Origin of the sequence: Pseudomonas sp. MAG002Y, assembly GCF_019400845.1 — a bacterium.
In the GTDB taxonomy this organism is placed as follows: Bacteria; Pseudomonadota; Gammaproteobacteria; order Pseudomonadales; family Pseudomonadaceae; genus Chryseomonas; species Chryseomonas luteola.
The window spans coordinates 171355-228630 of the sequence record NZ_WOEJ01000002.1; the positions used below are offsets into that span (position 1 = coordinate 171355).

Consider the following 57276-nt stretch of genomic DNA (forward strand, 5'->3'; position numbering starts at 1 on the left):
GAAATCTGGGGCCCGTCCCATGTCGAGGACACCCATTACCTACGTGTCGTGGTAGGGCACTTGCGGCAGAAACTGGGCGACGACCCTGCTGCTCCGCAGTACATCATCACCGAGCCTGGGGTGGGTTACCGGCTACGTGACAGGCACGATGCCTGAGCCCATCCCTGGGCGCTGGCGGATCACGCTTCGAGCATCTGCTCGCGACTGTACTGAAGTGCAGCCTGAGCGCGCTTGATCAGGTCCTCTTCTTCCGTCTGGGCCAAGACGGTATTGGCCAGCAGTTCGATGTTCTGCAGGTGAGTCATCTTTTCATCCCGACTTATATTGTCGAGCATGCCAAGTTCTTCGATCCGGTCTTCACACCGGGTGAGCAAGCGATTGTGAAAGTCGTACTGGGATTCGTAGTGCTTGGTACGACGGGCACGGCGAGGGGTACTGATTACCTGATCGGTACTGGGTGCTAGAGACATGATGTACTTCTCAATCATCAAATAAATCGTGGTATGGCAATATGCCATTTCCCGATCTGGTCGACCATACCCCGTACCGGTAATGGTTCATTTTGGAGATGAGCGGATACGTCTTGGGCACGTAAAGGCTCCCTTTCAATGAATGAAACGGCAGGGTAGCGATTTGAAATCATCCAATTGTCAAAAAAGTGTGAAAGACTGACCGATGGGGTTGACCTGTGTCACGAAAGAGGCACTGCCTGTATCCGGTTTCCCTCACCTCAATTCGAACCATCCAGAACGATCGACGGTCGACTTTCTTGTACGGACCCTGGTATTGACGGGTCCGGAAATCGACGTGGAGGTAGAAAGATGGTTTCCAGAATAGGCATGGTCGGACTCACCCTATGTGCCGTGCTGCTCAGTGGCTGCTTTGGCAGCTCCGATGATAAATCCAGCGAATCCAGCTCCGAGAAGGCATCCATCCAGATGCACTCGCCCCAGGACGACGCCACCGGCCAGGACAACCAGGACGCCAACAGCGGCAAGTAAGGCAATAGGGCGCGATTGAAGGTTGGCGGCCTGCCCGGCAGGTCGCCCGGAGCAGGAAGGTAAGGCATGGCGAACGCTGAGGATCTGAAACTGCTGGAAGAGCTGCTTCTGGCTCGAGGCCCGGGCGGGCAGGAGGATGAAGTCAGGCGCATCTGCCTGCGTGAACTCAAGCGCAGCTGTGATGAGGTATGGGTCGACGCGGCCGATAACGTGATCGGGGTCGTGCGGGCTACCGAGGGAATTTCCCGGGAAGAGGCTGCACAGCGCAGCGTCGTGATCATGGCGCACCAGGATGAAATCGCCATGGTCGTCAAACGCGTTAACTCTGACGGTACGTTGAGCGTCGTCGCACTGGGCGGGGCCTTTCCGGTGAACTTTGGCATGTGCCCGGTGGATATCATAGGTGAGCACGCCCTGCTGCCAGGTGTACTGTCATTCGGAACCATGCACGCCACGCCCGAGTCGCCTCAAGGAGCCGATGTGCTCAGCGGCAATGTGCAGTGGAAGGATGTGCATGTGCTTACCCGGCGCTCGAAGGATGAACTGGGCGAAGCAGGCATACGGGCTGGCACACGGGTTGTGCTGAGTCAGCATTGGCGCCAGCCCTTTAATGTTAATGACGCTATCGCAGCCCATTTTCTGGATGACCGTGCGCCTATCGTGGCGACGCTCAAGGCTGCTGCGTTGACGGCTGCGCGCCGTTCCCTCCTCAAGCGCAATGCCGTGTTTGTCTTTACGACCAAGGAGGAGGAAACCAATGGCGGTGCTCAATATGCAGCCCGAACGCTACCCGGTGAAATTGTCATTGCCGTCGAGGTGGGGCCTATCGCCGAGGAATACGATACGCAGCTTAGCGCCGACCCGATTGTGCTGACCGGTGATGAAAAAGGGTTTTACTCGAAATCCGTAACGGACGATCTGTTGCAGGCTGCCGAGCGTTGCGGACTCAATCCGCAACCGGCGCTCATGCCGGATTTTGCTTCCGATGCCAGTGCCATACTCAGTTCCGGCTCGAAAGGTAAGGCAGGGTGTATCGCCATCCCAACTGAAAATACCCATGGCTATGAGGTGGTCCTGCATGATGGTATGGATGCCTGCGCCCGAACGCTGACGGAATACCTGATCGGCAAGCCTGTGAACGGATAGTGATCCCTTAGAGAAAGGCCATTCGGAGAATGGCCTCGTGTCCACTCAGACCGATACGCTGATCCGGGACGCCTTGGACGCATCCAATGAATAGTTGCTAACGCTCTGGTACTTGCGGATCACCGTTTGTGCCAGCAGGTTAACGGCATCATTGGCGGCTGTTGATGAGGTGCTGGCTGCACTGACCGTACCAGACGTGCTGCTGTCGTCATTGTCCGTGTGCGCCATCATCGAGGCCTGCAATGCACGGCTCAATTCATCCTGACTGACTTCCCCGTTCTCGTCTTCGTCCAGTGCGGACATCAGCGACGTACTGTTAGTGTCGTCCAGAGCGGCCAGTTCGAGGGTACTGAGTGTACCGCTGGCATCAGCATCCAGGCTGACGATCAGCTCGTCGGTCAGGTCGTCGCTGTCTGCATCAGCTACCGGCAGGGGAGGCAATGGTGGTGCGAATGCACTGGTAAATTCACGTTGGCTGATGCTATCGCTGCTGTCCTGATCCATCAGGCTGAGCAGCTGGTCGACATCAATTGCCGTGCTGTCGTCACTCTCTCCGCTGCTGGAGGCGGCTGCGGTCAGCTCGCTCTGGCTGATCGAACCATCACCGTCGGCATCCAGGGCCTTGAACAGATTCTTGAGTGGGTTTTCATCATCACTCGTGGTGCTGGCGGGTACGGTGGTGCTGTTCTTGTTAGCAGTGTAACTGCTGAAATAGCTGGAATGACTGCTACCTATTCCACTGATCATGACGGGCTACCTGGCTGAGAAAGGGCTAAGGGAAGTTCTCAGGTTCAAGCTTCGCGCATGAGTATGTCGTGGGTATCGTGACTGTGTATCTGGCGAGATACACAGCGGTTAAAGGCATCATGCCGAGCGTATCGGCAGCATGATAAGGGCGGTCAGACCGCCGCCTGGGGTTTCTTCCAGGCACAACGTGCCGCCTTGGTTTTGAATGGACTCCCGCGCAATGGCAAGGCCCAGCCCCACGCCGCCGGAGTTGCGGTTACGAGAGCCTTCCAGGCGGAAAAACGGCTCGAATACTGCCTCGCGGTATTGGGCAGAAATGCCGGGACCGTGATCGCGCACCTGTATTTCTATGGAGTCAGGATGTTCCTTCAATACGATTTCGGCGCTACCCCCGTAGCGCAGTGCATTATCGAGCAGGTTGGTCAGGCATGAGCGCAGGGCCATGGCCTGGGCCCGGACAGGCTTGCACTGGCCACTCAGCGATACATCGGCTCCGTCATCCAGAGCGTTTTCCGTCAGTGATTCAGCCAACGCCTGAATATCGAACAGCACCCAGGGCTCTTCACTGCGTTGCTCGCGCAGGTACTCCAGTGTTGCGTTGAGCAGGTTAATCATGTCGTCCACATCCTGCGTTACACGGCTGCGCAGTTGAGGATCGTCGATGTCTTCCAGCCTGAGCTTTACGCGGGCCAGTGGTGTACGCAGATCATGGGAAACCGCCGCCAGCATCCGTCCGCGTTGCTGGATCTGCGCTACGATGCGTTCGCGCATCTGGTTCATCACCCGTGCCGCTTCACGGGTTTCGTGAGGGCCCGTTTCCGGTATGGGAGGGCTGTCCAGGTTATCGCTCAGGTCCTGCGCTGCCGCGGTGAGACGGCTGATAGGGCGGGTCAGCAGACGGGCGCTGATCCAGGCAGCAACCAGCAGAGTGCCTAACTGGAAGGGGAACGGTCCGCCCAACATCCAGCCAAGCTGACCTAGTGCCGAGCCCGGCGGTCCGGCAGGAGGCGGGAGCGATGGATTGGTAAAAGGCGGCGGAGGGCGAGGACCACTGAATGCTGTGATCGCGGATGGTGGTAGACGAGACTCAGCGCCTGGCGGCAGCAGGGGTGGGCCGGGCTGCCTTCCCATATAATGGAACCAGGCGAAGGCCAGCAGGTGGCCCAGTACGATGGCAATGACCAGTACGCCGAACAGACGCGCAAATAAGGTGTCCAGACGGCGCACGGGTCAGTTTCCGATTTTCTGGGCGTCGAACAGGTAGCCTTCGCCGCGCACTGTCTTGATAAGCGTTGGTGAGCGGGGGTCGTCTCCCAGCTTTTGCCTTAACCGTGAGACTTGCAGGTCGATACTCCGATCGAACGCCTCGATGGCGCGTCCACGAGTGGCATCCAGTAGCTTGTCGCGGCTGAGCACCTGACGCGGGTGATCGATAAATACCCAGAGCATTCGCACCTCGGCGTTGGATAACGGAACGACCATGCCGTCCGGTGAGTGCAGCTGGTGCCGCACTCCATCGAGCTTCCAACCATCGAAGCGGATATGCGTGCGTGCAACATTCCGGCGTACGCCTCGCGTATCCTGAGTTCTACGCAGTACGGATTGAAGACGGGCGACCAGCTCCCGTGGTTCGAAGGGTTTGGCCATGTAGTCATCGGCACCCAGCTCAAGGCCGATGATCCGGTCCATGGGTTCCGATTGGGCCGTCAGCATCAGGATGGGAATACTGCTGTCCTGACGCAGCCACCGGCACAGAGACAATCCATCTTCACCAGGCAACATCAGATCCAGAATGATGATGTCGTAGCTATTGCCGCCCAGCTTCTGCCGCATCTCAGCGCCACTGGCTACGCCGTCGACATACAGATTGAAGCGCGCCAGATAATCACCGATCAGCTCGCGCATGGGGGCGTCGTCATCGACCAGTAAGACCCTGGCCGTCCAGCGGCTGGGCTCATCGGCAACGGGCGATGCAGGAAAAGGCTGGCGGTCCATAGATACCTGGCGAAAACAAAAAGGCAGGGCCGGAATGCTAGCGAGTCGCCCTAGCGGCATCTATAGGTAGCGGCTGACCTTACCTCTTCTTTACAAACCGATACATTCGACCGATAAGAAGAACTAATGGATGGGTTTAACGTTATCAATGAGGTCGCTTGAATAAAGGCGAAAGCCAACTTCGAATAACCCCTGTTTCCAAGTACTCAAACCATGCCCGAAGGCAGGCTGGGCAAGGGCTCCAGCTATTCATGCGCTTTTGGCAGGGCGGTTTGCCAGACCGTTCTCATCGGCACTTTGCCATGCTGCCTGACACCTGATTGTCATGCTATGTCCGCCTAATGGCGCTTCGCTTGGCCGAACTCCCCGTAGCTTTCCAGACCTAAATAACTCCAACAACCGTGAATTTAGGCTTGGAAATCGCTATGGCTGACGAACAGAAAACACTCACAACCCGTCAGGGGCACCCTGTCAGTAACAACCAGAGCCTGCGCAGCGTAGGCGAGCGCGGCCCGGCTACGCTGGAAAACTATCAGTTCATCGAAAAGATTACCCATTTCGACCGCGAGCGCATCCCGGAGCGCGTCGTGCATGCCCGTGGTACGGCGGCGCATGGTTATTTCGAACCCTATGGCAAGATCGGCGACGAGCCTGCCAGCAAATACACCCGAGCCAAGGTGCTCACCAAGACCGGCGTTCAGACGCCTATCTTCCTGCGCTTCTCCACCGTGATCGGTGGCAAGGAATCGCCCGAGACAGCTCAGGACCCCCGTGGCTTCGCCATCAAGTTCTATACTGAAGACGGTAACTGGGACCTGGTCGGTAACAACCTCAAGGTCTTCTTTATCCGTGATGCGATCAAGTTTCCGGACATGATCCACGCGTTCAAGCCGGACCCTATCAGCAACCGTCAAGAGCCCTGGCGCTTCTATGACTTTGTGCAGCATCATCCTGAAGCGTTGCACATGGTGACTTGGGTCAAGAGCCCCTGGGGTCGCCCGGCTACCTACCGCAACATGCAGGGCTCCAGCGTAAACACCTACAAACTGGTGAATGACAAGGGTGAAGCGGTACTGTGTAAGTTCTCCTTCGAACCCAAGCAGGGTGTGAAGAACCTGACCAGCGAGCAGGCTGCTGAAATCCAGAAAAATGACGTAGGGCATGCCACCCGCGACCTGTACGACGCCATTGAGCGCGGTGAATTTCCCGAGTGGGAAATGTGCGTTCAGGTCATGTCCGAGGATGAGCACCTGAACCTGGACTTTGACCCACTGGATGACACCAAGCGCTGGCCGGAAGACAAGTTTCCGCTGCTGCCGGTAGGCCGAATCGTCCTGAATCGCAATCCGTCCAATGTCTTTGCCGAGACCGAGCAGTCTGCCTTTGGTACTGGCGTGCTGGTAGACGGTATCGACTTCTCCGACGACAAGATGCTGCAGGGCCGGACGCTGTCGTATTCAGATACCCAGCGTTATCGCGTAGGCGCCAACTACCTGCAACTCCCGATCAATGCGGCGAAAACAACGGTAGCCACCAACCAGCGCGACGGCTTCATGGCCTACAACGTGGATAATGGTGGAGAAAACCCCCATGTGAACTACGAGCCCAGCACTCAGGGCGGTCTGCGTGAAGCACCCAAGCCCAAGAAGGACTACCACCAGTGGGTCGAAGGGCATCTGGGACGTTATCAGACCACCAAGACCGCGGCGGATTACAAGCAGGCCGGTGACCGCTATCGCACCTTCGAGGACTGGGAGCGTGAGGACCTGATCAACAACATCACAGGCGATCTCAAGCAGTGCCCGGAAAACATCCAGCTGCGGATGATCTGGCATTTCTGGCATTGCGATCCGGATTACGGTCAGCGTCTGGCCGACGGTGTGGGTGTTGATATCGAAAAGGCCAAGGCACTGCCTCCGTTGGAAGGCCGTCCGGCACCGGGCCAGGATCTGGACGTGACCCTCTATGACACCGGCGAGCCGGAAGGGGATAGCAAAAGCAATCCCACGCAGGCCAGCGTCATAACTGACAGCGTCAAGTAATTTCCCCAAAAGGCCGTTGAGGCCTGGTTTGGCGGCTACGTCGACTCATGAGCGACGTAGCCGCTTTTTTATTCAAGCGGCAGTCCCAGCTCCTTTTCGATTTCCACCTTTGAGATGCCAAAGTGGGTCATCAGAAAAATGATCTGGCTTTCCAGCCCATGTGGCGCATCTTCGGCCTCTAACGTATCCAGCGATTCCATCTCACCTTCCTCATCCTCCGGCGCCTCGTCCGTACGAATGCTGATGACATCGGGCTGGTTGGCCCCTGACGCATCGCGAACCAGTTCATCCAGAGCCGACTCCCGAATACCAGCCTGACGGGCACGTTCCGCCAGCTCAGCCGCAACGTGCTCGATATGGGTACGTTCCGACAGCCATTGCCGAAAGCTGACGCAGGCCAGCATGGCCTCGGTGCGTTCATCGCAATAAGCCACATAGGCTTCGAAAAGCGGATGTTCGCGGTCTCCGTCCAGAACGGCTCCCAGGACATGCTCTTCACTGTTCAATGACTCGATGCTCATGCAGACCTCATCTTCGATTTGAATATGTACCTGTAAACAAGGAGGCTTGAAACAACGCGCAAGTTCAAAGCCTGTATGCAAAGTACGCAGCATAAGACGGCGAGGGTTTCATTCGTCACCGCAAGGTCGGAAAATGGTAATGACTCTTACTTGCTACGGTGAAGAGTTTTGATCCCGCGGAGCCAATATGGAATAGTGCCCGCTTTTTTTCGCCTTACCGTTAATGGCCCCATGGGCTATCAGGTCACTCATGTTCAAGCGCTCATTTCTGTCTCTCTGTCTGTTTTCCCTGGCGGTTGTTTTCGCCCAGGCGGCCCAAGCCAATCCGATCACGCTCAATGATGGCGAGCACACCCTTACCTTGCCAGAAGCACCCAAGCGTGTCGTAGCGCTGGAGTTTTCCTTTCTCGATGCGCTGGCTTCGATTCACGTTTCGCCGGTGGGCGTTGCCGATGACGGTGATGCCAGCCGCGTCCTGCCTCGCGCTCGGGAAGCCATTGGCGAGTGGACGTCTGTCGGTTTGCGCTCGCAACCCAATATCGAGGTCATTGCCCGGCTGAAGCCGGACCTCATCATTGCAGACGAGAGCCGTCATGCCGGTCTCTATGACGAACTCTCCAGCATTGCTCCTACGCTGCTGCTGCCGTCTCGCGGAGAGAATTACGAAAGCAGCCTTACCTCAGCCGAATTGATCGGCAAGGCGCTGGACCGTTCCGTGGACATGCAGGATCGTATCTCGGCCAATCGCCAGCACCTCAAGGACATTGCGGCGAATATTCCTGTCAACACCCAGGTCCTGTTTGGTGTGGCCCGGGAAGACAGCTTTTCCGTACACGGTCCTGACTCATATGCTGGCAGCGTGCTTAAGACCATTGGCCTGACGGTACCAAGCGTGCGTGCTGGCGCAGCACCGACCGAGTTCGTGAGCCTCGAACAGCTCCTGGCGCTAAACCCCGGCTGGCTGCTGGTCGGGCATTATCGCCACCCGAGTCTGGTGGATGCCTGGAGCAAACAGCCGCTGTGGCAGGCCCTCGGTGCGGTACAGGCCGGGCATGTGGCCGATGTGGACGGTAACGTCTGGGCACGCAACCGCGGCATTATGGCATCCGAGCAGATTGCCGAGGATGCGCTGAAGATCCTGACCGGCAAGGGCCAAGAGTGAGCCGTACCCTGGCGCTGTGCTTTGCTTTCGGGGCGATGAGTGCGGTAGGCCTTGGGCTGTTCTGGCTGTCGTTATCGGTCTACTCGCCCTTCGTCATTACCTGGCAGGATGCCTTTCACGGGCTGTTTTCCGGCGGTCAGGGCGGTACGCAGATTGCCTTTGTTGTTGCGCAGCTGCGTGTGCCCCGAGCAATGGCGGCTGCCCTGGTAGGGGCTGCATTGGCCATGGCGGGCGCACTCATGCAGGGTATTACCCGCAATGAGCTGGCATCGCCTTCTCTGTTTGGTGTCACGGCGGGAGCGGCGCTGGGGCTGGCGCTCTTTTCAACCGGATTGGTGGCGCTGCCATTGCCGGGCGGCGCCATGATCATGACCTTGCTGGGCGGTGCGTTTGCCTGGGGGATCGTGTTCAGCCTGGGCAAGGCGTGGTCGGTGGGGGATACCCAGGGCCGTCTGGTACTGGCCGGTGTGATTGTCGCGGCGCTGTGTGCGGCATTGACACGGCTGACCATCATTCTGGTCGAAGATCAGGCGCAGAATGTCCTGAACTGGCTGGCAGGCTCCTTTGCCAACGTCACTTACAGCCAGGTTGGACTGCTGTGGCCTGCCGTGCTGGTCGGCAGCGTCCTGGCGCTGGCCTGCGCGCCCCGGCTCAATCTCATCAACCTGGGTGATGACGCGGCCCGCTCGCTGGGTGTTCGGCTTGCCGGGCTGCGGCTGCTGGTCTTTGCGGTCAGCCTGTTGCTGGTAGGCGCGAGCGTCTGTGCTATCGGGCCGATCGGCTTTGTCGGTCTGGTCGCGCCCAACATGGCCCGCTACTGGCTGGGGCACGATTACCGTGTGCTGGTGCCCGCCAGTGCCGCTCTTGGCGCGGTCATCGTTCTGGCCTCCGATATCCTGGCTCGCGCAGTGGCGTTTCCGGCTGAAACGCCAGCTGGTGTAGTGACGGCTCTGGTGGGGGCGCCGTTTTTCCTATGGCTGGCGAGGCGCTCCCGATGAGCCGTCCTGCCGCTAGCCTGATCGCGCTTATTGCCGTATTGCTCGTCGTCTGCCTGGCGAGTCTGTGCATCGGCACGCAATGGTTGAGCCCTGTCGAGGCGATCCAGCACGTTATCGCCCATGACGCGCAGGACTTTCTTGTCTGGCGGCATCGTCTGCCGCGAACATTGATCGCTGTGCTGGCCGGAGGAAGCTTTGCCCTGGCAGGCGCGTTGGTGCAGGGCGTGATTCGCAACCCGCTCGCTTCACCCGAGATCCTGGGGGTAACCCAGGGGGCGGGGCTGGCATTAACCATCGCGCTGATCTATTTCCCTGCGCTTTCGCTTGTCTGGCTACCCGGGGTAGCCTGCCTTGGGGGTGCGCTTGGCGCAGGTGCCCTGGCACTCTACAGTGCCGGGCGATCTTTTTCCGGGGTACGTTTTGCGTTATCGGGTGTGGCGATCTCACTCACCCTTGGCAGCGTGATCGAGTTTCTGATCCTGTCTCACCCTCTTAACATCAATACCGCCCTGCTAGCCCTGACCGGTAGCCTGTGGAGCCGCACCTGGTACCATGTTGGACTGGCCGTACCGCTGCTGGCAGGGCTGCCCTTGGCGCTTATGCTGGCTAAGCCTCTCAATCTGATTGGGTTGGGCGATGAAGCCGCTTCGGGACTGGGGGTTCGCCTGGGCCCAGCACGACTCGCCGTGCTGGTACTGGCCGTGATCCTGACGAGTCTGGGCGTAGCGATCATCGGGCCGGTCAGCTTTATCGGTCTGGTCGCACCGCATCTTGCGCGCCGCCTGATCGGTGGCCGTCATCAGTGGCTACTGCCAGCAAGCGCCATTGTAGGGGCCATTCTGCTGGTACTGGCCGATACCTTGGGGCGAGGACTGATCCCACCGGTTGAGATTCCAGCCGGTATTCTCACGGCCATCATTGGCGCGCCGTATTTTCTATGGCTGCTCACGCGGCTCAAGGGGTGACTCCATGCTCGAAGCAGTCGCATTGACACTGGGATATGGCAGCAAGGCCATTGTCGACACGCTTCACTTCAAGGCACCTGCCGGCCAGGTGACAGCCTTGATCGGCCCCAACGGCTGCGGCAAGTCGACCTTGCTCAAGGCCTTTGCCCGAGTGCTGGCACCCACGCAGGGCGAAATAAGGTTGGGCGGTAGGGCGTATGCCTCTCTGTCTGCGAAGGAGATCGCTCGGCAGGTTGCCTTTCTGCCGCAAGTGTTGCCTGTGCCAGAGGGGGTGACGGTCGAACAGCTGGTGGGCTACGGCCGTAGCCCGCATAACGGCCTTTGGGGACGTCTGCGCCAGATGGACAAACCCCATGTGGAAGCTGCGCTTGAACGCATGGGGCTTGGCGAGCTGCGTGGTCGGCTGCTGGCGGACCTTTCCGGTGGCCAGCGTCAGCGCGCCTGGCTGGCCATGGTATTGGCGCAGGATGCATCCGTGGTTCTGCTGGACGAACCCACAACCTATCTGGACATCTGCCATCAGGTCGAGCTGCTCGAACTGATGCAGTCGCTTGCAGGGGAGGGCAAGACCGTAATTACCGTACTGCACGACCTGAATCAGGCCTGCCGTTATGCTGATCACTTGGCTGTGATGAAACAGGGTGCCCTGCAAGCGCTCGGCTCACCTCACGAGGTTATCAACCCTGCTTTGGTGAAAGAGGTGTTTGGCGTCCGGGTACAGGTCATGAAAGAGCCCTGCGCCGGCACCCCGATGTGCGTCATCGAAGGTGTAGCCTAAAACAGGGTATCGGCAGATGGGGTCGCCTAGATGGGGTCGCCTAGACGGGGTCGCCTAGACGAGATCGTCTGGACAGCGCCCATAAGGTGGTGATTCCGGTCTGTACTCTAAGCGGTCAGGTTATGAGCCGTCTGCGCATCGGCCAGAATATCCCTGAGCCGTTCGGCAAGCTGCATCAGCCTGACCGGCTTCATAAGTACTACGATCCGGTTGGCCTTATCCAGATCATTGTTGCAGGGATAGCCTGACACGATCATGGCGGGCAGGTGTGGCCGCCGCGCCCGCAACTGATCGATCAGCTCTCGTCCATTCATACCGGGCATGGACAGGTCTGTGACCACCGCATCAGCGGCGTCTCGGGCATCGGCTTCAAGCGCTGCCAGGGCATTGTTCGCGACGGTTACGCGATAACCGCTGGCCTCCAGAAAACCTTCAAACAACATGGCAATTTGCGTGTCGTCATCTACTACCAGAATGTGTTGCATGTATTCCTCAGACTGAACACAAGGCGTCAAGGCGTGGAAGAAGGCTTGTCACGCTTGAACACCGCATGGATATGGTCCACCAGCTCGTTACGGCGATAGGGTTTACTCAGAACGTTCATCGAAGCGTCTCTAACGCTCTGGTTGGCCAGCTCATCCATGTATCCCGTGGCAAGCAGGACAGGGAGGTTAGGCAGCCGCTGCCTGACACGCTCTACAAGTACCAGGCCATTCATGCCTCCCGGCATGATCACATCCGTAAATAATAGATCGACCTTTCCATGGCGGTCGAGCAGCTGAAGTGCTTCCTCGCCGCTCTGGGCCGAGAGCACCGTATAACCCAGCGAACTCAAGTAATCCTCAGTTACCCGACGTACATCTTCACTGTCCTCTACAAGCAGAATGGTGCCCGACTCTGAAGGCTGTGTTGAGGCGCGAAATGACTGCTGGTGCGAAGAAAAAGCCTGCTCCTGCGTAATCGGGAAAATCATGCGTACGGCCGTCCCCTTGCCCTGTTCGCTTTCGATTTCCAGGCGTCCATTGGATTGCTGAACGAAACCGTGAACCATGGCCAGCCCCAATCCGGTGCCTGGCGCCTTGGTCGTAAAGAAAGGCTCTGTTGCACGGCGAATCACTTCGGGGGACATGCCTTCGCCTTCATCGATGACACAAATCACCACATACCCACCCGGAGGCAGGTGGTGCACATCAATGCGCTCACGGTTGGTTATCGTGGCTGTTCCAATCGTCACCTTGCCGCCCTTGGGCATGGCATCGCGTGCGTTGATGAGCACATTGAGCAGGGCCATCTCCATATGCGTTGGGTCGATCGTGCAATAAGGCAGGCCTGGTTTGAGGTCCAGGCGCAGATCGATTCGCTCGCCCAACGCCCGCACCAGCATTTCGCTGAAATCGACGATCAGGGCGTTCAGGTTAAGGCGTTTGGGTTCGAGCCGTTGTTTGCGAGCAAAGGCCAGCAGCTGTTGCGTCAGCTTGCCGCCCCGTTCGGCCGCTTGTTGTGCGTTCTCAATGGCCTGAGAGAGGATCGGATGGGTATGTGCGTACTGACCCGCCAGTTCGAGGTTGCCCGTAATGACTTGTAGAAGATTATTGAAGTCATGGGCCAGCCCCGCGGTGAGTTGCCCGATAGCCTCCATCTTCTGTGCCTGCCGAAACGAGTTTTCGGTGAGCCGCCGCTGGGTGATATCCATCTGCGAGGCAAACCAGTAGAGCAACTTGCCGTTCTGATCCGACACCGGCCCCATGAACAGCGCATTCCAGAAAGGCGTTCCGTCAGCTTTGTAGTTGAGAATGTCTACAGCCACTGCGCGATGTTCACTCAAGGCAGTGCGGATTTCGGCAACCGTAGTCTGGTCGGTCTGCTCGCCTTGAAGGAGGCGACAATTGCGACCCAGGATGTCTTTTTCAGTATATTGCGTCAGGTCCATAAACGCCTTGTTGGCGAATACGATGGGCGTATCAGGCTGATTGGGATCGCAGACGACCATCGGCATGCGGGTCATCTGCACCGCGGCAAAAAAGATATTGTTACGTTCATCAAGGCCTGTGTGAGTAACGTAACCTGCCTGCCAATGGTTTTCGCCGGGATTGCCCAAGGGGTTATAGGCATTGCCTTCCAGCTCGCCGGACGCCGGTACGCCTGCGCTTTGGCCGTCGCCTTCAACCTTAATCGCCTGTTCACGTTCGAAATCGCTTTTGCCCAGGACCATGCTCGCTTCCCATATGAAATACAAACCCGTCGGAGAAAGGCAGAACGGCATTCCTGGCTATTGTCATGATAGGGTCTGTCGCTGTCCTGACGTCGATGCCTTAGCTACTCTTAAATGGACTTTAAGCGGCTCGATTGGGTTTCATGCCTTACCCTTCCGTTGATCACATCAGGGCTTCTGGAATCATGCCGTATTTATCGCTGTGCTTTTGGGCGCGCCGGGCTTCAGCGCTGCGGCGGCGAGACCTGTCGGTTATTCTGGGAGTCCTCATCGCCTCGGTTGAATATGCTCAGGCGTTCGAGCGTAAACCGATGCAGGTGGGCATTCATACGGTCACGGTCGAGGTTGCCGATACCGCTAGTAAGCGTGAGCAGGGGCTCATGCACCGGCATCAGTTGCCAGAAATGCACGGCATGCTGTTTGTGTTCGATGAACCCAAGAAAGTGTGCTTCTGGATGCACGACACGATACTGCCGCTCTCGATTGCCTTTCTCAATGCGCGAGGCCGTATCGTCGATATTCAGGATATGGAGCCGTTAAGCGAGGACTTGCACTGTGCGCCGTTCGAGGTCACGCATGCGCTGGAAATGAACAAGGGATGGTTCAGGCGGCAGGGCGTCAAGACAGGCGATCAGGTACAGGGTTTATAGCGTCTGGCTAGCGTCAGACGCCTAAAGGTTCCTGCAACGCGTTGGCGGTCCCTCATGCTGGGCGTGGAGCACGCCGCTCCGACCGCAGGAGCGGCGTCACTGTATCAGCCGAACTGTAGGCCGTAACCCCAGAGCAGTACCGTCATCGCCATCAGCAGTTCCAGCACGAGCACGCCAATGGCCAGTGTCGAGCCTGACATGATGAAGCCTTCACGGCGATCGATATTCAGAAAGTTCGGGATACCTACATAGAGCAGGTAGGCGGTATAGCAGAGCCCGGCAATCCCGGCCAATGCACACAGCCAGACCAGCGGGTAAAGCGCAACAAGGCCGCTTAAAAACATAGGCGTAGCAATGTAACCTGCAAAGACTACGCAGCGTTCCTTGCTGGGCCGGTCAGGATAGCGCCGTGCCAGCCAGTGAATCACACTGCCCATCACGTAAACGGCACCCAGCATCAAGGCGTAGGACATTACCCCTATCGTGAAGGCTGTCCAGGGTGACAGGCGAAGAAGATGGTTACCGCCAAAGCTCCAACCCAGTTGGGTCGTGCCAATAAAGGCGCAGACTGCTGGAATCGCAGCCAACCAGAGGATGTGATGCGCATACGCATGGGAAACTGACTCCCTCTCGTTATCGATCTGCTTCCATTCACGATCAGGATGGGCCAGAAGGCCCCAAACGTGATTGATCATGACACACCTCACTTTCGCCGAAGGACGCTATCGGCGAAACGTTGTAGGTCCTCCGCAGCAGGCCGCTGCGAGAGGTGCGGCCTGTTTTCAGTATAGAAAGTCAAAATGCTTGGTCAGGTCGTTGCTATGAGCATTTGGTCATAAGTAATAAACCTTAAAGATCAAACCGAAATGAAGAGATCGGCCACCTGCTTACTGACCGATGAATGGTCTACCTGAGCTGGGCTAGGCGCCATAGAGCCGATAGATGGTAAGGCCTGATGTCAGGTCGCTATCAGGAAGTTTGATTTGCCTCTCACTTTGAAAGTGTGCGCTGGAACTCAACCTCCTCGCTCTGGATCATAGGCCGATCCCGCCATGCAATCGGCGACCCTTCGCCCGCCCAATCAAGCGTGGGCACAGACCTTACCGAGTGACGGATCACAGCATGCGCTATTTGTGTTCAACTTTATTGACTTCATGGCTGCTGGCCTCGCCCGCGTGGGCCATGGCAGAGCAAGGCAAGGAAACCTCCCTGATCAGCAAGGCTGATCAAACGAGCCTCACAGAAAAGCCTCGTGCCAAGCGTAAGGGCGGTGTTCGTCTCCTGACATTGAACACCAAATCAGGCAAAGCGCTGGAAGTCCGCAATGATATGGACGTACCCGTAACGGTGACGGTGCGCTTGAGCCGGACTGTCAATGTAGGCGGGGTTGGTAATGACGTGATTCGCCAGACGGTCCCAGCCAATAGTCAGCTTCGCGTGGCCACGCTACAGAAACGTCAGCAGGGCTTCCCGATGCACTATGACCAGGCGTTCAGCTTTTCTCCTCATTTCGCACCAGGCAGTGGCGGCGGGCTGGGCAACCCTAACAGTTTGGCCAGTATTACGGCTGGCTACGCCTATTCCTTGCCCTGGCAGGGCGGTCCGTTCTTCATCAGCCAGGGCGCGAACGGTGACTTCAGCCACCATACGCCCAAAGGCCGTTATGCCGTGGATGTCGCCATGCCTGAAGGCACGCCCGTCGTAGCGGCGCGTAGCGGTACTGTCATCGAGATCCAGAATCGCCAGTTCGGGCATGGACCGAGTCCGTCAGGCAACTTTGTTCGTATCCAGCATGATGATGGTACGCAGAGTGCCTATCTGCATCTCAAGCGTGGCTCGGTTGTCGTAAGGGAAGGGCAGAAGGTTACGACAGGCACACCCTTGGCGCAGTCGGGCAATACCGGACGCAGTACCGGGCCGCACCTGCATTTCGTGGTTCAGCAGGGCGAGGGGGATGCGCTGGTGTCCATTCCTTTCCGCTTCGCCAGACCTGTAGGCGAGTTGCCCAACTTCGCGCTGGGCGGGCAGTAAACATCGCATGGCGGGGCCCGCTTGCCCCGCCTGCCTATCAGCGTGAAACGATCAGACGAACGCCCAGCGCGACGAAAATGCCGCCTGCGACTCGATCGAGCCATAGCCCAATACGGGGCTTTCGCTGCAGCCATTGCCCGGCTGCGCCCGAGAAGTACCCCAACAGACCAAACAGCACCGCCGCCTGAAGTGTGAACAGTACGCCCAGCTGCAGGATTTGCAGACTGGCATGACCCTGTTCGGCAATCACGAACTGCGGCAAAAAGGACAGGAAGAACAGCACGACTTTTGGATTGATCGCATTGGCGAACAGACCTTTGAAGAACAGCTTGCTCAGCGACTCATCAATCTGAACATCATTGTTGATACGCGTCTGCCCGGTACTACGCAGCGCCTGGATACCAAGCCATATCAGGTAGAGCCCGCCGGCAATCTTGAGGGCAGTGAAGGCTGTGGCCGAGGCGGCAATCAGCGCACTGACGCCCAGCGCGGCTAAGGCGGTGTGCGCCAGACAGCCGAGTGCGCAGCCAAAGCCAAATACCATGCCGCGCAGGCGCCCTTTGGAGACGCCAATACCTAGAACCATCAAATTGTCTGGACCCGGTGAGGCGGTGATCAAAAGAGCCAAGGCCAGAAAGCTTAAGAATTGCTCAGGTGAGAGCATGTGAATCATCTCTTCTCGTAATGGGGAGCAAGAGATAGTGCAGGGAGGGCGGTACAACGTAAAGGGGGTAGAAGCACCACGCCTCGCTCAAGGTCCTTGAGAGACACCCATAAGCGAGGCGTGGCATGCTATTGCTCTAAATCAACCGAACCGTCCGGTGATGTAGTCTTCGGTCTGCTTTTGCTTAGGCTTGGTAAAGATCAGGTCTGTCGACCCCACTTCGATCAATTCACCCAGGTACATGAACGCAGTGATATCCGAGCAGCGGGCGGCCTGTTGCATGTTGTGGGTCACGATCACAACGGTGAACTGCTCTTTCAGGTCCGTGATCAGCTGTTCAATCTTCATGGTTGAGATCGGGTCGAGCGCTGACGTGGGTTCGTCCAGTAGCAGTACACGGGGACGCAGGGCAATGGTCCGAGCAATACACAGGCGCTGCTGCTGACCACCGGAAAGACCCAAGGCGCTCTGCTGGAGCTTGTCCTTCACCTCATCCCACAATGCCGCGCCGCGAAGGGCCTGTTCCACGCGATCGTTCATTTCAACGCGGGACAGTTTCTCGTGATGGCGAATGCCATAGGCCACGTTGTCGAAGATCGACATCGGGAAGGGCACCGGCTTTTGGAATACCATGCCCACGGTGCTGCGCAGGCGGCTCAGCGAATACTTGGGATCGAGGATGTTCTCGCCATCAAGCAGGATCTCGCCGGTAGCCTTCTGATTGGGATATTCGGCGTAGATGCGGTTGAAGATACGCAGAAGCGTGGACTTGCCGCAGCCGGATGGGCCAATGATTGCGGTGATCTTGTTGGCCGGGATATCCAGGTTGATGGATTTCAGCGCGATATGGTTCTTGTACTGGAACCCAACGTTGCGCGCGCAGATTTCTGGCATATGCGTCTGAAGATTGCTCATTGGGCACCTTTATTACGGGAGAAAACGAAACGGGATAGAAGGCTCAGGACCAGGACAAAGATAGTCAGCAACAGCGCACCTGCCCATGCCAGGGCCTGCCAGCTTTCGAACGGGCTCATGGCGAACTGGAAGATGGTGACCGGCACACTGGCCATCGGCTTGAGCAGGTCGGAGTTCCAGAACTGGTTGCCAAAGGCGGTAAACAACAGCGGCGCTGTTTCACCGGTGATACGCGCCATGGATAGTAGAACGCCTGTTACCACACCAGCTTTGGCTGCGCGTAGCAGGATTTCAATGGTGACTTTCCACTGCGGAATACCCAACGCCAGGGCCGCCTCACGCAGGGAGGCAGGCTGCAGCTGAAGCATTTCGTCCGTGGTCCGGGTCACCACTGGAATCACCAGCATGGCCAGCGCAAGTCCACCGGCAAAGCCCGAAAAGCTGATCGAGCCGTTGGTGAACTGGTTCATCGGGATCACGACGGCGGTGTAGACGAACAGACCGATCACGATGGACGGGGCGGACAACAGGATATCGTTCACGAAACGAATCACCGTGCCCAGCCTGGAGGTACGAGCGAACTCGGCCAGCCATAGTCCGGCCAGAATGCCGATGGGCGCACCAATAGCCAGGGCAAGCAGGCTGATCAGCACGCTGCCATACAAGGCGTTGGCTAAGCCCCCTTCGGCGCCGGGCGGTGGCGTCATCTCGGTAAAGAGCGTCAGGCTCAGCGCACTACCACCCTTGATCAGGGTAGTGGCCAGAATCCAGACCAGCCAGCCAAGGCCGATGATCGCCGCCGCGCTGCTGAGCGTCATGGCGATGGCGTTCTTGATCTTGCGGGCGCGATAGAGGTTTTCGTTGACGGCCATCAATTACCTGCCCGACGCGACATACGCGCCAACATGAGACGGGCCAGCATCAGCACGATGAACGTGACGACGAACAGCAAAAAGCCCAAAGCGATTAGCGAGGAGCGGTGCAGGTCCGTGTAGGCCTCGTTGAACTCGTTAGCGATGACCGAAGCAATGGAGCTGCTGGGCATCATCAGCGACAGGGAAAGCTGGTGGGCGTTACCCAATACAAAGGTTACGGCCATGGTTTCTCCAAGCGCCCGTCCCAGGCCTAGGAAGATACCGCCGACGACTGCTGAGCGAGTGTAGGGAAGAACGATATCCCAGCAGACTTCCCATGTCGTCGAGCCCAATGCATAGGCTGATTCTTTCAGCTGTTGTGGAACGGTTCGGAAGACCTCGTACATCACCGATGTGATGAAGGGCAGAATCATGATCGCCAGAATAATGCCGGCGCTCAGCATACCGATACCCAGCGCCGGACCCTGGAAAAGACCGCCGATAACCGGGATAGCGCCTAGATAGTCATTGATCCAGGGCGCCAGATACTCCGCCATGAACGGGCCGAATACGAACAGGCCCCACATCCCGTAGATGATCGAGGGGATGCCGGCAAGCAGTTCGACTGCGGACGCAACCGGCGTACGCAGCCACGGTGGTGCGATCTCGCTCAGAAACAGCGCGATACCAAAACTGACCGGTACGGCCAGAATCAGCGCAATCAGAGAGGTAACCAGTGTGCCGTAGATAGGCACTAGGGCGCCGAAGCGTCCGTTGACCACGTCCCACTCGCTGCTGGTCAAGAAGGACCAGCCAAAGGTGGTAAAGGCCAGGCGACCACCCCAGAGTGTGGATACCGCTGCGCCAAGCATGACGAACAGGACAAGCAGTGCAGCGGTCAGCAGGGTAATACGGAACCAGCGGTCATGGCGCGTATCGCGTCTGGCACGCTGCTCTCGTTGTTCCCGGGTGGCGGTCGTATAGGGTATAGCGGGCATTTTTCAGGATCCTTCAGCAGTGCACCCCGCCTCGACGATCGAGGCAGGGTGCACGGGGAGGGGCAGTGGGGAATCAGCTCTTGAAGTCAGATGCCCAATACGCCTCGATCTTCTTGACCAGGGAGTCCGGCAGCGGAACGTAGTCCAGTGCAGCGGCATCCTTCTGGCCGTTTTCCAGGGACCACTTGAAGAAATCGAAGGCGACCTTGCTACGCTCGGCGTTCTTCGGCTCCTTGTACATGATCACCCACGTCGTGGCAGTGATTGGCCACGCGTCAGCACCTGGCGCGTTGGTCATCAGCAGGTTGAAGTCCTTGGAGGCGCCCCAGTCTGCAGTATCAGCAGCGGCCTGGAAGCTCTTCGCGTTGGGCTCAACAAAGGTGCCCGCCGCGTTTTTCAACTGAGCATGGGACATCTTGTTTTGCAGGGCATAAGCGTATTCGACGTAGCCGATGGAGTTCTTGATCTGCTTGATGTAGGCAGAAACCCCTTCGTTACCCTTGCCACCTACACCGGTCGGCCAGTTGATGGTGGTGCCGAAGTTGACCTTTTCCTTCCACTCAGGGCTAACCTTAGCCAGGTAGTTGGTGAAGTTGTAGGAGGTGCCCGAACCATCGGAGCGGTGTACGACGGTAATGTTAGCCGAAGGCAGCTTTAGATCCGGGTTCAGCGCGGCGATGGCCGGGTCGTTCCAGGTCTTGACGGTGCCCATGAAAATCTTGGCCAGGGTTTCGCCGTCCAGCTTCAGCTGACCGGGTGCAATGCCTTCCACGTTGACGACCGGCACGATACCGCCGATCACGCTGGGGAACTGGCCCAGACCTGACTTTTGCAGATCGTCAGTGCTCAGCGGGGCATCGGAGGCACCGAAATCAACCGTGCCCGCCTTGATCTGGGCAATACCGCCGCCCGAACCAATGGACTGGTAGTTGATACGGTTTTGGGTTTTCTGGCTGTAAGCCTGAGACCACTTCGACAGTACCGGATAGACGAAGCTGGAACCGGCGCCTGTAACGTCTGTTGCATGAGCAACCGTGCTCAGGCAGAGAGCAGACAGAAGAGCGGCAAGACGGAAAGTGCGAGTGGCGTACACGATGCCTCCTAGGCATGTCTGGCTGTTAAGTGAGGCAGAAGCTAGTTTGTGTACGTGAAATTAAAGCGACAAATATGTTACAGAATTATGAACAAGCGGCACTGAGCCATCAGGAGATTGTATCCAGGCGTGTTTTTTGGCTTTTAAATTGTCGTTATCCCCCTGAAAACAAAGGGTTCCGGAGGATATGGAAGGTTTATCCGAAATTTTTTGTCTATTTGTGCAAACCGACCGTGTGGGTGCTGTCACGGTCGGTTTTAAGACAGGTTATTACGTGAGTCAGCCTGGAAGGCTTAACGCGGTGATTCGGCATTACCTTCTTTCTGAGGGTCTTTTTCAGCTTCCTCAAGGCGCGCGGCATGATCAGCTTCTGCCGCGGCGGCACGCTCGGCATCGGCTGCCTGCTGATTACCGGCGGCTTCATGCTCCTTGGCCTTTTGCGCGTGTTCAGCAGCCTCCTTGCGGTGGTCCTCAGGCTGGTCATCACACCCGCCGAGTCCTGCCAGGGCCAAGGCTGTAAACAGGATGGCTAACCATTGGCGCATGGTGTACTCCCCCTTCTCATAATGATGTCGCTTGGAAGACAGCCGCTTTGCGTTAGTTCCAGCGAGGGCCACGCAAGCGGCTGTCTGCAGTGGTTGAGCCTGAAAACTGAGAACTACGGCAATGCTTGAGCAGAAAAAAACTGTGGCGGTAGAGGCGATGGGTATCGCTGTGCGCCACCCATCATGCGGGCGCTACGAAATGAGCCGTAGCGCCATGACCGGGCTTAGGTGTTGGCTGTCAGGACCTCTTCCATCCAGTGCACGACTGCTTCGCCATCGATGCCCATGCACACGTCGACAAGAGGTGACTGGTTCCACCGGTCTCCTACGAACTGGCGGCCTTCGGGTGCAAATACGGTCTGGCCTTCGGCAAGCCCCTCGGTTATCACGTTCAGGTGGCCGCGTACGGTCTGGAACCACTCCGGATGACGCAGGAATGCTACGGCGCAGCTGTCATGGGGTGTACAGCCGTCTATGCCCAGGGCCGATTTGTAGAACTTGGCATAGAAGGCGTAACTATGGGCCAAGAGTGGACCCAGGGTGCGGTGCGCTTCGGTGATGCGCTGCATGCGCACCGGATCGAGGCAGGTGCGGTGGGTAACGTCCAGGCCTACCAGCGTGAGCGGCCAGCCAGCCGTCATGACGCGGGCGGCTGCATGCGGGTCGGAAAACATGTTGGCTTCCGCCAGTGGCGTAACGTTGCCGCCCTCACGGATCGAGCCGCCCATGACGATCACCTGCTTTACGCGGTGGATAACGTCCGGATCAAGCTCCAGGGCCTTAGCCAGATTACCCAGCGGGCCGACAGCCACCAGGGTGATTTCGCCGGGGCGCTTGCGCGTTTCCTCGACAATGAACTCGGCCGCACTTTGGGACACCGCCTGACGCGTCGGGGCGGGCAGGTTCAGATTGCCCAGGCCGTCATCGCCATGCACATGGGCGGGAACAGGATGAGGCGTTTTTTCCAGCGGAGTACCCATGCCCTGGGCCACGGGAATGTCCTGACCCGCCAGCTCGACAAGCGATAAGGCATTACGCGTGGCCGTCTCGATCCAGACATTGCCGAAGGTGGTGGTCAGGCCAACCACTTCGATGCCCGGATCAGCCATGATGATGGCAATGGCCTGGGCGTCATCAATGCCCGGATCGGTGTCGAAAATGATAGGGGTTGTCATGCGATCATGTCCTTCTTGCTAAAGGGGGTGGTGGCGTTTGCATCAAGGCGCGCCAGGACCCGATAGGGGCACGGTAACTTTGCCGGTGGAAACGAGTCCACTGTTTCCTGCCTTTTTCTGGCCGTTACGGCCTTCTGCAAGAGGACGATAAGCATGATCAAGTCTCAGGGCTATGCCGCTCATTCCCCTCAGGATCAACTGGTACCGTACAACTTCGACCGGCGTGACGTGGGGCCACACGATGTACAGATCGATATTTTGTACTGCGGCGTCTGCCATTCGGACCTGCACACCGCGCGCAACGAATGGAAGAACACGCTATATCCGTCAGTACCAGGACATGAAATCGTTGGCCGTATCGTAGCGGTTGGTGATCATGTGACCCGTTTCAAGGTAGGCGATCTGGCTGGCGTAGGGTGCATGGTCGACAGCTGTCAGCAATGCTCTTCCTGCAATGAAGGGCTTGAGCAGTATTGCGAGAACGGTTTCGTCGGTACCTATAACGGGCCGGTCTTTGGCGGCGAGAATACCTATGGCGGTTACTCCGACAATATCGTCGTCAGCGAAAAGTTTGTTCTGAAGATCACCCATACCGAAAATCTGGCTGCCGTTGCGCCACTCCTGTGCGCCGGTATTACCACTTACTCGCCTCTCAGTCACTGGAAGGTTGGTCCGGGCAAAAAGGTCGGTGTCGTTGGTCTGGGCGGCCTGGGTCACATGGCGGTCAAGATTGCCCATGCAATGGGGGCCCATGTCGTACTGTTCACAACCTCGCCCGACAAGAAAGACGACGCGTTGAGACTCGGTGCTGACGAAGTGGTAGTGTCGAAAAACCAGGACGAGATGAATGCACACCTGAACAGCTTTGATTTCATCCTCAACTGCGTGGCCGCCTCGCACAACCTGGACGCGTTCATTTCCTTGCTCAAGCGTGACGGCACCATGACGTTGGTGGGCGCGCCCGGTGAGCCGCATCCGTCTCCCGAAGTGTTCAACCTGATCTTCAAGCGTCGCCAGATTGCCGGATCGCTGATTGGCGGAATTGCCGAGACCCAGGAAATGCTGGATTTCTGTGCCAAGCACAACATCGTCTCCGACATCGAAATGATCAAGATGCAGGACATCAACGAAGCCTATGAGCGCATGCTCAAGGGGGACGTGAAGTACCGTTTCGTGATCGATATGGCCTCGCTGGAAGAGGCCGCTTCTGTCGCCGCCTGAGCACCGACAGACAAAAGCCCGCCTTGTGCGGGCTTTTTTATGGGTGGGGTAGAAGGGCCAGTCGCTTGAGTTCAGTCATAACATGCCTTACGTGTGCCTCCACGGTCATATCGCCTTCCAGCCTAAGCACCGGGCAGGTACGCTGGCACAGCCAGGCGGTATGGTTAGCAAGGTCCTGCTCCCAACCGCGGGACCACTATCGTATTGAGCAGCCCAGTCCAGTGGACGTAAAGCTGTTGATGGCCCGGCAGGCCTAAGAGGAGGTTTGCACCATGACTGCCACACTAAGCGCACCGATTCCCAGTGATTACGAGGCACTGGTTGCCTGGGTGCCTACGGCTGACGCCTGCGCGCGCTGGGCAGGGCCCCAGCTCAGGTATCCGTTTACTGCCGTTGAGTTGCCGGAACTGCTGGAGGTGCCCGGCAAGAGCTTTTCATTGGTAGAAGGCGCCAATCGGCCGCTTGCCTTTGGGCAATACCGAACCGTCTCGCCCGATACCGTCCATTTGTGCCGCATCATCGTCTCGCCTGACTGGCGGGGCCACGGTTATGGCAAGCAGTTGTGCGAGCAACTGATTCGGCAGGCTGTGGCGGACACAGGCGCTTCCATGGTTACGTTGCGCGTCTACCGGGACAATGCCGTGGCACAGTCGCTGTACCACAAGCTCGGCTTCAAACCAGTGGAGCTGCGCTCGGATGTGGATGTCATTGGCATGCGACTGATCCTGGCCGAGCAAACCGGTTAGCAGCCGGGCGGCTCATTCTTTAAAAGCCAGATCAACCGGTCTGCCGTCCGCTGGAAATCAGGGTCTGAAGGGTGCGAAAGCAGCGCATCAAGGCGTAAGCTCATGGGCCGTCCTGTCCGTAGGGGAGGAAGACGCAGCAGAGGCCGCGCGCCGTTTGAAGCGCATGACCAGTGCATACAGGAGCGGGACGAAAAACAGGGTCAGCAGCGTGGCCGAGAGCATGCCGCCGAAAACGCTGGTGCCAATGGCGTGCTGGCTGGCCGAGCCCGGGCCCTGGGAAAACATGAGGGGCAGCACGCCGAACATGAAGGCTAGGGACGTCATGACGATAGGGCGCAGGCGCATCCGGGCGGCGTCCAGAATGGCCTGACGCAAGGGAGTGCCCTCATGCTGGAGTTCGCGGGCCACCTCAATGATGAGGATGGCGTTCTTGGCAGTGAGGCCCATGATGGTGATGAGGCCGACCTTGAAGTACAGGTCGTCCGGCAGTCCGCGCAGCGTAGTGGCCATGACCGCACCGATGATGCCCAGCGGAATCGCCAGGATGACCGCAAAAGGCACTGACCAGCTCTCGTAGAGCGCCGCCAGGCACAGGAAGATTACCAGAATGGACAGGCCGAACAGCAGAGGTGTCTGATCTCCGGACAGCCGCTCCTGATAGGACTGGCCTGCCCATTCGTAGCCGACACCGGTGGGTAGCTCGCCCACCAGGCGTGCCATGGTGTCCATCGCCTGGGTGGTGCTGTAGCCCGCCGCCGGTGTGGCGTTGATGGAGAGCGACGGGAAGCCGTTAAAGTGCTCGATAGCCATCGTGCCTACCGTCCATCTAAGCGTCACGAAGGTGCTTAGCGGCACCATCTCGCCGTCAGCATTGCGAACCCGGGCCTGGAGCAGGCTGTCAGGCTGTTGCCGGTCCTTGCCCTCCGCCTGGATGACGATTCGGCGGACTTGATTATCATGGATGAAATCTCCCACATAGAGCGAGCCGTAGAGGGTAGCCATGGTCGAATTGATCTCATCCACCGAGACGCCCATGCTCTGGGCTTTCAGGCGATCAATGGAAACCTTGAGCTGCGGCGTGTCGTCCTGCCCCGAGTAGGTGGCGGTAGCGAATACAGGATTCTGCCGTGCCAGTGTAAGGAGCTTGTCCTTGGCAGCCAGCAAGGCTTCGTGCCCAAGCCCTGCGCGGTCCTGAAGACGCATGTCGATACCGGCGGTGCGCCCCATGGAGGGCAGCGGCGGGGTGTTCAAGGCCTGGATAGTGACGTTGGGGATCGACGCGACGCCATTGGCAAAGTGCTCGTTCAGTCGTGCGATGATGGCATCGACGTGCTGATCGGGCGCCTTGCGTTCGGACCAATCCTTGAGCGTAGGCCAGATCATGGCAGCGTTCTCGCCGCCGCCAAAATAACTGAAGCCCTGCAGGGTGAAGAGCTGGCCGACTGAAGGATCGCTGCGCAGATAGGCCTGCACTTCCTTTACGACCTGATGCGTCATTTCCTGGGTCGAGCCGGTGGGAAGCAGCACGACGGTGGCAAAACTGCCCTTGTCTTCGTTCGGCACAAAGGAGCCGGGCAGGCGGCTGAACAGGAGCGCCAGCACGGCCAGCAGAACGAGATACAGCAGCACGAAGCGCACCGGGCGATTCAGGACACCGCCCAGGCTGCGTTGATAGTCTGCCGATAGGGAAGCTGCCCAGCGGCCCACTCTGCCCAGGCTGAGCGTATCGGTCGCTGCCGGTTTGAGCAGCGTTGCGCACAGGGTGGGCGTCAGCGTGAGCGCCAGAAATGCCGAAAAGGCCATCGGCACGGCTAGCGCCACGGAGAACTGCCGGTAGATCGAGCCCGTAGCGCCTTCGAAAAAGGCCATGGGAATGAACACAGCCGTGAGCACCAGCGTAATCGCCACAATGGCGCCGCTGATCTGCTGCATGGCCTTGAGCGTTGCCTCACGGGGCGCCAGTCCTTCCTCGCGCATGATGCGTTCGACGTTTTCCACCACTACGATGGCATCATCCACCAGAATCCCGATAGCCAGGACCATGCCGAACAGGGTCAGCACGTTGATGGAGAAACCCAGTGCCAACATGGCGCCACAGGTGCCAGCCAGGGCTATTGGTACCACGATGGACGGGATCAGCGTGGCGCGCAGGTTTTGCAGAAACACCAGCATGACCAGAAAGACTAGCACCATCGCCTCGATCAGCGTATAGGCCACTTTCACGATGGACATCTGCACGTAGGTCGTCGTATCGAACGCCGTCTGGTAGTGCATGCCCGGTGGGAACTGCTGGGACAACTCCGCCAGTGTGGCCTTGACCGCCTGCGCCGTGCTAAGCGCGTTGGCGCCGGGGGCAAGCTTGATGGAAATGGCGCCGCAAGGCCTGCCGTTCACGTAAGACGGATAGGTGTAGTAGTTGCCGCCCAGCTCGACACGGGCCACATCCTGAATGCGCAGGGCCGACCCGTCCGGGTTGACTCGCAAGGGAACCGCGCCAAAGGACTGCGGCGTATCGAGGGTTTCCTCAACCGTCAGCGGGGCCGTCAGTGTGGTATTGGCGGGCACCGGAGGCGTGCCAATGGCGCCGAGGGTAATGCGCTCGTTGTAGCGGTTGATGGCGCTGACCATATCTGAAGTGGTCACGCCCATGGCGGTGAGCTTGTGGACGTCTGGCCAGATTCGCATGGCATATTCGGGGCTATAGACCTCCACCTTGCCCACGCCGGGCACACGCAGGAGGGCAGGGCGCACCACGGTAGTGGCGTAGTCGCCCATCTGGATATGTGTGATGTTCGGGTTGTCTGCCAGAAGCGTGACGAACAGCAGGTCGTTGTCACCACTCTTGTCCACTTCGATTCCCTGGCGCCGTACGCTTTCCGGCAGGCGCTCCTCGACGCGCTTGATGCGGTTCTGCACTTCAATGGAGGCGATCTGCGGATTGGTACCCGGCTCGAAGGACAGGCCGATTTCCACCTCGCCCGTGGCGGTACTGTCGGAGGCGAAGTACAGCAATCCCTCAATACCACTCAGCTCGCGCTCGATAACGGAGGTAACGGTACGTTCGATGACTTCGGCCGAGGCACCCGGGTAGTAGGCCTGTATGCCTACCCGCGGAGGCGAGACGTTTGGATATTGCTCCACCGCCAGACGCAGCGCCGTAAGGCCTCCGCCTAGAAAAATCATGATGGCGACGACCCAGGCGAATACCGGGCGCGCAATGAAAAACGAGGACATGGTCTGCGCTTACTCTTTTGAGGCGACGGGCTGGGTCGTCAGGGCGGCTTGCTTGGGTTCTACGGCTTGGCCGTCCTTCAGGGCGCTGCCACTGAGAATGACCCGCTCGCCGGCGTTCAGGCCGTCCGTGACGCGCCACTGGTTGCCTTCGAGCGTATCGGCGGAAATCGGGCGGCTGTGGGCGTGGTTGGTCTCGTCGACAACCATGGCATACGCGCGTTCGCGTCAGGGCCTGTTGGGGAATAAGAACAGCCTGCTTCTCGCTAGGTTGCTGCAATTCAACCTGTACATACATGCCTGGTAGCAGCAGATGGTCCGGGTTGTCGAAGATGGCGCGCATGGCTACGGTGTCGGTCTTTTCATCCACGGCCCAATCGGAGAAGAGCAGGGTGCCGTTCAAGGGGTAGGTCGAGCCATTGCTCAGTCGCAGGCGCAGGATGGGCTTCTCGCGTTTGTCGGTCTGCTGAAGGCTCTGCCGGAGCGCCAGGGAATCAGCCATGGGCTGGGCAAAATTCACATAGATCGGGTCGATCTGTTCGACTGTAGTGAGCTTGGTGCCTTCATCCTGACCGACCAATGCACCCTCGGTGACCTCGGCCCGGCGTGCGCGGCCGGCAATCGGCGAGGTCACGTTGGCATAGGCGAGCTTGAGGCGGGCGCTTTGTACCTTGGCTTCGGCTGCCTTCTCGGTTGCCCGCGCCTGCTTCTCGGTAAAGAAGTCCTTGCGGTACTGCTGGGCACTGATGGACTCATCGGCCATCAGTTGCCTGGAGCGTTTGGCAATGTCCTCGGCCGCATCGGCAGCCGCCCGTGCCTGGGCCAGCTCGGCTTCTGCCGCAGCCAACTCGGCCTTGAGCGGAGCCGGGTCGATACGAAACAGCAACGTACCGGCTTTGACCTCCTGGCCCTCCTGGTAGGTGCGAGCCTCCACGATACCTTCCACGCGGGCACGGACTTCTGCCGTACGATAGGCCTCCATCCGGCCGGTGAGACGCGTGGTCAGCGGCTCCGTCGAGGGCGTAACCGTTGCGATGTCCACCTTCGGGACGGCTGGCGTTTGCGTTTCGGCTGCCTTTTCGGTGGGTTCACAACCTTGGAGCAACACGGCCAGTGCCAGCAGCGCGCCCTTTACCACATCCTTCATGCGCTCACCCGGGCCATGCAATAGACATCCACGTAGGCACCGTCACGATAGGCATAGGCGATCTGAGTGCCCTCGTGAACAAAGCCGAATTTTTCATACAGGGCGATAGCCGGCGCGTTATCCGTGTATACCGTCAGCTCAACACGCTTGAGGTTCATCCAGTTGTCGGCGGCATCGATCAGTGCCGCCATCAGCTGGGTTCCCACGCCTTTACCAGTGTGGTCATCCCCAACCGCAATGACCAGCTCCGCCACATGAATCCGCCGGCCTTTCATACGGTTGAGCGTTGCAAAGCCCAACACGTTGCCTTGCTGTTCGGCCAGTACCCGAACGTCTTCAGCGGGGTACTGCTTGATCCAGTCGCTCATGCTCTGAGTGGGTCGGTAGGGTAGGCGCAGCGTACCCCGGCGCGTGCCCGGCTGGTTCAGAATCGATGCCAAAGCCTCGGCATCGCTCTCGCGGATAGCGCGTAGGGTAATGGTCATGAGTCCTCCTTGATTCAGGCCCGTTGTCGGTCAACGATCTCGCCTGAGCGTTCCAATGGTGCGACCGACGCCGCCAGTAATTCCTGAGTATACGGGTGTTGTGGCGCCTGAAAGATCCGGCAGGCCTCGCCGTGTTCCACGACCTTGCCATCCTTGATGACAATCAGATCATGGGCCAATGCCCGAACCACGGCCAGATCATGGCTGATGAACAGATACGTTAGCCCATGAATCGCTTGCAGGTTACGCAACAGGTCGACAACCTGCTTTTGAACGGTACGATCCAGAGCAGACGTGGGCTCGTCGAGCAATATCAGCTCGGGTTGCAGCACAAGCGCCCTCGCGATGGCGATACGCTGGCGTTGGCCGCCCGAAAACTCATGAGGATAGCGGTGCCGTGTTTCAGGATCGAGACCTACTTCCTGTAAGACCCGAATGATCGCCGATTCCCGCTCTTTGGGTGTGCCGATCTCATGGATATCCAAACCCTCACGGATGATCTGCGCGACGGACATCCGTGGGCTCAGGCTGCCGAACGGGTCCTGAAACACAACCTGCATGTGGCGACGAAGCGGACGCATCTGCCTGGCGTTAAACGTTTCAATCGCCTGCCCCTGAAAGCGGATACCGCCCTGGGCCTGCACCAGTCGCAGGATCGCCTGGCCTAGGGTGGACTTGCCTGAGCCGGACTCGCCCACGATGCCCAGGGTACGGCCTTTCTTCAGCTCGAAGCTCACACCGTCCACCGCCTTGACATAGTGGCGCTGGCGGCTGAACAACGGTTTGGGCAACGGAAACCAGACGCGTACATCCTGCGCCTGTATCAGCGAGGCATCGCTGGTTGTTGCTACCGGCCCGCCGTCGGGTTCGGCATCGATCAGCATGCGGGTATAGGTATGCTGAGGTGCGGAAAAAAGGGCCTGACAGCTGTTCTGCTCAACTACCACGCCGTTACGCATCACACAGACACGCTGGGCAATGCGCCGGACCAAATTCAGGTCATGGCTGATAAGCAGCAACGACATGCCAAGGCGCGCCTGGAGGTCCTTCAGGAGTTCGAGGATCTTCTGCTGCACGGTCACGTCCAGGGCTGTGGTGGGCTCGTCGGCGATCAGTAATTCCGGCTCGTTGGCCAGCGCCATGGCGATCATCACCCGCTGGCGCTGGCCACCCGAGAGCTGATGCGGGTAGGCCTTGAGCCGCTTGAGCGGTTCGCGTATGCCGACCAGTTCCAATAATTCGATCACTCGTGCACGCGTGTGCTTGCCGCCCAAGCCCTTGTGCAGCGCCAATACTTCGCTGATCTGCCGTTCCACAGTATGCAGCGGGTTGAGGGATGTCATGGGTTCCTGAAAGATCATGGCGATACGGTTGCCGCGCAGGGTGCGCAGACGCTTTTCGTCTGCGGTCACGAGATTTTCGCCGTTGTAGCAGATGCCGCCGGAGGTTGTGGTAATAGACGCAGGCAGCAGGCGCAGGATCGAGTGAGCCGTGACGGATTTGCCCGAGCCGGATTCGCCCACCAGCGCCAGACATTCGCCACGGCGAATATCCAGGTCGATACCGTGTACGACTTCCTGGCCGGAAAAAGCCACTCTCAGATCGCGGATTTCAATCAGACTCTCGGTCATCACACAGCCCTCGGGTCGAATGCATCACGGAAGGCTTCGCCAATAAAAACCAGCAGGCTCAAGATCAGGGCGAGGGCGAAAAAGGCGGTCATCGCCAGCCAGGGTGCTTGCAGGTTCTGCTTGCCTTCGTTGGCCAGCTCCCCTAGCGACGCGGTGCCGATCGGCAGGCCAAAGCCCAGGAAGTCCAGGGCGGTCAGCGTTGTAATGGCACCGGTAATGATGAAGGGAACGTACGTAAGCGTGGAGGTCATCGCATTAGGCAGGATGTGCCGCCACATGACCTTGCGATCAGACAGCCCCAGCGCCCGTGCCGCTTTGACGTACTCCAGACTGCGCCCGCGCAAGAACTCGGCCCGAACCACGTCTACCAGCGCCAGCCAGGAAAAAAGCGCCATGATGCCCAGCAGCCACCAGAAGTTGGGTTCCACGAAGCCGGACAGGATGATCAGCAGATACAGAACCGGCAGGCCTGACCAGATTTCGATAAAGCGCTGCCCCAGCAGGTCCACCCAGCCCCCGTGATAGCCCTGCAGAGCACCTGCGGTGATCCCGATAACGGCGCTGACAGCGGTTAGTGCCAAGGCAAACAGGATGGAGATGCGTGCGCCGAAAATTACTCGTGCCAGCACATCACGGGCCTGACTGTCGGTGCCCAGCCAGTTTGTTTCCGACGGCGCACTGGGTGCCGGGACGGAGAGGTCGTAGTTCACCGTATCGTCACTGAACGGAATGGGTGGAAAGACCATCCAGCCGCCTTGGTCCTCTATCAGTTTCTGTACGTACTCACTGCGATAGTCCGGCTGGAAGGGCAGCTGGCCGCCAAGTTCGGTTTCGGTATAGCGCTTGAATATCGGGAAATACAGCGAGCCGTGGTAGCCCACTACCAGGGGTTTGTCGTTGGCGATCAGCTCGCCACACAGGCAAGTCACCAGCAACCCGCAAAAGATCCAGAGTGACCACCAGCCGCGACGGTTGGCCCTGAAGCGGGCAAAGCGGCGTTGGCTCAAGGGTGACAGTGTCAGCATCAGGCGTTCCTCGCCGAAAAGTCGATGCGTGGATCGACCAGGGTGTAGGAGATGTCCCCGGCCAGTTTGATCAGCAGGCCAAACAGCGTGAAGATGAACAGCGAGCCGAATACCAGCGGATAGTCACGGTAGAGCGCCGCCTCGTAGCTCATGCGACCCAGGCCGTCGAGCGAAAAGATCACCTCGATCAGCAGGGAGCCGGCAAAGAACACCTCGATCAGTGCCTGGGGAATACCGGCAATGACCAGCAGCATGGCATTGCGAAATACATGCTTGTACAGCACGCCGCGCTCAGTAAGCCCTTTAGCCCGCGCCGTGACCACATACTGGCGGCTGATTTCGTTCAGAAAGCTGTTCTTGGTCAAAATGGTCAGGGTAGCGAACCCGCCAATGACCAAGGCCGAAACAGGCAGTACCAGATGCCAGAAATAGTCCACTACCTTGCCCGCGAGGCTGAGCTGGTCAAAGTTCTCCGAGGTAAGCCCTACGGCGGGAAACAGACTGAAATAACTCCCACCGGCAAACACCACGATCAGGAACATGGCGAACAGAAAGGCCGGCAAGGCATAACCCACGATGATGGCGGTGCTGGTCCAGATATCGAATGCGCTGCCATGGCGGATCGCCTTGCGTATCCCGAGGGGAATCGAGATCAGGTAAGTAATCAGTGTGGCCCAGAAGCCAAGTGAAAGGGATACCGGCAGCTTTTCCAGAATCAGGTCCGTTACCTTGGCACCACGGAAAAAGCTGTTACCAAAATCCAGGTGCGCGTAGTTCCTGATCATCAGCCAAAGGCGCTCAAGCGGTGGCTTGTCGAAGCCGTACTGCCGTTCGATTTCCTTGATCAGCTCAGGGTCCAAGCCTCTGCTACCCCGTGAGCCGGATGAGGCTCCGGCCGCCCCATCATGGCTGCCTCCTGCGATACCGCCCTGGTTGCCCATGCCTTGCAGGCGAGCAATGGCCTGATCCACCGGGCCGCCAGGGGCCGCCTGGATAATGACAAAGTTGACGATCAGGATGACCAGAAGCGTAGGCACAATGAACAGCAGGCGTCTGAGAATATAGGCTGCCATCAGGGTTTCTCCTGTAGCCGCTCGGCCATCTGCTCGTGGGTGAGCGAGGTTGGGCTGATTTCCCACCAGGTGTCGAGGCCCTCTTCATAAGCGGGAGCGATACGAGGCCGGCCGAAACGGTTGCGAAACACGCTGGGCTCGCCGTCCGAGTAGTAATGCGGAATCATGTAATAACCCCATTGCAGCACCCGGTCGAGCGCACGGGCGTAATGCACCATCTCATCGCGACTCCTGGCATTGGCCACGCCTTCGATAAGCCGATCGACGACTGGATTCTTCAGGTTGATGGCGTTGGAGCTACCCACCCGGTTGGCACTGTCGGAGCCGTAATAATCAAAGAGTTCCCGCCCTGGTGATGCGCTGGGATCGCCTCCCCGGGGAAAGCCGGTCACGATCATGTCGTAGTCACGGCTGTTGGTGCGGTTGATGTACTGCGCTGTGTCCACGTTGCGAATATTTAGCTCAATGCCTATTTGTGCCAGCGTCCGCTTGAAGGGCAGCACCATCCGTTCAAAACCGGATTGCCCGTTGAGAAAGGTAAAGATCAGGGGATCGCCGTTGGCGTTGACGAGCTGGTCGCCCTTGGGATGCCAGCCGGCGGACTCAAGCAGGTACAGGGCTTCGAGCTGCTTGTCCCGAATAAAGCCCGAGCCGTCGGTCTTGGGCGGCTGGAACACCTCGGTAAAGACTTCATCCGGTATCTGGCCTCTAAAGGGCTCGAGGATTTTCAGCTCCTGTGCATCCGGTAGCTGTGTGGCAGCGATTTCGGTCTTGGGAAAGTAGCTCTGCTGGCGTTTATAGAAGCTGCGCATGAGCTGCTTGTTGGTCCACTCAAAATCCCAGAGCATGGCAATGGCCTCTCGGACGCGGCGATCCTGAAAGAAGGGGTTGTCCAGGTTGAAGACAAAGCCTTGAGCGCGGACGGGCTTTCCTGTCGCCAGGATGTCTCGCTGCAAGCGCCCATCGCGCAGGGCGGGGCTGTCGTAGCGGATGGTATAGCCTGTGGCGGAGTACTCGCGGTTGTAGTCGTACGCGCCGGCCAGCAGGAGCTCGCGGGCGACATCGGTGTCGGCAAAGAAGTCGACGGTGAGCATGTCGAAATTGTACAGCCCTCGCGTCACCGGCAGATCCTTTGCCCACCAGTCCTTGACGCGCTCGAATGCGACGGTACGGCCCGGATCGACGTGCGAGACCTTGTAAGGTCCGCTCCCCAGCGGCGGCTCAAAGCCGTTACCGTTGGCAAAGTCCCGGTCTTTCCACCAGTGCGCTGGTAGGATGTGCATGGACGCCAGATCCAGCGCCAGACTGCGGTTTTCGTTCGTCTTGAAGGTAAACAGGATCTGCCGGTCGCTTTCAATGGTGACGTCTTTTACGTCACCGTACAGCTGCCGAAAGCTCAGGCTCGCCTTGGTCATCAAGGTCTCGAAAGTGAAGCGAACATCCTCAGCCAGAACGGGCATACCGTCATGAAAGCGTGCCTTGGGGTTGAGAAAGAAGCGTACCCAACGGTTCTCCGGGTCGCGCTCCATCTGTTCGGCAATCAGGCCATACACCGTATAGGGCTCGTCCAGCGAGCGATAGGCCAGCGGCTCGTAGACCCAGGCATTGATCTGGTCGACGCCAGTGCCCTTGTCTAGATAGGGCAGCAGGAAGTTGAAACGGTCGATCGATTTGGCTGAGCGTCTGAGCGAGCCTCCTTTGGGCGCGTCGGGATTCACATAGTCGAAATGCTCAAAGCCTTCGGGATACTTGGGCGGATCGCCATAGACCGTCATGTAACTGTGTGGCGTGGCCAATAACGCCGATGAAACGAGGCAGGAAACAAGCAGTACCATCAAGCGGCTATACGTGTGGATCGACCCTGTTGAAAACACCGCTTCACTCCTTATGAACGACACGCGTTGACGCTCGGTTCAGTCTGTCCAGACCTGAATCACTAGATGCCCGCAACACTCGAACCCGGCAACTGACGCTGCCGGGTTCGACCTCTCACATAAACTTGTAATCAAAGCCTACGCGCAGATAACGGCCCATGGGGTCGTACTGGGAGATGTCGTAGTAGTAGTTACTGCCCAGAGCAGGGTCATACGGTGGCTTCTTGTTGGCAATGTTTTCCAGGGAAGCCCGTAATGTAAGGTTCTTGAATCCTCTGTAGCTGACCGATGCATCGAACTGGCTATAGCTGCTGATCTTGTCCTTGCCCTCAGTGGCCAGGGAGTCCAGGTAGGACTGGTGATAGCTGCCCGTGTAGAGCCAGCTCAAGCGTGTGCTCCAGTCACTGTAGTTCCAGGTCAGCCCGGTATTGGCTTTCCAGCGCGGCATGGCTGCCCAGTAATTACCACCTGCCACGTTGATCAAGGAAGCGCCTGGATACTCCGGATAGCGATAATCCTTCAAATAGGTCCAGTCGCTGGTCAATATGAAGTCGCCAAAGCCATCAGTAGGCAGGCGCTGCGCCAAGGTCAGCTCATAGCCGGAAGTCTTCAGGTGACCCAGGTTCTCGTACCGTGTGATCACGCGAGTTAGGTGGCCATCCTCATCACGAATGACTTGGCCGGGATAGCTGTCCTGATTCTCGATTACATAGTTCGCCGAGACGGCATCAATATAGTTCTCGATGTCGATGTGGTAGTAATCAAGTCCGATGGTGGTGAGCGGTGTGGGTGCAAATACAACGCCCAGGCTGATGTTTTTGGTGCGCTCAGGCTTGAGCTCCGGATTCGACTCCTGAAAGCGGTTGATGTTGAAGTTCTGGCCTGGGCGAAGCGGATCATAAGGGTCCGTTGCGGTGATATAGGAAACAGAGGCGCTATCGGCGTTTTCCGGTATGGTCGGCGCGCGGAAACCACGGCTCCAGGAACCACGGAACGTGACGCGATCCTCCGGCTGCCAGCGAAAGCCAAACTTGGGTGAGAAGGCCTTGCCAAAATCGCTGTACCAGTCCGCACGGCCCGAGGCATTCAGCTCCAGGCTGTCGAGTACCGGGATGGTGGACTCGGCGAAAAGCGCCTTGACGACGCGATTACCCGAAAATGAATTCAGCCCCGAGTTCATGACCTCTCCCGAAAGGATTTCATCAGCTGCCGGTGTATTCATCGACTCTGAACGGATTTCGCCGCCTAATGCCAGCCCGATAGGGCCGCTCGGCAACTCATACAGATCGGAGTTGGAAAACGTAAAGTTGGCAGCCTTGGTCTTCGTATGGCCGATGCGGGTGCTATTGATCAGCAGCCCACGCGCCGCATCGGGGGTAAGCTCGGGATTGTTGAAGTTGTACGTCCCATTATTGAGCGCATCCTGCAAGGCTGAGTAGCCCAGCGTTTTGCTGTTGTTCTCAACGCGGTTTCCCGCGTATGACAGGTTGGCGTTCCAGTCCCAGGCCGTATCGGCAATCGTTCCCCTGAAGCCGGTCATGACGCGGTAGGAATCCTCGTCGATCTTGGATGTGCGGCCACCGGGCTGCAGGAAGGAGGTGCTGAACGGCGTATCAGCTCCGAACGGGTTGTAGGGGTTGCCGGCAGGCAGAATATTGGGAACGCGCTCGACCTCGCCAGCTGCGTTATAGTGGTAGCTGCTGCTTGAGAAGGCGGCTGGCGCATAGCTCTGCCACGTATGGGTCTGGCTGTAGAGCACCTCACCGTATCCTTCGAGGTTATCGCTGAAGCGGAACGTGCCGCGAGCATAGCTGTTGTAACGCTCAGTTTTGGGAATAACCGTCATCCAGGGCTGGATGTTATAGCCACAGACGTTGCTGGAGTAGGGTAGCCCGAAGCTGGAGTAGGGCATCAGTTGCGAGCCTGCCGGGCATGTCGTGGAGTACGGCTCTTGCCCCGAAGGCCGCCAGACGTTAGTTGTTCCCCAGCCGGTGTATCCGGCAAAGCCAGGCTTGGTGTAGTTGCCGCTGGCCAGATAATCCCGGTCGCTGGCCATGACCATGTCACGCTGATAGGCATCCAGACCAAACGAGATATTGAAGCGGTCCTCGTCCAGATTGCCGATACCGCCCGTGAGATAACCACTCTTCTGATCGCCGCCGCCATCATCGCTCCAGCCGCGATCGGCGCCAAATGTAATGCCTTCGTCCTTCTGCTTGAGAATGATGTTGACGACGCCGGCGACCGCATCGGACCCGTAAACGGAAGATGCACCATCCTTGAGGACTTCAATGCGATCCACAGCTGACATTGGAATGGTGTTGATGTCGGCAAAAACGTCCGACAGGTTTTGTGCAAAAGCGTAATTGGGCAGCCGCTGGCCATTTACCAGGACCAGTGTGTATTTCTGGCTCAGATTACGCAGCGCAATACCGGCTGCACCGGGCGCAAAGCTGTTGCTGAAACTCTCGTTATAACTCTGCCCGCCATTGGCGGCGAGATCCTTGAGGAAGTCAGCTACGGTCACCCTGCCTGACTCGCGGATCTCCTCGGCGCTGATGACCTGCACCGGGTCTGCCTTGGCACTGTCCGAGCCACGAATATTCGAGCCGGTCACAGTCACGTTATTGAGGCGTGTTTCCGCGCGTGCTTCGGTGACATTGCTTTCATCCGTGGCTTCCGGTGTCTGTGCATAAACAGTGGATGCAAGGCCGCCCAGGGCTAACAGAATGGCAGGAAGCGGACGGTTGATGGCGCAGGCAAGCGGCTGTTCAGAAAAGCGTGGAGCGGACTTCAACATGATCAATTCCTTTTAAGGTAGCTGATATCGGCGAGGCCTCAGAGGGCTCGACGAACACCCGATCTGATCAGTGCGTCTGTAGCGGCTGTACAGGCGCTGTTATTCAATTCAACAGTGATACCGGTCTTACCCAGCCGAAAGGCCGGGCGTAGGCAAAAGGGGTTAGAAGTGATAGGTCGCACGGGTGAACAGCGTGCGGCCCAGCGGGTCGGTGTAGCGGGGGTCGTAGCCGCTCTGGAAGGTATCGGCCTGGTTTGAGAACGGCGGATCACGGTCAAAGAGGTTTTTGACGCCTACGTCCAGATCCAGCGTTTTGTTCCAGGTGTAGCTTGCGCTCAAGTCCCATACCGAATAGGAGGCCACACGCTCATGGCCCTCAGTGTCGTAGTCGCGATAGCGGGACTGGAACCGGTTAGTGAGCGATGCGCTATAGGGCCCTTTGGCCCAGCTGGCGGTCAGCGCATGTTTCCAGCGAGCTACGACGCGACCATCGCCCCCAGAGGCGTAATTACCCACGTTATCGATGTAGGCACCACCCTTTTGCTCCTGGTAGTCGTAGCGGTTGACCACCGTGCCTTGCAGCGTCAGGCCAAACTGGCCGTACGGCGAAGTCGGGAATCGATAGTCCAGGGTTACGTCAACACCATTGGTTTTGACTTTCCCCAGGTTGGCTAGACCTGTGACGATATAGTCGATTGAACCATCGGCTGCTCGCACAATACGATCAGAGTAGGTTTCGGGATTATCAAAGACAGAGGCTTCCGGAAACTCCTCGATCTGGCCGGAAATATCGATCCACCAGAAATCCAGCCCGACGGACAAATTACGCACGGGTTGATAGACAAAACCGAGCGTGACGTTACGTGCAGTTTCCGGTGCTAGGTCCTGATTGCCGCCGCTTCGATTGCGGAATTGCTGCGAGCAGTCTCGGCTGGCTAAGCCGCCTGCAGCGGCGTTACCACCCGGGCAAAGTGACGGGTCGTTGTAATCGCCTGCGGTCCAGGTGATAAAGTTCGGGTTATACAGTTCATACAGTGAAGGCGCTCGGAAGCCCTCGCTGTACGCCCCGCGAACTACTAGTTCCTTTATGGGCTGGAAGCGGAAAGAGTATTTGGGGTTGGTTGTGCCGCCTACATCGCTGTACTTATCGTGACGTACCGCGGCAGTAAGCTCCAGCGAGTCGAGTACAGGCACGTTAAGCTCGGCATATTCGGCACTAACATGTCTGTCGGCAGAAACAGAGCCAGCAGGGTCTACGCCAAGGCTACTGAGGTTGCCTGCCCACTCTTCAATGGATGTTGAAAACTCTTCTTTACGGAACTCACCGCCAATGGCTAGCGCAGAGGGGCCTGCACCAAACCAATCACCAATCTCACGGCTTACACGCCCGTCCACTGCTTTAACTCGACCTGCTGCGGTCTGGTAATCACCGCTCAGATTGCTTGAACTCAACAGGTTTAAACCTTCCTGGGTCTGTTCGCCGAAGGGGTTTAGCGTGCCGTTGGCAATCCCTTCGGTAATCAGTGCATCATCCGTATAACCGCTGTGCAAACTGCTAACGACCTTATTCTCGTTGTAGGACGCTCCTACGTTGTAATCCCATCCTGCGACGTTGCCATCAAACGTAAGTTGAAGGCGCTGGCTGGTGTTCTGGTCATACTGAACACGAGGGCCCGTTGCTTCCTGACGAAAGTCCACGCCAACAGGCTGAGTCGGGTCGATTGCAAAAGAGGTAGGGGCTGGGGTTATGCCACTCCCTGGGTAAAACGCTGTGCCTGGATTGATCTCAAGACCTGTAACCAGGCTTGGGCCGATGATTGTTGTGTTGTTATTGCGAGCCCAGAAATAGTCGAGGCTGACGTTATGATCGTCACCAAGCTTGCCTGTAGCCTTGGAAAAGATAGAAGTCTTTTCTGTTTCAGGCAGCGCATCGATGTAGCTACGCGTGCTATAGCGGCAGTTTCCGTTGGCATTGATCAGGTTAGGGCCGCTGCAGCCCGAGGCCGCCGCCGGATTTTCGCTAAAACCATTCTGGTTGTAGGTGGCCGGAAAAGCCCGGCCCGAGGTGCCGTTCAAACCGCGTTCGGGTTGATAGTCTTTGGTAAAGGAGCGATCAATCGCCGAAAGGTGGTGCTGCTTGTCATAGTTGAGCACACCGAAGACATTGAAGCGATCGTTCTCCAAGTCCCCGAAGCCCCAGCTGCCATTGAAGTTGCGACTTTCCCCGCCACCTGAATGGGTCGGATAGTCATACCCCACGCTAACCTGCCCATCTGTGACACTGGTCTTGGTGATGAAGTTGATGACGCCTCCAATAGCATCCGTACCGTACAGGGCAGAAGCGCCATCTCGCAGGATCTCGACGCGATCCAATGCGGCGAAGGGAATAGTGTTGAGGTCAACAGCGCTGCCATCGATAGCATTGTTTGCCAGGCGGCGGCCATTTAGCAGAACCAGCGTCTTGTTGGCACCAATGCCGCGCATGTCAGCAAATGAGGCACCACCCGTACTTTCACCCACGGCTCTACTGGCGTTGTAATTGGATTGACTTGCCACGATACGGCTTACCAGTTCCTCGGTAGTCCGTACACCTTCCTTTTGCAGTTGCTCCGTTCGCAGGATGGTTACAGGCACGGCGGTTTCCGCGTCAACCCGGCGGATGGCGGAGCCAGTCACCTCAATGCGCTGTAACTGGGTTGTCGATACTGCTGCTTCGGGCGAAGCGGCTACGGCTGCAGCGGTAGACGGTGGCGCTTCCTCTTCCGTTGCCTGCTGCGCATGGACCAAAGGTGCTACGCCAAGGGCCAGGCACAACGGTATGAATCGATACCGATGTACGGCCGCGGCGAGCGAAGTGGGAGCAAACGGTTTGGCTATATCTCTCATCATCACTCTTTCATCCCCAAAGGTGAGGCGTTGTTTGTGTGGCTTTATGGGCCGCCTGTGCGCCGGTGGGTTGTGCCTTCCCGGGCGATTTCTCTTTTTTGAAGCAGCCGTTCCCCAACCCGCTTACGCAAGCGCAAGCGCAAGCGGGACGGCTGTACAGCAGGGGATCTAGCGGGAGGTCATGACCGCGATGCGGGTGATGCCCGAACGTTCGATGGACGCCATGGCCTTGGCGACCTGCCCATAATTCACGCCTTCATCGGCTTGCAGCCGGACGCGTACTTCCGGGTCCTTAGCTTTCACATCCTTGAGGCTGGTCTCCAGGAGTTCAGGTTGCAGCTCGGACTTGTCCAGGTAGAACTTGCCGTCCTTGTCCACACTGACGATCACCGGGTCCTTCTGCTCGGCCGGGGCCACGGCATCGGTCTTGGGCAGGTTGACCTTGATGGCATTGGTCATCAGCGGCGCCGTCACGATGAACACCACGAGCAGTACCAGCATCACATCCACAAGGGGCGTGACGTTCATCTCGCTCAGTACTTCATCGCTGTCTTGGGTTGAAAAGGACATTAGCTAGCCTCCCTCATGTCAGCGGCGGTGTGGGATATCGGCTGGCGGGTCACCACAAAGGCGCTGCGCTGGGCCAGGCTGTCAAAGTCGTGAGCGAAGTCTTCCATCAGGGCGGCGGCCAGCTTCAGGCGGCGCAGGAAGAAGTTGTAGACCAGTACCGCAGGAACCGCGACGGCAATCCCTACACCGGTCGCGATCAGGGCATGACCGATAGGGCCTGCCACGGTTTCAAGGCTGGCGGAGCCGGAGGCACCGATGCTCTGCAGGGCTTCCATGATACCCCATACGGTACCGAACAGGCCGATGAAAGGCGAGGTACTGCCGATACTGGCGAGAACGGCCAGACCGCTTTCCAGCGCACGCCGCTCCTTCTGGATCTGCTGGCGCAGGTTGCGTTCAAGGCGGTCCGAGCGGTTGATGGTCTGGGCCAGCTGCTGGGTATTCTTGGGGGACTCGGTGGTGACCAGTGCGGCAAAGCCGCTGTTGGCGATACGGGCTAGAGCGCCTGGGTATTGCGCAGAATGCTCGGCGGCAGTGAGCAGGTCCGGCGCCGCCCAAAAGGCTTTCTGAAAGCGCTTGTTCTCGCCTTTCTGCTTGGTGAACTGGATACCCTTGATGAGCAGGATCGCCCAGGTCACTACGGAAAACAGAATCAGCGCCCAAAGTACGCCGGGAACAATCAAGGAAGTCAGTGAGCTGTTCATATCGTTACCCTCGTAAGTCGTCTTGTCGGTACAAGCGGCCGCTGGTTATTGAGGCAGCTTGAAATCAATGGTCTGTGTGGCGAAGCCTTCGATAGGCGTGTCGCCGCGCTTGGCCGGTATGAATTTCCAGCCGCGTACCGCTTCTACCGCTGCATCATCCAGCTGCTTCTTGCCGCTAGACCTGGTCACGTCCACGCTACCAGCACGCCCATTGGGCAGGACGCGGATGCGCAGGGTGACGCTGCCTTCCCAGCCCCGGCGCAATGCCAGCGAGGGGTATTCAGGCGGCGGATTACCCAGACTGGCGAGGCCTGAAACCGCAGCGGTTTCCTTGACCGGCGCCGGTGGGGCGGGCGGTGCAGGCGGCGCTTTGGGAGCCGGTGGCGCAGGGGTTGGCTGCGGCGGCGCGGGTGGCGCAGGCGGTGTAGGCTTTTGCACGGGCTTAGGCTTGGGCTTGGGTTTTTCAACCGGCTTGGGCTTTGGCTTCTCGGGCTTGGGCGGTGGCTTGACGGCATTCTCGTCCACCGGTGGCGGCGCAGGCTCCTCGACCTTGGGCGGCTCGGGTTCCGGCGGCGGTGGAGGAGGCGGGGGCGGAGGTGGCTCCGGCGCAGGCGGCGTAGGGCTAGAAAATTCCACGACCATTTCGGGGATCTTGGGTGGTGTTTCCAGTTGTTCAGCCGGCGCGTTATTGATGTACCACCAGATACCGCCATGAAGCAGAAGAGATAACCCTGCCAATAGCGATAAGTCTCGACGCGATACACTACGTAACGAAGAACGGTTCGGTTTGAACGGTATATCTAATACCTGATTTTGGCTCGCCTTATTGGTATGAAGCCCTCCGGCTTCAACTTTAGTAACAGCATTACCCATCAAACGTCCTCTGCATTAAATCGACAACACGAAGCCATCGAGCCAATAAAGGCCCGCTCCAAGTAACAGCGCGTCGTAATTAGTTAGGACGTTGCTTACGTTGTAGTATTGGCTGCATCAGTCGAACAGGGCTTTTGGCCCTTAGTTACCAAAAGTGCGTTCAGCACATTGAGGCAATCCGATAAGTACGGCGTTGTTGTTTTCATCTTAATTCCCAGCGGGTTGGTGAGAATCATCAACGTCTTTTACTGAGCAATGCATGTGCCAATGTAACGAAAATGTATCAAATTTCTGAATGGCTGCTGAATGGTCGCAAAATTGGAGCATTTATACGGTCAAGCGACTTTTTGGGGTCAACTCAGATACATTTTTTGTTGTGTAACTGCACTGTTTGTGTGCGGTCATCTCTTTTTTAGAGCAGGCAGGGTGAGACTAAACTGAAGCTATTTAATAACTCATTAAATATTTTATAAGTTGATGATAAGTGTCCTTGATATGACTGGTTGGTCATTAAATTTTGTTCATCAAATTGCGAGTATTCCGCATCGTTTGATAACTAATTAAAATAAATAGTGATGAGGTTATAAACGAACCGTGCCTTAGCTAAGGCACGGTTAAGCGGAAGGAAAGCCTGCAGGACGTGTTACTTTACCGAGGCGACTTCATCCTCGGTCGCTGTGATTTCCACACCAAAGCTACCATTTGCCTGATGGGCCCAAAGGTTGGCGTAGGCACCTTTCCTGGCCAGGAGCTCATGGTGGCTGCCGTCTTCGATAATTCGCCCCTTATCCATCACCAGGATTCGATCCAAGTGGGCAATGGTGGATAGACGATGTGCAACGACCAGAACGGTCTTATTGCCCATGATTTCATCAAGGCTGTTTTGAATAAGGCGCTCCGTCTCCGAATCAAGACTGGATGTCGCTTCATCCATAATGAGAATCGGAGCGTTTTTTATCAATACCCGGGCAATGGCGATACGTTGCCGTTGGCCGCCGGAGAGTTTAACGCCACGCTCACCTACCAATGCTTCATAACCCTGCTCCATGTGTTTAATGAAATCATGGGCATGTGCACGGCGTGCCGCTATTTCAATATCATCCTGCTTGGCTTTTTCTTTTCCATATCCGATGTTTTCACTCAACGTGCGATGAAATAAACCAGGCTCCTGGGGAATGAGACCTACTTGTCGGTAAAGCGACTCATATGTCATGTCGCGTATTTCAATGCCGTCAATTCGAATATTGCCCTCTTGCGGTTCATATAGGCGAAGTAACAAATTTAATAATGTGGACTTTCCTGAGCCGGAATACCCTACTATCCCCACGCGTTGTCCGGCCGGTATTTTGAGTGAGAAGTTTTGGAGTATGGGGCGGGTGGCCGAATATCCAAACGTCACATTTTCAAGCTCAATATCGCCGCGTTCGATTTTTATGTCCTGTGCCGTTTCTCGGTCCGGGTATTCATGGGGTTTTATTAAGGTATCGACACTGTTCTGAATATTGCCGCTCGACTCAAAAAAGTGCAGGAACTGATAACTCAGGTATTTGGCGTTGGCCACGATCAATAAGCCAAGGCTGGCGACCATGACGAACTGAGCGACATCGATTCGCTTTATGTGCCAAAGATACAAGGCCAGAGTGATCAGGCCCAGCCGCAGCACCAGAGCCATGGCATCCTGAAACCAGCGTACCCGTTCCATGAAGAAGAACGAGCGACGGGCCGCCTGCTTTTCCCGGGACAGATAACGGTCCAGGTACTGCCGCTCATACTGGTTTCTGGCAAAAAGCCGAACGCTGCTCAGGTTGGTGACTGCATCGACTACTTTGCCGGAGGTGGTGCTGCGTGCTTCCGCATGGGCATGGGCAAACACTTGGGCACGTCTGGCCATCTGATAGGACGCCGTGACATAAATGAGCATCCAGGCCAAAAGGCTCAGGCTCAACCAGACGGACGCCGTAGCCAGCAACAACAGCGAGCCGATAAGTGTCACCGCAATCGGCATAAGCTCCACCACGGCCATATAGTTGATTTCGAGCAGTCCCACGCTGGCTTCACTGATGCGCTGGGACAGACTGCCAGCAAACCGTTCGCTGAAATAGCGGTGGGAGTGCTGTTGCAGATAGGCGAAAAGATCGCCGGTGACCCGGCGTTTCTGCATCGGCCGCACAATGATCATGCAGATACTCATGGTGCGTGAGAACAGCATTTCACCTAATGCCAATCCGGCCAGCAGCAGAAGGTAGGGCAGGCAGGCCTCCAGTACATCGGTGCTGCTCCAAAGTCCCTGGCTGACAGCGCCGGTGATTTCACCGATGGCATAGGGAATCAGTGTGGTACAGGCCGCTGCACAGAGTTGCAGCAGAACGATGGCTATATTCCAGCCAGGATACAGCCGGTTGTAATGCCAGATAAACGCCCGCGGCGTGCCGGGTGGAATCGTCAGGGGTTCAGCGGGATCGTCAGACATCGGATAGTCCTGGCTACGTCGAAAGATCAGCAACAATCACAGCGAAAACGGCCCGGTTACCTGTTATGGGAGGAGGCGACCGGGCAAGGCGGGGACAAGCTAGAGCGTGAGCGTGAATCGGCTGATCAAAACGCCGGGCAACAGGGTTGAGTCGGTATGTCGCTGACCGTAGGTGCTGTCGCTGACGCACAGGTCGCGCCGTTGGGTCACGGCTTCCAGGCTGGAGCCCAGGAAATTGAAGACGCTGTCATCAAAGCGCATCGTACTGACTGGCGCGACGATCTCTCCATTTTCTACCCAGAAACAGGCAAAGCGCGTCATGCCGGTCAGACGAGCCACGGTGATATCCGAATAATTCAGGTACCAGAGATTGCCGATATACAGCCCGGTATCCAGGGTTTTCAGAATGGCGTCATCAGCCAAATCCCCAGCTTTCATCACCAGCGATTGTGAGCTTTCGCCATTGCCGGCGCCGTTCTGCGTCAGACCGTACTCACGTGCACTGCGCGGGCTGACGAGCTGGCCAACCATCCTGCCAGCCTCGACGAGCGGCTGGTCCTGCCGTTGGAACCCGGCCGGGGTGAACGCAGGAGCCAGTGAGCCAGATGCCTGCTCCGTCCAGCTTACCAATGGGCTGAGCAGCATGTGTTCACTGTGCAGTTTTTGCAGTGCACTCCGCTTGGCTGCCAGTTGCCGAGCAGAAAAACTGCCCCAATTTAGCAGGCCTACCACCTCGTTCAAGGCCGCTGGAGCAAGGTATGCACGGTACTCACCGGGCGAAAGCTGCCGGATTGGCTTGTTGAAGTGCGCAAGCTGACGCTGGGCGCTGTCCATCTGTGCGGCTACCTGTTCGCGATCCCAGGAAGTGCCGGCATACATGGATTTGACGGCATTGCCCTTCGGCTCGAAAAGGCTCCAGTCAAAGGTGCAGCTGCTGGCTTCGTGCCAACCCAGGCTACCCCATGAGCTGGCAAAGCCGCGATAGACAGGGCCGCCGGCATAGAAGCCTACAAGGTCCTGAGCACCCGCCAGTGTGCTGACCTGCTCGGCGATTCCCCCTGCTGAGGCAAGATTACCCGACTGAATGTTTTCACTGCGCCAGGGGCTGGTATCCATCAGCAGGTAGGGATCTGCCGGCAGGGCCGCCACGAGTTTGCGCAATGAAACCAGCGCATCCTGCAGGGCGCTGCGGTCGGCCGCGGGGTTACCTGATAGCGTCACTTTGAAGCTGGCATGGCGCTCACCCTGGATCAGCTTGAGCGTTGCCTCCGCCTGTTGAACATGGCCGGCCTGTCGGACCTTGGCATGATTGAAGCGGACAAAATCGGATGCTTCAGCGCTGTACCAGAGCGTGAAGTGTTCTTCAGCTGATACGGCGGTACGCAACCAGTCCACCAGTGCTGCGAAGACATCGGCCGGCTTTTCGGTGGAGGCGAGTGGGGTTGTGGTCATCAGACTTCTCCTCCGAATACATCGACGTGGCTGAACACACAGGCGGGACTCGCATGGCCGACCCGAATAGCCTGGTTGGGCTCACCCTTGCCACAATGAGCGGTACCCATGACTTCTCGGGTCGAGGCATCGCCTACGGCAGATAGGCTGCGCCAGAACTGAGCGGAAACGCCGCGGTAGTTGGGATTCTTCACAACATGGGTAAGCTGCCCATTCTCGATCATCTGTCCCCATTCGCAACCAAACTGGAATTTGTTACGTGCGTCGTCGATGGACCAGGAGCGGTTGCTGGCCATGAGCACACCCCGCTCGATCCCGGCGATCAGCTGCGCAAGGGACTGGTCGCCATTTTCAACGTTCAGGTTGGCCATCCGGTCGATGGGAGGACGGTTCCAGCTGCAGGCCCGGCTGTTTGCGACGCCTGCCATGCCACTGCGTCGCTGTGAAAGTGCACCCCCCAAGGGTCGCTTGAGAATACCGTCTTCAATCAACAACGCCTTACGCGCCGGGCTGCCGTCATCGTCATGGCTGTAGCTGGCAATCTCCTCGGGAATATCGGGATCGAAGCTTACGTTGAGCAGCTCGGAGCCGTACCGGTAACTTCCGAACATGTCAGGTGTGACAAAGCTCGTTCCCGCATAGTTACGCTCATCGCCCAGGATGCGATCCAGCTCCAGCGGATGACCGATGGACTCATGAATCTGGAGGATCATCTGATCGGGCATCAGCAGCAGATCAAGCGTCTCACTGGGCGTGTTCGGCGCGAGCAGCAATTGCAGCGCCTCATCGGCCAGGCGCGGTGCGCAGCCGATCAACCCGATGCGCTCCACCGCTTCCCGACCACCTTGCTGACCCAAGCGGCCAAAGCCGAGGGTACGGGTCTGTGTATCGGTGCCGTCATAGGCGGTAACGTGCATGTCGGGGAAGAGAAACCGCTGGGCCTGCCGTACGCAGGCGCCGTGGTTGTTCAGGTAGATCTGCTCGGTCTCGACAATGTTGAGCTGGGCGGACCAATCCACGAAGCGCTCGTTGCCCGGAACGGAAGCAGACTCCGCCGCCAGGATGTCGAGCCATTCGCGGGTATCGGGAAAGGCCTTGTCCAGGTTGGGCGAAAGGTAATCCGCCCTGGCCGTGGCTACCGGCATGTCGGTAAAGTCGATCAGGCTATGCCGGGCCAGTGCCTGGGCATACTGCTCGGCCTGCTCGAGGGCTTTCTGAAGGCCCGCTACGGTGAGGTCCGAGGTAGCTGCATAGGTCTCGATCCCATTCAGGCGAACATAGACCATTGCGCCTTCGTCCTTCTGGAAGAAGGGCGGATCGATGACATTTCGGGTGACGCTCAAGGCATGGGTAGTTTCGCTGACATAACGCAGGGACCAGGTGTCAGCGCGACTGTGAAGTAAGGCGAAGCGTTGTTGCAAAGACGCAGTCACATCGAACATAGCGAGGGTATTCCTCATATCCGAAGCGCCCGGGTACAGACCTTTTGAGTCTCTACCGTGCACTTATCTGGACTCGTTCAAGTCCGCCAAAACAGAAAAGGAACCGTGTTGGTGCCTGATCCGCTCCTTTTGTTGTTCTCATCCAAGAGAGCTGGGGTCTATGAAAAAGTTGTGCCAGGTTTAATCAAGGCAAAATGCCTGTATGCCTTGGTTTAGACGGGCTCGAGCTGTTTCAGCAATGCTGAGGGGAAAGAATAGACGGGTCGGGGAGGGAACGGTATGAAACTACCATGAAAGCACTGGACGCAGCGTGGACTGCGTCCAGCAGTGGGATCAGGGCTGTCCCACGTGGATGACGATCTTGCCTACTGTACGGCCGGACTCGCTTGCCTCATGGGCCTTGGCAATGTCCTTTAGCGCGAACTCGGCCGACACGACCGGACGCAGATGACCGCTGTCTGCCAGACGTGCTAGCTCCTGCAGGATCTCGGCATTGGGCTCGATGAAGATAAACGCACTGCGGACGTTGTGGGCCGTGGCCTTTTCTTCCGACGGCGGTGCAACGATGGAGACCAGAATACCCCCAGGCTTGAGCACGCTGAAGGAGGCTTCCTGCACCTCGCCACCCAGGGTATCGAAGACCAGATCGGCGTCTTTTACGATCTCCTGGAAGTTCTGGCTCTTGTAGTCGATGACCTGATCAGCACCCAGGGATTCGACGAGCTTGCGGTTCTTTTCGGAGCAGGTGGCAATCACCTGGGCGCCGCGCCATTTGGCCAGCTGTACAGCCAGTGTGCCGACGCCGCCTGAGGCCGCATGAATCAGTACCTTCTGACCCGGCTGAGTCTGGCCCACATGCACGATGGCTTCCCAGGCCGTGATACCGGCCAGGGGCAGGGAGGCGGAATCGGCATGGGACAGCGTCTTGGGTTTGCAGGCTACTTCGCTTTCGCGCACCGCGATGTATTCGGCGTAGGTGCCATTGCGCTTGATGTCCGGGCGGGAATAGACCGCATCGCCTTTCTTGACGCGAGTAACGCTCGCACCGACTTCTTCAACGATGCCGGAAACGTCCCAGCCCAGGGTCACAGGCAGGTCGTAGGGCAGCATGTCCTTCAGATAACCCTGGCGGATTTTCCAGTCGACGGGATTGACCGAGGAAGCCACCACACGAATCAATACATCGTCGGGGTTCAGGGTCGGCTTTTCCACGTCGGTATAGGTAAGGACACTGGCATCGCCATAGGAGTGAATCTGAACAGCTTTCATCGAATTCTCCATGAAGTAGGGAGAGCGGCCGCCGTGGCCGTCTGATAGGTGATGTTGTTAGGTTCTTTTCAATGCAAGAGTTGCATTGACCTGCTTCAGGTGCGAAGTAGTTAGCGTCTCGCTTGTCATAAAACACGTTGAATCAAGGCGTTTTCCCGTTTTCGAGCCATGCCGGTCGTCTGGCCAGACAAATTTCAGGCGACTCCTGCGGGTCTAGTGCTTACCGCATGATGACTGTCTGCTAGAGGTTTCATGAAACGTACGTCTGGTAAAACGCTTCCTGTGCTGCTTATTGTAGTCGCCGTGCTTGTCCTGGCGCGACTGGCAGCACCTTATGGTATCCACCGCTACGTAGAGCAGACGCTCAACGAAATACCGGGGTATCGAGCCACCATCGAAGACGTGGACGTCAACCTGTTGAAAGGCGGCTACACGCTCAAGAACGTTCGGATCGAAAAGTCCAACGGTGCAGTGCCGGAGCCGTTCTTCGAGGCTGAGCGCATCGATAACTGGACCCAATGGGGAAAGTTTGTCGATGCAAAACCTGTGGGACTGATGCACATGTATCGCCCGGTGCTGACCTTTGTACTGGCAGACAGCGAAAGTCATAGTCAGACTGGAATCGATTCGAGCTGGTTGCAACAGGTCGATGCCTTGTCGCCGCTACCGCCTAACCAGTCGGAAATCCATGATGGAATAATTCAATTGATCGATAAGCGTCCAGAACGGCCCGTGACGCTTTACATCAGTAACATAGAGTCGGTTACTCGTAATCTGGCCAATGCAGACAATGTCGATGATCCGCTCTGGGCAGAGTCAGAAATGACGGGTAATCCCATGGGGGCCGGCAGCATGACGACCCGCCTGCGGCTGGATGGTCTGTCGCCCAACCCGACGTTTGAGATGGACAGCGCAATCGATGATTTGCCGCTCAGCCGGCTGAATGATTTTTTTCGGGCTTATGCCAATATCGATGTCGAGCAGGGCACGCTGTCTTCGCGAACACACGTCTCGGCGCAACAGGGTAACTTCACGGCCTATACGAAGCCCCGGTACGAAAACCTCAAAATGGTTTCGCTGGAAAAGGACGTAAAGGAAAAAGGCGTCTTGGGCACTCTGAAGGAAGGCATCGCCAGTGTGGCGGCCAAACTGACTGATCAGAATGACCCACAGGATCCAGACGACGGGGTCACGTTGCGGTTGGCAGGCGTCATTAATGCGAATGAGCTTCGGCTCGATCCCAAGGCATCCTTCCGGCAGCAGTTTATCGACTCGGTGGTACCAGGGGCTCATTAGCCGGGCGGCAAGGCGAAGGGTGCTTTCGCCTTGCCTGCCAGTCACTGATCAATGCCCGCCAGGCCCTGCCGGATATCGTCGGTATTGGCGGGACGCACCAGACGAGAGACTTCCTGGCCGTTTCGAAAGAAGATCAGCGTAGGCCAGAGCTTGACCTTGAAGGAGCGGCCTAGTCGCCGGCCGCTGCCATCCTCGATCTTGAGATGACGAATAGCTGGGTGATCCTGGAAGGCTTGCTCGATCAAAGGTTGTGCGGCCCGACAGAAGCCGCACCAGGGCGCGCCGAACTCGATGAGCGTGGCACCTTCGAGCGCATCGACCTCATTGCGGCTGGGCTCCTGCGCAGCATAGGTAGTGTTCATGGCCATAAGGGGACTCCTGAAGCGTCAAGGGATACCTTACAGCAGACCACCGATCGCCAGGGAATATCTCGAAAGCCGTTGCCATGTCCTACAGCGATATAGCAAAAGGCTTACACAGCATTACCACAGTTGGCGCTATGACGCTGCCGGGCCTGTGCGTAATCTACACACATCGGACAGCAGCGCAGGACGCGCTCATACGAAGGTCAAGGATGATGACCGAGCCAGGATGGCAAACTCGATAAGGACATTGAGTCCGGTCAGAAAACCCCGCTTAGGCGGGGTTTTTGTTTGCCTGCTAAAAAGTACCGCGCATGAAAAAGCCCGCCGAAGCGGGCTTTCCAGTATTACCGCGTTACAGCTTGAAGCGTGCCACCATGGTGTTGAATGAGGTCGCCAAGCGGGACAGTTCCTGGCTTGAGGCGCTGGTCTGGTTAGCCCCTGCGGCAGTCTGGGCCGACAGGTCCTGGATGTTGACCAGATTACGGTCGACCTCCCGGGCGACCTGGGCCTGCTCTTCGGACGCACTGGCAATTACCAGGTTGCGCTCGTTGATCTGCGATACACCTTCGGTGATCCGGGTCAGCGCATCGCCGGCAGCAATCGCCAGGCTTTGGGTGTTAGTGGCCAGCGACTGGCTCTTCACCATGGCTTCTACTGCCTGATCCGCCCCGGCGCGTACCGTACTGATCATGCTTTCAATCTCTCCGGTGGAGGCCTGTGTGCGATGGGCCAGCGCACGCACTTCATCGGCTACCACGGCGAAACCACGACCCTGCTCACCGGCACGGGCCGCCTCGATCGCGGCGTTCAGTGCCAATAGGTTGGTCTGCTCGGCGATGGCACGGATCACGTCCAGCACCTTAGCGATATCGCGCACCTGACCAGCCAATGTGCCAACTTTGTCAGTGGAGGCGGTGATTTCCGATGTCATGACATTGATGGCCGTTACGGCTTCCTGCACCTGATGGCGGCCGGTCATGGCGTCCTGGCTGGTGGCCTGGGAAACTTCGGACGTCGAAACGGCGTTACGTGCCACTTCTTCCACCGCGGCGGTCATCTCGTTGACTGCCGTGGCGGCCTGCTGGATCTCGTCATTCTGGCGAGTCAGTCCTTGGGTGCTTTCCTCGGTTACTGCACTGAGCTCTTCGGCTGCCGATGCCAGCTGATGGGAGGCATGGGCAATTTCCTGCAGGGTGTCCTTGAGGCTGCCCTGCATGTTGGACAGTGCCACCAGTAGCTGACCGGTCTCATCCTGGGTATGAGCCTGAATATGCTGGGTCAGATCTCCTTGGGCAATGCGCTTGGCGCTATCCACCGCCGAGTGCAGCGGGCGAGTAATCATGCGAGTGATCAGAAGACCCAGACCAATGGCCAGGAAGAAGGCGATGATAATGCCCGTGAGCAGCGTCAGGTTGGCGCTTTTCTGCGTATGCATAGCATCGGCGGCACTTTCTTCGCTCTGCTTGATGTTGATGGCCAGAATGTTCTTCAGCTCGCCAACAGCCTTGCGATAAGCCGGATAGGTCTCGCTGTTGGTTATCTTCACAGCGGTCTCAAGCTCCCCCCGACTCAGTGCCGAGATGACTTTGTCCACGCTGGCAGTATAGGCGGGCCAATCGTCGGCAAATTTGTCGCCTTCGGCCTTTTCCTCGCCATCCAGAGGGGTCGCTCGATAATCCACGAATGCTTTATCAACCGTCCCGCCGTTTTCTTTCAGCGAGTCCAGGGCTATTTGAACTTCGGCGGGCTCCGCATTCGTGGCCTTGAGTGCCAGCACTTTGTAGAGATCGCGGTTATGGGCAATGACGTTTCGGAAGAGCGTATTGACCGCCAGTACCGAGGCCAGATCGTTGTGGATGGCGTTGTCCAGATCATCGGATAGCGAGTCGATGCTCTGTTTGCCCAACAGGCCGACCGCCAAGGTGATCAGTGCGCATAAAAGAAAGGCAATTAGCAACTTTGTTGCAAGTCTTGCATTGGCAAACCAGGCCATGATATGTCCCTGAAATAAAGATGAGCGAGGTCTGAACACCATCGCTCTAGCATGAGTAATCAAACGTTATGTCGTGGGCGTAGGGCATCGTTTAGCTGGGTTACGCCCATTACTCACCCTTCGTCATACATCGACTGGAAGGCAGGAAACTTGAGTGCAATGAGGAATAGTTGGCGAAATGCTGTTGAAAGGATGGCATTTATATCGCGCTGTTCTACAGTTCTTTAGTCAGACTATTTGCTTCGTCCTCTCTAGGGTGGGCGTTTGACGACTTCCTCTAACAATCACAATAAGGAATGCAGAATGGCTTTCGCGCGTCGCGAATTTCTTACTGTTTCACTCACCTCGGCCGCAGCGCTGGCGGCTGGCAGTGCGCTGGCAGCTACCAATCCCCCCTCCGGCGATCCGTTTGGCCTCACCCGTGACTGGAACGGGACACCGGCTACCGTCATGCCTGATCCTGCCTGGGAGATTCATGACAAGGCGTTCAGTGGGCGGTTGGGCAATGCGATGGTGGAGCGCCTCTGGAGTGGCGGTCGCTGGACGGAAGGCCCCGTATGGATGGCGGATTGGCGCTGTCTTCTCTTCAGTGACATTCCTACCGGGCGAATCCTGCGCTGGAATGAGGATGACGGTCGCGTCACGGTGTATAGCGCCCAGTCCAACAATGCCAATGGCCATACGCGTGACCGAGAAGGACGGCTGATCAGCTGTGAGCACGACAGTCGTCGGGTAACTCGCTTGGAGCATGACGGCACAATCACAGTACTGCTGGACGTGTTCCAGGGCAAAAAGCTCAACGCGCCGAACGATGTGGTCGTTGCGGCTGATGGCGCCGTCTGGTTTACCGATCCGGGCTATGGAATCCTGGGGGCATACGAAGGCCATAAGGCAGACTTTGAGCTGCCGACCAATGTCTATCGCATCGATCCACAAAGTGGCGAGGCCCAGGTGGCCGTAGGAGATTTCCAGCGTCCGAACGGTATCGCGTTCTCACCTGATGGCAAGCAGTTGTATGTCAGCGATACGGCTGGCGGCGGTGATCCGGGCAAGCCCTGCCACCTGCGGGCGTTTAACGTGGGCGAGGGCGGCAAGCTTGATGGGGGGCGTGTCCTGATCGATGCAAAGAACGGTGTAATCGATGGATTCCGCTGCGATAGTGATGGCAATCTCTGGTGCAGCTGGGCAGGGGACGCGGCTAACAACAGTGTTCGCGTCTTTTCGCCTGAAGGTCAGCCACTGGCTACCCTGCATCTGCCGGAAACAGTGTCCAATGTGGAATTTGGTGGGCCTAAGGGCAACCGCCTGTTCATTACTGGTGGGCAGTCACTCTATGCCACCTATGTGAATGCAACAGCTGCCCGTCGCAGCTGAGCGGCATGAGGTTGGCCAAGCGCAGAATGCCGTCGCGCCTGGCCAAAGAATGTTACAGGCCGAACGGGTAGGTCTCGTCTGCCGAACCTGCCGCTTCCGAGTCGCCCAACGGCGTAACGGCCTGGGTTTCCTCAATCCAGACGAAGGCATCGAACTGATCGGCCAGTACCGTTTCGAAGTAGTGGCTCATGCGCTCGGTTTCAGGTCGGTAGATGACGCCGATGGCGCGGTTGAGATTTAGCTCACCCAAGGCCTCACGCAGATCCTCTCGCCGGAAGTCCCGCCAATCAGTAAGAGACGCCGGTACACCCGCCTTCAGGAAGCGATGTTCCCAGCTGTCGTGACGGGAAGGACGAACCTGCTTGATATACATCTCGCCATCCCAGTCGTCTGCTGCCGCGACGGTTCCCCGGTCAGTGCCCATACCAATCAGGACGGCCTCCCGCTCGTAGGCGCTGCGGCACAGCTGACCAATATTGAATTCACCGCGCCAGCCCATGGCAGTCGCATCGGCATTACCCACATGGGAGTTGTGTGCCCAGACAATGGCCTTTGCCTCCGGGCCACGGTGCTCCAGAAGGGTTTGCAGGGTATCGAACATATGTCGATCACGTAGGTTCCAGGAGGCGACCGAACCGCGGTACATCGCCCGATAGTATTGCTCTGCCGCCCGGACCACTCGAGCGTTCTGCTTGGCGTTGAACAAGTCTTCTTCATCCTGCGCAAGCTCTTCAAGCCGGGTGGAGAGCAGGCTGTGCAGCTGGTTGACGACTGCGTCTTCGCAGGAGTCCTTTCCGGCGCGCTCTACCAGATGACCATAGATAGCCGGCTCGTCCTGCCAACGGGAAAGACAGCTATAGCGCTCCCGCGCCTGCTTCGCTAGTTCCGGGTCGGTTTTGCCCAGGTAATCCAGCACCTCGGCGATGGAGTTGCGCAGGCTGTAGACATCCAGACCCCGAAACTCTACCCGGTCCTCAGGGGCTCGTTGCTCGTTATAGCCGCGTAGCCATTGTGTAAAGGCTTCTACGTCCGTATTACGCCACATCCAGGTGGGGAAGCGCTTGAATCCCGTTGCCTTCCAGTCATCGTCTGTTCGCCCGCGCACGTAGCGATCTATGTAGCCGGCGTCCGGCCAGTCCGCCTCGACGGCCACGATCGAAAACCCATGGTGCTCGATCAGGTGGCGGGTGATGGCGGCGCGGGTCTGATAAAAATCGGATGTGCCGTGACTGGCTTCGCCGATCAACACCACCCGTGCATCGGCGTAGCGATCGAAGAGAGGGCCAAAATCAGGGCTTTCCAGGTCCGGAAGCGGTTCTGCATAGCGCCTGAGCATGTCGATCGTGTGTTGACCCGAGGTGGATGATCGACGCAGGAAGCGTTGCAGTCGTTCTCTGGCCGGTGCGCTCATGGTTGTTACCTCGCGAATGCAGTGAGGCCCTTTATCCATGGGCGGTAGGGTGCGGTCATGCCTATATCAGAGACAGGGCTCGGCAGGGGGATGTTCCAGCCATGCGACCAACGCACTGGCGTCCAAACCAGTCATCGGCAGGGGCTCCGCTTCGTTGCGACATTGTTACAGACGCACGGTCAACCGAATTCATCCTGCAATCACGAGGAGGACCTCTATGTCATCCAATGTCGAGGTGTTGGACCGAACCATTCAGCAAACGAACCTGTGGCTTGACGATATCGCTACGCACCTGGGAGCTCCTGATCGACAGACGGCTTATCATGCCTTGCGCGCCGTACTGCTTTCGGTACGAGACCGTATCGGAATCGATAACGCGGCTCACCTGGCTGCCCAGTTGCCCCTCATGATTCGCGGCATTTTTTATGAGAACTTCCATCCGGCGGGCACACCCACTCAGGAAGAAACCCAGGACGCCTTCCTGAAAAAGATCAGCAGCCTTGTATCGCCCTCAATCGATCTGGATCCGCACAGGGCGGCCAAGTCGGTGCTACGTGTCCTGTATGAGCGTATAGACCCCAACGAAGTCGCCAAGGTCGCCAGCCTGTTCCCCATGCCGCTGCGTAGCCTTTGGCCGGAAGACACCGGTGTGCCCGGCACTCGGGAAGGGGAAGCGTAAGATGCACATCAACGTTGAAGAGCTGGACCAGTCCGTAAAGCAGGCCTTGCAGTGGATCGCGGACGTCGATGAGCGCATGGGAACTCGAAACCGGCGTCTTGCCATGACCTCTTTGCAATGCACGCTGCAAGCGGTCCGTCGGCAGCTCGATCCTGATCAGGTCGCGCGTCTGGCCAAGTGTCTACCCATTCCATTGAAGGGGGCCATGTTCGAGAACTGGCGCCCGGCAGCACCTAGTCCGGCTACAAGCCGTAGCGAGTTTTTGGGCCGCATTGAGGAAACCGTTTTTCGCAACCTCGACATTTCGGTCGAGCGCGGCGTCAAGGCGTCCCTTGAAGTGATGTGCAAGAGGATACCGGCTGAAGTTGTGGCCGAGTTTGCCGGACGCCTGCCATTCGACCTGCGCAGTTTATGGAGCAACGAGCCCTTGCCCTATCCAGGACACGGAGCGGTTTGAGTTTTTTTCAGGTAATTGACCCAATGCGGCTCAAGTTCTGTAAAACCGCGTCGATACAGTGATCAGGCAGGCAGCTTTCCACCCTCCTTCGCTGCCTGACTTCTTTTTCTGCCCCACCTGTTGGGGCTTTTTTTGCCCGTTAAAAGGCGCAGACCATTGCGCTCAGGACAACAGGCAGAACGCTGTACTAGTGGCTCGCGGCTCCTCTGCGGCCCGCCCACATCACGCACCACAGTGGGAGGGGAAGGGTAGTGATCAGCAGAACCCACAGCAGGGTGTATACCGAGTCGACGCCTTCGTTTTGCAGGTT

The 57276-nt window shown here is 57.8% G+C and carries 50 protein-coding genes and 1 pseudogene (2 of these 51 cut by a window edge); 16 read left to right on the forward strand and 35 right to left on the reverse strand.

Features of this window, described 5'->3' with window-relative positions:
- A protein-coding gene (locus tag GM154_RS03755; RefSeq protein WP_219651042.1) for a response regulator crosses the window boundary here: on the forward strand, positions 1-156 show its final stretch. The gene continues 546 nt to the left of window position 1, outside the view; 156 of the gene's 702 nt are visible here — the last part of the coding sequence; the start codon falls outside the window, past its left edge; the stop codon is at positions 154-156.
- Positions 157-179: 23 nt separating this feature from the next.
- Here the strand turns inward: GM154_RS03755 and GM154_RS03760 are convergent, their stop codons facing one another.
- On the reverse strand, positions 180-470 hold the full coding sequence (locus GM154_RS03760; RefSeq protein ID WP_010795806.1) for a hypothetical protein: 291 nt from the start codon (positions 468-470) through the stop codon (positions 180-182).
- A gap of 351 nt (positions 471-821) precedes the next feature.
- On the opposite strand from GM154_RS03760, the gene GM154_RS03765 reads away from it, so the two are divergent.
- Together GM154_RS03765 and GM154_RS03770 are read left to right on the forward strand one after the other, a co-directional pair.
- Positions 822-1001 carry a hypothetical protein gene (locus tag GM154_RS03765; protein ID WP_074822038.1) on the forward strand — a complete coding sequence of 60 codons (180 nt, stop codon included), beginning with the start codon at positions 822-824 and terminating at the stop codon, positions 999-1001.
- 66 nt (positions 1002-1067) lie between these two features.
- Entirely contained in the window at positions 1068-2147 is a 1080-nt protein-coding gene (locus GM154_RS03770; RefSeq protein ID WP_219651043.1) for a M42 family peptidase, read from the forward strand.
- Between the two features lie 45 nt (positions 2148-2192).
- On the opposite strand, the gene xopAW is transcribed toward GM154_RS03770, so the two are convergent.
- The 3 genes from xopAW to GM154_RS03785 form a co-directional block, all read right to left on the reverse strand.
- Positions 2193-2894 carry a XopAW family type III secretion system calcium-binding effector gene (xopAW, locus tag GM154_RS03775; RefSeq protein ID WP_219651044.1) on the reverse strand — a complete coding sequence of 234 codons (702 nt, stop codon included), beginning with the start codon at positions 2892-2894 and terminating at the stop codon, positions 2193-2195.
- Positions 2895-3011: 117 nt separating this feature from the next.
- Positions 3012-4121 (reverse strand): cell wall metabolism sensor histidine kinase WalK, encoded by a 1110-nt coding sequence (locus GM154_RS03780; RefSeq protein ID WP_219651045.1) that lies wholly within the window; start codon positions 4119-4121, stop codon positions 3012-3014.
- Positions 4122-4124: 3 nt separating this feature from the next.
- The gene (locus GM154_RS03785) at positions 4125-4889 is read right to left on the reverse strand and encodes a response regulator (RefSeq protein WP_073450417.1); all 765 of its coding nucleotides are present in this window, start codon (positions 4887-4889) and stop codon (positions 4125-4127) included.
- 425 nt (positions 4890-5314) lie between these two features.
- On the opposite strand from GM154_RS03785, the gene GM154_RS03790 reads away from it, so the two are divergent.
- Positions 5315-6931, forward strand: coding sequence for a catalase (locus GM154_RS03790; RefSeq protein ID WP_219651046.1), 1617 nt, complete (start codon positions 5315-5317; stop codon positions 6929-6931).
- A 68-nt stretch (positions 6932-6999) separates the two neighbouring features.
- On the opposite strand, the gene GM154_RS03795 is transcribed toward GM154_RS03790, so the two are convergent.
- Positions 7000-7452 carry a hypothetical protein gene (locus tag GM154_RS03795; RefSeq protein WP_010795799.1) on the reverse strand — a complete coding sequence of 151 codons (453 nt, stop codon included), beginning with the start codon at positions 7450-7452 and terminating at the stop codon, positions 7000-7002.
- Between the two features lie 250 nt (positions 7453-7702).
- Here GM154_RS03795 and GM154_RS03800 point away from each other — a divergent pair, with 250 nt between their 5' ends.
- The 4 genes from GM154_RS03800 to fecE are packed head-to-tail and all read left to right on the forward strand — an operon-like array spanning position 7703 to position 11355.
- Positions 7703-8614: a Fe(3+) dicitrate ABC transporter substrate-binding protein gene (locus GM154_RS03800; protein WP_219651047.1), complete on the forward strand. Its 912-nt coding sequence runs from the start codon at positions 7703-7705 to the stop codon at positions 8612-8614.
- A 35-nt stretch (positions 8615-8649) separates the two neighbouring features.
- A complete protein-coding gene (gene fecC, locus GM154_RS03805) occupies positions 8650-9612 on the forward strand; it encodes an iron-dicitrate ABC transporter permease FecC (RefSeq protein ID WP_219651190.1) in 963 nt (320 codons plus the stop codon).
- Positions 9609-10577: an iron chelate uptake ABC transporter family permease subunit gene (locus GM154_RS03810; protein WP_219651048.1), complete on the forward strand. Its 969-nt coding sequence runs from the start codon at positions 9609-9611 to the stop codon at positions 10575-10577. The genes fecC and GM154_RS03810 overlap by 4 nt, the downstream gene beginning before the upstream one ends.
- 4 nt (positions 10578-10581) lie before the next feature.
- Positions 10582-11355 carry a Fe(3+) dicitrate ABC transporter ATP-binding protein FecE gene (fecE, locus tag GM154_RS03815; RefSeq protein WP_219651049.1) on the forward strand — a complete coding sequence of 258 codons (774 nt, stop codon included), beginning with the start codon at positions 10582-10584 and terminating at the stop codon, positions 11353-11355.
- A gap of 107 nt (positions 11356-11462) precedes the next feature.
- Here the strand turns inward: fecE and GM154_RS03820 are convergent, their stop codons facing one another.
- A complete protein-coding gene (locus GM154_RS03820) occupies positions 11463-11840 on the reverse strand; it encodes a response regulator (protein WP_219651050.1) in 378 nt (125 codons plus the stop codon).
- A 26-nt stretch (positions 11841-11866) separates the two neighbouring features.
- Entirely contained in the window at positions 11867-13567 is a 1701-nt protein-coding gene (locus GM154_RS03825) for a histidine kinase famiy protein (RefSeq protein ID WP_219651051.1), read from the reverse strand.
- Positions 13568-13710: 143 nt separating this feature from the next.
- On the opposite strand from GM154_RS03825, the gene GM154_RS03830 reads away from it, so the two are divergent.
- Complete coding sequence (locus GM154_RS03830) at positions 13711-14217, forward strand: DUF192 domain-containing protein (protein WP_258019706.1); 507 nt, start codon at positions 13711-13713, stop codon at positions 14215-14217.
- A gap of 104 nt (positions 14218-14321) precedes the next feature.
- On the opposite strand, the gene GM154_RS03835 is transcribed toward GM154_RS03830, so the two are convergent.
- On the reverse strand, positions 14322-14912 hold the full coding sequence (locus GM154_RS03835) for a Yip1 family protein (protein ID WP_010795791.1): 591 nt from the start codon (positions 14910-14912) through the stop codon (positions 14322-14324).
- A gap of 427 nt (positions 14913-15339) precedes the next feature.
- Here GM154_RS03835 and GM154_RS03840 point away from each other — a divergent pair, with 427 nt between their 5' ends.
- Positions 15340-16248, forward strand: coding sequence for a M23 family metallopeptidase (locus GM154_RS03840; RefSeq protein ID WP_219651052.1), 909 nt, complete (start codon positions 15340-15342; stop codon positions 16246-16248).
- Between the two features lie 37 nt (positions 16249-16285).
- Here the strand turns inward: GM154_RS03840 and GM154_RS03845 are convergent, their stop codons facing one another.
- The 7 genes from GM154_RS03845 to GM154_RS03875 form a co-directional block, all read right to left on the reverse strand.
- On the reverse strand, positions 16286-16912 hold the full coding sequence (locus GM154_RS03845; RefSeq protein WP_037030507.1) for a LysE family translocator: 627 nt from the start codon (positions 16910-16912) through the stop codon (positions 16286-16288).
- Positions 16913-17053: 141 nt separating this feature from the next.
- Positions 17054-17827 (reverse strand): phosphate ABC transporter ATP-binding protein PstB, encoded by a 774-nt coding sequence (gene pstB, locus GM154_RS03850; RefSeq protein WP_010795788.1) that lies wholly within the window; start codon positions 17825-17827, stop codon positions 17054-17056.
- Entirely contained in the window at positions 17824-18699 is an 876-nt protein-coding gene (pstA, locus tag GM154_RS03855; RefSeq protein WP_010795787.1) for a phosphate ABC transporter permease PstA, read from the reverse strand. The genes pstB and pstA overlap by 4 nt, the downstream gene beginning before the upstream one ends.
- Entirely contained in the window at positions 18699-19679 is a 981-nt protein-coding gene (gene pstC, locus GM154_RS03860) for a phosphate ABC transporter permease subunit PstC (RefSeq protein WP_074822064.1), read from the reverse strand. The genes pstA and pstC overlap by 1 nt, the downstream gene beginning before the upstream one ends.
- Before the next feature lie 73 nt (positions 19680-19752).
- Positions 19753-20772 (reverse strand): phosphate ABC transporter substrate-binding protein PstS, encoded by a 1020-nt coding sequence (gene pstS, locus GM154_RS03865; protein ID WP_150346605.1) that lies wholly within the window; start codon positions 20770-20772, stop codon positions 19753-19755.
- Positions 20773-21065: 293 nt separating this feature from the next.
- A complete protein-coding gene (locus GM154_RS03870; RefSeq protein WP_019366389.1) occupies positions 21066-21317 on the reverse strand; it encodes a hypothetical protein in 252 nt (83 codons plus the stop codon).
- 224 nt (positions 21318-21541) lie between these two features.
- On the reverse strand, positions 21542-22492 hold the full coding sequence (locus GM154_RS03875) for a nucleoside hydrolase (protein WP_219651053.1): 951 nt from the start codon (positions 22490-22492) through the stop codon (positions 21542-21544).
- Between the two features lie 153 nt (positions 22493-22645).
- Between GM154_RS03875 and GM154_RS03880 the strand changes: the two genes are divergently transcribed.
- Complete coding sequence (locus GM154_RS03880) at positions 22646-23713, forward strand: NAD(P)-dependent alcohol dehydrogenase (RefSeq protein WP_219651054.1); 1068 nt, start codon at positions 22646-22648, stop codon at positions 23711-23713.
- Between the two features lie 272 nt (positions 23714-23985).
- The gene (locus GM154_RS03885; protein ID WP_219651055.1) at positions 23986-24459 is read left to right on the forward strand and encodes a GNAT family N-acetyltransferase; all 474 of its coding nucleotides are present in this window, start codon (positions 23986-23988) and stop codon (positions 24457-24459) included.
- An 87-nt stretch (positions 24460-24546) separates the two neighbouring features.
- Here the strand turns inward: GM154_RS03885 and GM154_RS03890 are convergent, their stop codons facing one another.
- The 16 genes and pseudogenes from GM154_RS03890 to GM154_RS03965 form a co-directional block, all read right to left on the reverse strand.
- A complete protein-coding gene (locus GM154_RS03890) occupies positions 24547-27693 on the reverse strand; it encodes a multidrug efflux RND transporter permease subunit (RefSeq protein ID WP_219651056.1) in 3147 nt (1048 codons plus the stop codon).
- 280 nt (positions 27694-27973) lie between these two features.
- Positions 27974-28837, reverse strand: a pseudogene (locus GM154_RS25565) (efflux RND transporter periplasmic adaptor subunit); the annotation flags it as partial.
- Positions 28834-29322, reverse strand: a complete 489-nt coding sequence (locus GM154_RS03900) for a GNAT family N-acetyltransferase (RefSeq protein WP_074822079.1) — start codon at positions 29320-29322, stop codon at positions 28834-28836. The pseudogene GM154_RS25565 and the gene GM154_RS03900, both read right to left, overlap by 4 nt.
- 14 nt (positions 29323-29336) lie before the next feature.
- A complete protein-coding gene (locus tag GM154_RS03905) occupies positions 29337-30953 on the reverse strand; it encodes an ABC transporter ATP-binding protein (protein WP_219651057.1) in 1617 nt (538 codons plus the stop codon).
- The gene (locus GM154_RS03910; protein WP_219651058.1) at positions 30953-31978 is read right to left on the reverse strand and encodes an ABC transporter permease; all 1026 of its coding nucleotides are present in this window, start codon (positions 31976-31978) and stop codon (positions 30953-30955) included. Before GM154_RS03910 ends, GM154_RS03905 begins: the two co-directional genes overlap by 1 nt.
- The gene (locus GM154_RS03915) at positions 31978-33051 is read right to left on the reverse strand and encodes a microcin C ABC transporter permease YejB (protein WP_219651059.1); all 1074 of its coding nucleotides are present in this window, start codon (positions 33049-33051) and stop codon (positions 31978-31980) included. Before GM154_RS03915 ends, GM154_RS03910 begins: the two co-directional genes overlap by 1 nt.
- A complete protein-coding gene (locus GM154_RS03920; RefSeq protein WP_219651192.1) occupies positions 33051-34886 on the reverse strand; it encodes an extracellular solute-binding protein in 1836 nt (611 codons plus the stop codon). Before GM154_RS03920 ends, GM154_RS03915 begins: the two co-directional genes overlap by 1 nt.
- A gap of 154 nt (positions 34887-35040) precedes the next feature.
- Positions 35041-37725, reverse strand: a complete 2685-nt coding sequence (locus GM154_RS03925; protein ID WP_219651060.1) for a TonB-dependent receptor — start codon at positions 37723-37725, stop codon at positions 35041-35043.
- A 162-nt stretch (positions 37726-37887) separates the two neighbouring features.
- The gene (locus tag GM154_RS03930) at positions 37888-40614 is read right to left on the reverse strand and encodes a TonB-dependent receptor (protein WP_219651061.1); all 2727 of its coding nucleotides are present in this window, start codon (positions 40612-40614) and stop codon (positions 37888-37890) included.
- Between the two features lie 165 nt (positions 40615-40779).
- Positions 40780-41181, reverse strand: coding sequence for a biopolymer transporter ExbD (locus GM154_RS03935; protein WP_010795766.1), 402 nt, complete (start codon positions 41179-41181; stop codon positions 40780-40782).
- Positions 41181-41885 carry a MotA/TolQ/ExbB proton channel family protein gene (locus GM154_RS03940; RefSeq protein WP_219651062.1) on the reverse strand — a complete coding sequence of 235 codons (705 nt, stop codon included), beginning with the start codon at positions 41883-41885 and terminating at the stop codon, positions 41181-41183. The genes GM154_RS03935 and GM154_RS03940 overlap by 1 nt, the downstream gene beginning before the upstream one ends.
- A 45-nt stretch (positions 41886-41930) precedes the next feature.
- Complete coding sequence (locus tag GM154_RS03945) at positions 41931-42758, reverse strand: energy transducer TonB (protein ID WP_219651063.1); 828 nt, start codon at positions 42756-42758, stop codon at positions 41931-41933.
- Between the two features lie 643 nt (positions 42759-43401).
- Complete coding sequence (locus tag GM154_RS03950) at positions 43402-45228, reverse strand: ABC transporter ATP-binding protein (RefSeq protein WP_150346618.1); 1827 nt, start codon at positions 45226-45228, stop codon at positions 43402-43404.
- Positions 45229-45327: 99 nt separating this feature from the next.
- Positions 45328-46680, reverse strand: a complete 1353-nt coding sequence (locus GM154_RS03955; RefSeq protein ID WP_219651064.1) for a TldD/PmbA family protein — start codon at positions 46678-46680, stop codon at positions 45328-45330.
- Positions 46680-48122, reverse strand: coding sequence for a TldD/PmbA family protein (locus GM154_RS03960; protein ID WP_219651065.1), 1443 nt, complete (start codon positions 48120-48122; stop codon positions 46680-46682). The genes GM154_RS03955 and GM154_RS03960 overlap by 1 nt, the downstream gene beginning before the upstream one ends.
- A 333-nt stretch (positions 48123-48455) precedes the next feature.
- Complete coding sequence (locus tag GM154_RS03965; RefSeq protein ID WP_219651066.1) at positions 48456-49391, reverse strand: NADP-dependent oxidoreductase; 936 nt, start codon at positions 49389-49391, stop codon at positions 48456-48458.
- A gap of 252 nt (positions 49392-49643) precedes the next feature.
- On the opposite strand from GM154_RS03965, the gene GM154_RS03970 reads away from it, so the two are divergent.
- Positions 49644-50687, forward strand: coding sequence for a DUF748 domain-containing protein (locus GM154_RS03970; RefSeq protein ID WP_219651067.1), 1044 nt, complete (start codon positions 49644-49646; stop codon positions 50685-50687).
- Positions 50688-50728: 41 nt separating this feature from the next.
- On the opposite strand, the gene GM154_RS03975 is transcribed toward GM154_RS03970, so the two are convergent.
- On the reverse strand, positions 50729-51055 hold the full coding sequence (locus GM154_RS03975) for a thioredoxin family protein (RefSeq protein ID WP_219651068.1): 327 nt from the start codon (positions 51053-51055) through the stop codon (positions 50729-50731).
- Between the two features lie 349 nt (positions 51056-51404).
- On the reverse strand, positions 51405-53045 hold the full coding sequence (locus GM154_RS03980) for a methyl-accepting chemotaxis protein (RefSeq protein WP_219651069.1): 1641 nt from the start codon (positions 53043-53045) through the stop codon (positions 51405-51407).
- Positions 53046-53348: 303 nt separating this feature from the next.
- On the opposite strand from GM154_RS03980, the gene GM154_RS03985 reads away from it, so the two are divergent.
- Complete coding sequence (locus GM154_RS03985; RefSeq protein WP_219651070.1) at positions 53349-54419, forward strand: SMP-30/gluconolactonase/LRE family protein; 1071 nt, start codon at positions 53349-53351, stop codon at positions 54417-54419.
- 52 nt (positions 54420-54471) lie between these two features.
- Here the strand turns inward: GM154_RS03985 and GM154_RS03990 are convergent, their stop codons facing one another.
- On the reverse strand, positions 54472-55830 hold the full coding sequence (locus GM154_RS03990) for an erythromycin esterase family protein (protein WP_219651071.1): 1359 nt from the start codon (positions 55828-55830) through the stop codon (positions 54472-54474).
- A 217-nt stretch (positions 55831-56047) separates the two neighbouring features.
- On the opposite strand from GM154_RS03990, the gene GM154_RS03995 reads away from it, so the two are divergent.
- Together GM154_RS03995 and GM154_RS04000 are read left to right on the forward strand one after the other, a co-directional pair.
- Entirely contained in the window at positions 56048-56509 is a 462-nt protein-coding gene (locus GM154_RS03995; protein WP_074822112.1) for a DUF2267 domain-containing protein, read from the forward strand.
- Position 56510: 1 nt separating this feature from the next.
- Positions 56511-56966, forward strand: a complete 456-nt coding sequence (locus GM154_RS04000; RefSeq protein ID WP_010795753.1) for a DUF2267 domain-containing protein — start codon at positions 56511-56513, stop codon at positions 56964-56966.
- A gap of 187 nt (positions 56967-57153) precedes the next feature.
- On the opposite strand, the gene GM154_RS04005 is transcribed toward GM154_RS04000, so the two are convergent.
- A protein-coding gene (locus tag GM154_RS04005) for an ABC transporter permease subunit (protein ID WP_219651072.1) crosses the window boundary here: on the reverse strand, positions 57154-57276 show its end. The gene runs 663 nt beyond the window's last position; the window shows 123 of its 786 coding nt (coding positions 664-786); its start codon lies off the right edge, out of view; its stop codon occupies positions 57154-57156.

What these genes read in the sequence shown, in the direction of transcription:
- GM154_RS03890 (WP_219651056.1), bottom strand. Translation starts at nt 27,693, where the DNA reads ATGTCCTCGTTTTTCATTGCGCGCCCGGTATTCGCCTGGGTCGTCGCC.
- GM154_RS03870 (WP_019366389.1), bottom strand. Translation starts at nt 21,317, where the DNA reads ATGCGCCAATGGTTAGCCATCCTGTTTACAGCCTTGGCCCTGGCAGGA.
- GM154_RS03955 (WP_219651064.1), bottom strand. Translation starts at nt 46,680, where the DNA reads ATGACCACAACCCCACTCGCCTCCACCGAAAAGCCGGCCGATGTCTTC.
- GM154_RS04000 (WP_010795753.1), top strand. Translation starts at nt 56,511, where the DNA reads ATGCACATCAACGTTGAAGAGCTGGACCAGTCCGTAAAGCAGGCCTTG.
- GM154_RS03990 (WP_219651071.1), bottom strand. Translation starts at nt 55,830, where the DNA reads ATGAGCGCACCGGCCAGAGAACGACTGCAACGCTTCCTGCGTCGATCA.
- GM154_RS03940 (WP_219651062.1), bottom strand. Translation starts at nt 41,885, where the DNA reads ATGAACAGCTCACTGACTTCCTTGATTGTTCCCGGCGTACTTTGGGCG.
- GM154_RS03790 (WP_219651046.1), top strand. Translation starts at nt 5,315, where the DNA reads ATGGCTGACGAACAGAAAACACTCACAACCCGTCAGGGGCACCCTGTC.
- GM154_RS03915 (WP_219651059.1), bottom strand. Translation starts at nt 33,051, where the DNA reads ATGGCAGCCTATATTCTCAGACGCCTGCTGTTCATTGTGCCTACGCTT.
- GM154_RS03845 (WP_037030507.1), bottom strand. Translation starts at nt 16,912, where the DNA reads ATGCTCTCACCTGAGCAATTCTTAAGCTTTCTGGCCTTGGCTCTTTTG.
- GM154_RS03920 (WP_219651192.1), bottom strand. Translation starts at nt 34,886, where the DNA reads ATGGTACTGCTTGTTTCCTGCCTCGTTTCATCGGCGTTATTGGCCACG.
- GM154_RS03910 (WP_219651058.1), bottom strand. Translation starts at nt 31,978, where the DNA reads ATGCTGACACTGTCACCCTTGAGCCAACGCCGCTTTGCCCGCTTCAGG.
- GM154_RS03965 (WP_219651066.1), bottom strand. Translation starts at nt 49,391, where the DNA reads ATGAAAGCTGTTCAGATTCACTCCTATGGCGATGCCAGTGTCCTTACC.
- GM154_RS03925 (WP_219651060.1), bottom strand. Translation starts at nt 37,725, where the DNA reads ATGTTGAAGTCCGCTCCACGCTTTTCTGAACAGCCGCTTGCCTGCGCC.
- GM154_RS03880 (WP_219651054.1), top strand. Translation starts at nt 22,646, where the DNA reads ATGATCAAGTCTCAGGGCTATGCCGCTCATTCCCCTCAGGATCAACTG.
- GM154_RS03900 (WP_074822079.1), bottom strand. Translation starts at nt 29,322, where the DNA reads ATGACCATTACCCTACGCGCTATCCGCGAGAGCGATGCCGAGGCTTTG.
- fecE (WP_219651049.1), top strand. Translation starts at nt 10,582, where the DNA reads ATGCTCGAAGCAGTCGCATTGACACTGGGATATGGCAGCAAGGCCATT.
- GM154_RS03980 (WP_219651069.1), bottom strand. Translation starts at nt 53,045, where the DNA reads ATGGCCTGGTTTGCCAATGCAAGACTTGCAACAAAGTTGCTAATTGCC.
- xopAW (WP_219651044.1), bottom strand. Translation starts at nt 2,894, where the DNA reads ATGATCAGTGGAATAGGTAGCAGTCATTCCAGCTATTTCAGCAGTTAC.
- GM154_RS03800 (WP_219651047.1), top strand. Translation starts at nt 7,703, where the DNA reads ATGTTCAAGCGCTCATTTCTGTCTCTCTGTCTGTTTTCCCTGGCGGTT.
- GM154_RS03785 (WP_073450417.1), bottom strand. Translation starts at nt 4,889, where the DNA reads ATGGACCGCCAGCCTTTTCCTGCATCGCCCGTTGCCGATGAGCCCAGC.
- GM154_RS03875 (WP_219651053.1), bottom strand. Translation starts at nt 22,492, where the DNA reads ATGACAACCCCTATCATTTTCGACACCGATCCGGGCATTGATGACGCC.
- GM154_RS03935 (WP_010795766.1), bottom strand. Translation starts at nt 41,181, where the DNA reads ATGTCCTTTTCAACCCAAGACAGCGATGAAGTACTGAGCGAGATGAAC.
- GM154_RS03970 (WP_219651067.1), top strand. Translation starts at nt 49,644, where the DNA reads ATGAAACGTACGTCTGGTAAAACGCTTCCTGTGCTGCTTATTGTAGTC.
- GM154_RS03810 (WP_219651048.1), top strand. Translation starts at nt 9,609, where the DNA reads ATGAGCCGTCCTGCCGCTAGCCTGATCGCGCTTATTGCCGTATTGCTC.
- pstB (WP_010795788.1), bottom strand. Translation starts at nt 17,827, where the DNA reads ATGAGCAATCTTCAGACGCATATGCCAGAAATCTGCGCGCGCAACGTT.
- GM154_RS03770 (WP_219651043.1), top strand. Translation starts at nt 1,068, where the DNA reads ATGGCGAACGCTGAGGATCTGAAACTGCTGGAAGAGCTGCTTCTGGCT.
- GM154_RS03840 (WP_219651052.1), top strand. Translation starts at nt 15,340, where the DNA reads ATGCGCTATTTGTGTTCAACTTTATTGACTTCATGGCTGCTGGCCTCG.
- GM154_RS03765 (WP_074822038.1), top strand. Translation starts at nt 822, where the DNA reads ATGGTTTCCAGAATAGGCATGGTCGGACTCACCCTATGTGCCGTGCTG.
- pstA (WP_010795787.1), bottom strand. Translation starts at nt 18,699, where the DNA reads ATGGCCGTCAACGAAAACCTCTATCGCGCCCGCAAGATCAAGAACGCC.
- GM154_RS03830 (WP_258019706.1), top strand. Translation starts at nt 13,711, where the DNA reads ATGCCTTACCCTTCCGTTGATCACATCAGGGCTTCTGGAATCATGCCG.
- GM154_RS03825 (WP_219651051.1), bottom strand. Translation starts at nt 13,567, where the DNA reads ATGGTCCTGGGCAAAAGCGATTTCGAACGTGAACAGGCGATTAAGGTT.
- pstC (WP_074822064.1), bottom strand. Translation starts at nt 19,679, where the DNA reads ATGCCCGCTATACCCTATACGACCGCCACCCGGGAACAACGAGAGCAG.
- GM154_RS03905 (WP_219651057.1), bottom strand. Translation starts at nt 30,953, where the DNA reads ATGACCGAGAGTCTGATTGAAATCCGCGATCTGAGAGTGGCTTTTTCC.
- GM154_RS03820 (WP_219651050.1), bottom strand. Translation starts at nt 11,840, where the DNA reads ATGCAACACATTCTGGTAGTAGATGACGACACGCAAATTGCCATGTTG.
- GM154_RS03945 (WP_219651063.1), bottom strand. Translation starts at nt 42,758, where the DNA reads ATGGGTAATGCTGTTACTAAAGTTGAAGCCGGAGGGCTTCATACCAAT.
- GM154_RS03930 (WP_219651061.1), bottom strand. Translation starts at nt 40,614, where the DNA reads ATGATGAGAGATATAGCCAAACCGTTTGCTCCCACTTCGCTCGCCGCG.
- GM154_RS03950 (WP_150346618.1), bottom strand. Translation starts at nt 45,228, where the DNA reads ATGTCTGACGATCCCGCTGAACCCCTGACGATTCCACCCGGCACGCCG.
- GM154_RS03885 (WP_219651055.1), top strand. Translation starts at nt 23,986, where the DNA reads ATGACTGCCACACTAAGCGCACCGATTCCCAGTGATTACGAGGCACTG.
- GM154_RS03960 (WP_219651065.1), bottom strand. Translation starts at nt 48,122, where the DNA reads ATGTTCGATGTGACTGCGTCTTTGCAACAACGCTTCGCCTTACTTCAC.
- GM154_RS03760 (WP_010795806.1), bottom strand. Translation starts at nt 470, where the DNA reads ATGTCTCTAGCACCCAGTACCGATCAGGTAATCAGTACCCCTCGCCGT.
- GM154_RS03975 (WP_219651068.1), bottom strand. Translation starts at nt 51,055, where the DNA reads ATGGCCATGAACACTACCTATGCTGCGCAGGAGCCCAGCCGCAATGAG.
- GM154_RS03835 (WP_010795791.1), bottom strand. Translation starts at nt 14,912, where the DNA reads ATGATCAATCACGTTTGGGGCCTTCTGGCCCATCCTGATCGTGAATGG.
- fecC (WP_219651190.1), top strand. Translation starts at nt 8,650, where the DNA reads ATGAGTGCGGTAGGCCTTGGGCTGTTCTGGCTGTCGTTATCGGTCTAC.
- GM154_RS03795 (WP_010795799.1), bottom strand. Translation starts at nt 7,452, where the DNA reads ATGAGCATCGAGTCATTGAACAGTGAAGAGCATGTCCTGGGAGCCGTT.
- GM154_RS03995 (WP_074822112.1), top strand. Translation starts at nt 56,048, where the DNA reads ATGTCATCCAATGTCGAGGTGTTGGACCGAACCATTCAGCAAACGAAC.
- GM154_RS03985 (WP_219651070.1), top strand. Translation starts at nt 53,349, where the DNA reads ATGGCTTTCGCGCGTCGCGAATTTCTTACTGTTTCACTCACCTCGGCC.